The sequence below is a fragment of the Pseudomonas sp. BLCC-B112 genome (assembly GCF_028550695.1).
GTDB classification, from domain to species: domain Bacteria; phylum Pseudomonadota; class Gammaproteobacteria; order Pseudomonadales; family Pseudomonadaceae; genus Aquipseudomonas; species Aquipseudomonas danubii.
In genome coordinates this window covers 56,591-113,119 of sequence record NZ_JAQQGK010000006.1, presented here as the reverse complement: position 1 = coordinate 113,119, position 56,529 = coordinate 56,591, and the positions used below count along the sequence as shown (strand labels likewise).

Below are 56,529 nucleotides of genomic sequence, written 5' to 3'. Positions count from 1 at the left end.
CGGCCAGCCTCAGGCAACCCGCGAAGTGCGCCAGACCCAGCATTTCAGCAGCGTCCGCGACTGCGTACTGGCACAGGTTCCGTCCGCGATCTGCCAGGCCGCTTTCGATGATGCCCGCGAGCGTGGAGAGCTGATAGCGCCGCGTTATCTCGACCTGCAACGCTGTGAAGACGACTTCTTCGCTGGCAACTGCATGGTTTCCAGAGACAACCGCGCCTACGTGCCGATTGCCAAGGGCCTCGCCCTGACCACCCAGCGCACGGTGCCGGTTCAACCCGAAGACGAGCAACCCGAGCAGGCCAGCTCCAGCAGTTCGGGTGGTGGTGGTGGTGGTGGTGGTGGTGGTGGTGGCTCCAGCGCCCGTTCGGGCTCCAGCTTCTGGCGCTGGATCGGCCTGGACTCCACGCCCGAGCCGCGCTATTTCAGCGAGACGCTGTACAAGGAGCGCGACGGTCGGGGCGGCTCGCAACTGAGCACCCTCAGCCAGCAGGTGGCGGCCGGCAAGACCTTCTCCGGTGCCAGTGGCGGGCGTTTCGGCATTTCCAGCCCGGACCACTTCACCAGCGCCGGCAATTCCCTGGCCGGTGCCCATGAAGTGGTCAGCCGTGGCGGCTTCGGTTCCTCCAGCCGCAGCAGTTGGAGCTTCGGTTCTTGAAGCGCATCCCCAGCACCCCGCGTGCGGATTGGCAGGCCACGGCGGAGCAGTTGGGCTTTGCCTTCCACACCTTCGACGGCGAGCCGTACTGGGATGAGTCGGCCTACTACCGCTTCAGCCTGCGGCAGATCGAGGACGACCTGGAAGACCCGACCCGGGAACTGCACGAGCTGTGCATGGCCCTGGTGGCCGAGGTGGTGGACAGCGAAGCCTTGCTGGAGCGCCTGGCGATCCCTGCGGCCTTTCATGAGTTGATCCGCCAGTCGTGGAAGCAGGGCGATCCCCATCTCTACGGACGCATGGACCTGTGCTACGACGGCAGCGGCCCGGCCAAGCTCCTGGAAACCAACTACGACACGCCGACTTCGCTGTATGAGGCGAGCTTCTTCCAGTACGTCTGGCTCGAACAGCAGATGCAGCGCGGGCAATTGCCGGCCGGCTGCGACCAGTTCAACAGCATCGAAGACAAGCTGCTGCAGGCCTTTGTCCAGGGCGGCTTCAAGTCGCCGATGCACTTTGCCTCGGTGCGGGACTCGCTGGAGGATCGCGGCACCGTCGAATACCTGCGCGACATTGCCCGTCAGGCTGGCCTGGGTACGCGACTGATCGATATCGAGGACATCGGCCTGAATGCCGGCGGGCGTTTCGTCGACCTGCTGGGCACGCCCATCGACAGCCTGTTCAAGCTCTACCCCTGGGAACAGCTGTTCAACGAAGCCTTCGGCCCGGCGCTTGCCGGTAGCCGCACGCAGTTCGTCGAGCCGCCGTGGAAAGCGATTCTGTCCAACAAGGGCGCGCTGGCCCTGCTCTGGGAACGGCATGCGGGACACCCGAACCTGCTGCCGGCGTTTATCGACGACGACCCATCCGCGAGCCTGGGCCCGGGCTGGGTGCGCAAGCCGTTCTTTTCCCGAGAGGGCGCCAATGTGGAAATCTGCACCGAGGGCGGTGAGCGCCTGATCGAGGCCGGGCCCTACGGCGGGCCGTGCATCCGCCAGCGGTTTCATCCGCTGCCGGTGTTTGCCGGCAATCACACGGTGATTGGCAGTTGGGTGATCGGCGATCAGCCGGCGGGGATTGGCATTCGCGAGGACAACTCGCCGATCACCAAGGACAGCAGCCGCTTCCTGCCCCACGTGATCAGCGATTGATCAGCGGCGTTCGCTCAGCAGTTCGCTGATGCGCTGGTCCTTGTCGGTCCACAGCTGGTTGACCCAGTCCTGCACTTGCTGGCGGAACACCGGGTCGTTTTCGTAATCGCCGTGCCACAGCGCCGGGTCCAGCTCGCGGGTGCGGATGTCGATGATCACCTTGGGCACGCTGCCGCAGATCAGGTCCCAGAAGCCGGGAATGCGTTCTTGGGGATAGACCACGGTCACGTCCAGCACCGCGTCCAGCTGTTCGCCCAGGGCTGCGAGAACGAAGGCCACGCCGCCGGCCTTGGGCTTGAGCAGGTGCTGGAAGGGTGAGTTCTGTTGCTGGCGCTTGGCCTCGGTGAAACGGGTGCCCTCCAGGTAGTTGACCACGGTCACCGGCTGGCGCTTGAACAGCTCGCAGGCTGCCTTGGTGATCTCCAGGTCCTTGCCTTGCAGCTCCGGGTGCTTGGCCAGGAACGCCTTGCTGTAGCGCTTCATGAAGGGGTAGTCCAGGGCCCACCAGGCCAGACCGAGGAACGGCACCCAGATCAGTTCCTTCTTGAGGAAGAACTTGAAGAACGGCGTGCGCCGGTTGAGGGTCTGGATCAGCGCCGGGATGTCGACCCAGGATTGGTGGTTGCTCACCACCAGGTAGGAGGTGTCGACTCGCAGGCCGTCGCCGCCGCGAATGTCCCAGCGGGTAGGGATGCACAGGGCGAAGATCAGCTTGTCGATTTCGGCCCAGGTCTCGGCGATCCACATCACCGCGGCGGACGCGTAGTCCCGCAGGCGTCCCGGCAGGATTAGCTTGAGCAGGGCAAACACCATCAGCGGGCCGAACAGCACCAGGGTGTTGAGCAGCAGGAGCAGGGTGACGAAACAGCCGGTGAGCAGGCGGCGCATAAGGCACTCTTTACAATCTTTTGAGCGCGCCATGATAAGCAGCTTCGGCGGGCAGGCCAAATTCAAGTGTGCTGACGAATGTTTCACTTGGGAGTGGGTAGGGTGTTGGGCAGGCCGGGCCTCTTCGCCGGCAAGCCGGCTCCTGCGGGGCAGCGGTAGAACCAATTCGTTGGCCGCGGTCTAAAATCCCGCTGCCCCTCTCTTCAAGGAATCCACTGTCGTGAAATCTGTCCTTGCTCTTGTTTCTCTGTTGGCGCTGCCGGTGATGGCCGCCGAGCCGACGTTGTATGGCCGTTACGAATACATCCGCCTGCCGGAAATCGGCGAAACCCTGCAGGCCAAGATGGACACCGGGGCCCTGACCGCGTCGCTGTCGGCCAAGGATATCCAGACCTTTACCCGCGACGGCGAGGACTGGGTGCGCTTCCGCCTGGCCACCAAGGAGGCTGGCGGCAAGGTCTATGAACACAAGGTGGCGCGCATCAGCAAGATCAAGAGCCGCTCCGAGGAGGGCGATGAGGCTGAAGAACCGCAGTCGGCCAAGCGCCCGGTGGTGGAGCTGGAGATGTGCCTGGGCAACGTCAAGCGCACGGTGGAGGTCAACCTCACCGACCGCAGCAGCTTCAACTATCCGCTGCTGATCGGTGCCAAGGCGCTGCGGGAGTTCGGCGCGGCGGTGAACCCGGCGCGGCGCTATACCGCGGATAAACCCGACTGCTGATTGACGGGATACCGGGCATCCGGCACCGTTCGCCCACTGAATTTGCGCGCTTGGATGCCATGCCCCATATCCTGATTGTCGAAGACGAAGCGGCGATTGCCGACACCCTGATCTTTGCCCTGCAAGGCGAAGGTTTCACCACCACCTGGCTGAGCCTGGGGCGTGCGGCCCTGGACTATCAGCAGGCAACCCCGGCGGACCTGATCATCCTCGATATCGGCCTGCCGGATATCAGCGGCTTTGAAACCTGCAAGCAGCTGCGGCGCTTCAGCGAGGTGCCGGTGATGTTCCTCAGCGCCCGGGACGGTGAGATCGATCGGGTGGTGGGGCTGGAAATCGGCGCCGACGATTATGTGGTCAAGCCCTTCAGCCCCCGGGAAGTGGCGGCGCGGGTCAAGGCGATCCTCAAGCGCATGACGCCGCGCACCGCGCCCGAGGCGGCCCCGGCGCTGTTTGTCATCGACCCGGAGCGGGTGCAGATCAGCTACCGGGCCCAGCCCCTGAGCCTGACCCGGCATGAATTCCGCCTGCTGCAATGCCTGCTGGAACAGCCCGAGCGGGTGTTCAGCCGAGAGCAGTTGCTGGACGCCCTGGGGGTGGTGGCGGATGTGGGCTACGAGCGCAATATCGACAGCCACATCAAAAGCCTGCGGGCCAAACTGCGCCTGGTGGCGGCCGAGGCCGAGCCGATCCAGACCCATCGCGGCCTGGGCTACAGCTACAGCCCGAGCCAAGCCTGATGACCTTGGGCATCCGCATCTTCCTGGTCTATTTGCTGTTCATCAGCCTGACCGGCTATTTCGTGCTGAGCACGGTGATGAAGGAGATCCGCCCCGGCGTGCGCCAGTCCACCGAGGAAACCCTGGTGGACACCGCCAACCTGCTGGCGGAGATCCTGCGGGACGATTTCAAGGCCGGCACCCTCAGCGAGAACCGCTGGCCGCAACTGCTGCGGGCCTATGGCGAGCGGCAACCGGCAGCGACCATCTGGGGCCTGCCGAAGAATCAGGTCAACCACCGTATCTACGTCACCGATGCCAAGGGCATCGTGGTCCTAGACTCCAGCGGCCTGGCGGTGGGCCAGGATTATTCGCGCTGGAACGACGTGTACCTGACCCTGCGCGGCCAATATGGCGCGCGTTCGTCGCGCTCGCTGGCCGACGATCCCAATTCCTCGGTGATGCACGTGGGCGCGCCGATCCGTGACAACGGCCAGATCATCGGTGTGGTTACCGTGGCCAAGCCCAACAGTTCCCTGCAGCCCTATGTCGACCGCACCGAACGCCGCCTGCTGTGGTACGGCGCCGGACTGATCGCCATGGGCCTGCTGTTTGGCGCCTTGCTGTCCTGGTGGCTGAGCGCGGCGTTGCGGCGCATGACCGCCTACGCCCTGGCGGTCAGTGAAGGGCGCCGCGCCGAGCTGCCGCACTATCGCGGCGGCGAGCTGGAGCAACTGGCGACGGCGGTGGAACACATGCGCACCCAGCTCGAAGGCAAGGCCTATGTCGAGCGCTACGTGCACACCCTGACCCACGAACTCAAGAGCCCCCTGGCGGCGATTCGTGGGGCGGCGGAGTTGCTACAGAGCGAGATGCCCCTGGAGCAGCGCCAGCGTTTCGTCGGCAATATCGACAGTGAAAGCGCGCGCATGCAGCAGTTGATCGAGCGTCTGCTGAACCTGGCGCAAGTGGAGCAGCGCCAGGGCCTGGAAGAGCGGGTGAAGGTGCCCCTGGCGCCGTTGTGCAAGGAGCTGCTGAACAGCCAGCACGGGCGTATCGAAGGCAAGCAACTGCAGGTGCAACTGCGGGTGCCGGCGGACCTGGCCTGGTCCGGCGAGCCGTTCCTGCTGCGCCAGGCCCTGGGCAACCTGCTGACCAACGCCCTGGACTTCAGCCCCGCAGGCGGCCTGCTGCGTTGCAGCGCGCAACCTGTGGAGGAGGGCGTGGAGCTGGTGCTGTTCAACCAGGGCGAGCCGATTCCGGACTACGCCCTGCCGCGCCTGTGCGAGCGTTTCTACTCGCTGCCGCGCCCGGACAGCGGGCGCAAGAGCACCGGCCTGGGGCTGAATTTCGTCGAAGAGGTGGTGCAACTGCATGGCGGCCAGATGCACATCGAAAACGTCCCGGGCGGGGTGCAGGTGACCTTGCGTCTGCCCTGAGCGGGGATTCTCCACAGAGTCTCCACATTGCCCCCATAAAACCCCCATGGCCGCGTTCCAGACTCTCTCCCATTCCAACTGGGAGAGCCTCATGAACCGTAACCTGACCTTCAAACTCGGGGCCATTGGCCTGTTGATCCTGCTGTTGCTGATACCGCTGCTGATGATCAGCGGCCTGATCAGCGAGCGCCAGAGCCTGCGCGACGGCGTGCTCGAGGATATCGCCCGCAGCTCCAGCACCCAGCAGCAGATCAGCGGCCCGGTGATGGTGGTGGACTACCGCAAGACCGTGCGCACCTGGAAAACCGACGACAAGACCAAGAAGCGCTACCAGGAAACCAGCGAGCAACAGGGGCGGCTGTTTTTCCTGCCCGAGCATTTCGAGCTGGACAGCAAGGCCCAGACCGAGCTGCGTGCCCGGGGGATCTACGAGGCGCGGCTGTTCCACGCCGACAACCACCTCAGCGGCCATTTCGTCGTGCCCGAGCAGTACGGCATCAAGGAAGACTTTGCTGATTACCAGTTCGACCAGCCGTTCCTGGCGGTGGGCATCAGCGATATCCGCGGCATCGAAAACGCCCTGCAACTGCAGCTCAATGGCCAGACCCTGGACTTTGCCCCGGGCACTTTTGTCAGCTGGCTGGACGAAGGCGTGCACGTGCTGCTGCCGCCCCTGGATCTGAAGAAGAGCACCCGCCTGGACTTCGCCTTCGACCTGCGCCTGCAGGGCACCGGGCAACTGCAGGTGCTGCCGGTGGGCAAGACCAGCAAGGTGCTGCTGACGGCCAACTGGCCTCACCCAAGCTTTGTCGGCAACTACCTGCCGGTGCAGCGTGAAGTCACCGAGCAGGGCTTTTCGGCGCTCTGGCAGACCTCGTTCTTCTCCACCAACCTGGAACAGGCCATGGAGCGCTGCGCCTACAGCAGCCAATGTCAGGACTTCAACAGCCGCAGCTTTGGCGTGAGCTTCATCGACCCGGTGGACCAGTACCTGAAAAGCGACCGGGCGATCAAATACGCGCTGCTGTTCATCGGCCTGACCTTTGCCGGCTTCTTTCTCTTCGAGGTGCTCAAGAGCCTGTCGGTGCACCCGATCCAGTACGGCCTGGTGGGCGTGGCACTGGCGTTCTTCTACCTGTTGCTGCTGTCGCTGTCGGAGCACCTGGGTTTCGAACTGGCCTACGGCGTGTCGGCTGCGGCCTGTGTCGGCTTGATCGGTTTCTATGTCAGCCATGTGCTGCACAGCTGGCGTAACGGCGCAGTGTTCGCGCTCTCGCTGGCGGCCTTGTACGGCTTGCTGTATGGCCTGCTCAGCGCCGAGGACTATGCGCTGCTGATGGGCTCGCTGTTGCTGTTCGGTCTGCTGGGCGTGTTCATGGTGCTGACCCGCAAGCTGGACTGGTATGGCCTGGGCCAGCGCAAGGAGCCGGCCCCCCTGCAGTTCGACCTGGAGGCCATCCATGAGTAAGTCACTGGGCTTGCGTGAGGACCAGCGTCAGCGCGAGTGCCTGACGCAGCGGATTGGCCAGTTGTTTCCACCGGAGGCGTGGTGGCGGGTGCGCCAGCAAGCTGCTCCCCGTGCTACAGGAGCCGGCTTGCCGGCGAACAGGGCCGAGCGCCTGACCGATTAGACCGGTGGCCGTGTCGCCAGCATCGATGGCCGCTGACTGACCTCGAAGTACCAGGCCGCGAGCCCGGGCTGTGGCTGGCGCCACTCCAGGTCTGGATGGCGGAAGTCCAGGTAAGCCAGGGCACAGGCGACGCTGATGGCGGCCACGTCGAAGTGGCTGGCCAGCTCGGCCAGCGCCTCGGTCTCAAGCACTGCCAGGGCCCGTCGGATCTTGTCGCGCTGGCCTTCGAGCCACGGCGCCCAGTGGTGTTCCGGTGGCCGCAGGGTCAGCTCGTAACGCACCAGCACTGCCGCCTCCAGGATCCCGTCGGCCAGGGCCGCCAGGGTCAGGCGCCGCCAGCGGGCCGAACCCTCTTGGGGAATCAGTGGGTTGCCGACATGTTGCTGGTCCAGGTACTCGAGGATCACCCGGCTGTCGTAGAGCACCTGGCCGTTGGCCAGGCGCAGGGCAGGAATCTTGCCCAGGGGGTTGTCCTGGTTCAGCGCGTTGTCCGGGTTTACCGGGGTCAGTTGGCAGGCTTGCAGGGCCACACGGTCGAGCTGCCCGGTTTCGTGCAGCAGCACCATGATTTTGCGTACGTAAGGTGATGCCCGGTTGTGGAACAGCGTCATGCTTGGGGTAGACATGAATATTCCTCGCGGTTGGGAACGGAGCACAGGCTCGCGGCCCGAGGATCTTAGCGCAGCCTGTGGCACTGGCCACAGGGGCGGCACAAGGGACAGACAAGGAGCGATGAATGCGCAGGTCCTATCTTTTGCACGGGCTGTACAGTCTGGCCCTGACCCTGTTGGGTGGGCTGGCGGTGTACCTGGCCCTGCAGTACGAGTTCCGCCGCAAGGGCGAGGGTGAGCCCGAGCTGATCATGGCGTTTGCCTACATGGCCTGGTACTGGGCGCTGCCGGCGCTGGCCCTGCCCGCCCTGGTGTGCGGGCTGCTGGGCCTGCGTGGCCCAGAGCCGGTGACCCGGCCCTGGCGCTGGAGCCTGGCGGCGAGCTATGTGCCGCTGCTGGGGCTGGCGCTGTTTTGCGTACTGGTCGCGGCTGAGGCGCTGCTGGAAAACCGCGTGTTCATTCCGGTGCTGCTGATCAGCCTGGGGCTGTCGGTTTATCTGTGGCGCGGTTTCCCCTCGGCTGCCGTCAAGCCGCTCGCCCGCGCCTGAACAAGCCCCGCAGGGCGATCAGCGCCGGCAGGCCCAGGCCGAGCCAGCTCAGGCTGTCCCAGATCCCATCCCCCAGCAGCGCCGCGAACAGGCCGCCGGCGCTGAGCAGGGCCAGGGCCAGCGGCGCCCTGAAGACTTTCCAGAAGTTCGATTGCCGGGGCTTCATGGGCGCACCTGCGCAACCGACTTCGCAGCACGCCGCCGGACTGTCCACAGGTACAGGCCACTGCCCAGGACAATGATGGTCAGCCCATCCAGGGTTGCCCACAGCACCTTCATCGGCATGCCGCCGTAGTCACCGAAGTGCAGCGGCTGGGACATGCCCATGGCATCCATGTACCAGGGGCGCGTGCCCACGGCGGTGACCTGCAGGGTGCTGGCGTCGATCAGCACCGGGGTCAGCAGGTGCGAAGTCAGGTGGCTGCTGCCCTTGAGGAACACCGCGTAGTGGTGCTCGCTGGAGAAGCGCGTGCCGGGGAAGGCGATGAAGTCCGGCTGCATGCCTGGGGCGGCTTCCCGGGCGATGTCCAGCAGGCGGCTGGCGGGAGCCAGCGCGGTCAGGGGCGGGGCGTCGCGGTAGGGCGCGACCATGGCGCTGAGGCTGTCGTTGCGCCAGGCGGCGATGATCAGGTCGGCACAGGCGCTGATGACCCCGGTCACCCCCACCACCAGGGCCCAGGTCAGGGTGACCACGCCGATCAGGTTGTGCAGGTCGAGCCAGCGCAGGCGGCTGGACTTGTCCTGACGCACGCTGGCGAATTTCAAGCGGCGCATGAACGGCAGATAGAGCACGGTGCCAGAGATGATCGCCAGCACGAAGAGGATGCCCATGAAGGCCAGCAGCAGTTTGCCCGGCAGCCCGGCGAACATATCCACATGCAGGCGCAGCATGACCATCATCAGCCCACCGTTGGCCGAAGGCATGGCCACGGCTTCGCCTGTGCGGGCGTCGAGCATGAAGGTGTGGGAGGAATTGGGCTCGGTGCCAGCGGTCTTGGCCATGATCGCCATCACACCGTTGGGCTCGTCCTCGTCCCAGCCGAAGTACTGCATGACTTCCCCCGGGCGGTGCGCTTCAGCGGCCTTGACCAGCTGTTGCAGGTCCAGGTGCGGGGTGTCGGCGGGCATCTCCCGCAGCTCGGGGGAATCCCCCAGCAGGTGGTCGATCTCGTGATGGAAGATCAGCGGCAGGCCGGTGAGCGCCAGCATCAGCAGGAACACCGTGCAGATCAGGCTGGTCCAGGTGTGGATAAAGGACCAGCGGCGGATTGTCTTGCTTTTCATCAAGGCTCCAACAGGCAAAAGGGCCGCGGTTCAGGCGGCCCTTGGGTGAGGGATTTCCCTTCTTAGAATTTGTAATTCACGCTGGCCATGACATTGCGACGGTCGCCGTAGTAGCAGTAGGTGCCGTCGCAGGTCGACATGTATTCCTTGTCAAATACGTTGTTGGCGTTGAGTGCCACGCTGGCACCCTTGAGCGAGTTGTCCAGGCGGCCGAGGTCGTAATGCACCGCTGCGTCATAGACGGTATAGGCCGCGGTATCACCGTCGGATTTGCGGGCCACATAGGCCAGGTTGCCTGCCGGAACGTTGTTGGTCTCGCCGATGTAGCGGGCTCCGAAGCCTACGCCGAAACCGTCCAGCAGCCCGTTGTGCCAGGTGTAGTCGGCCCAGATCGAGGCCTGGTTTTCCGGGGTCAATGGCAGCGGCCGGTTCTTGTCCTGAGGGTCGCCGACCTTGGTCATCTTGCTGTTGGCGTAGGTATAGGCGGCCGTCAGCTTGAGGTTCTCATTGACGTTGCCCACCGCTTCCAGCTCGAAGCCGCGGACCTTGGCCTCACCCAGTGGACGGCTGACGCCCAGGCTGTCGGTGAGGACGATGTTCTGCCGGGTCAGGTCGTATACCGCGGCAGTGAACAGCATGTCGCTGCCCGGAGGCTGGTACTTGAGGCCCAGTTCGTACTGCTTGCCGGTGCTGGGTTCGAAGGCCTGGCCTTTGGCGTTGCCGCCGGGCTCGGCCTGGAAGGATTCGGCGTAGGAAATGTAGGGGGTAAAGCCGGAGTCGAAGACGTAGCTGAGGGCTGCGTTGCCGGTGAATGCGTGATCGTCCCGCTCGTCATGGGGCTTGTTGGCGATGTTGTAGAACCTGGAGTCGGTGTGCAGCCAGTCCTGGCGCCCGCCCAGGGTCAGGCGCCAGTTGTCCAGGGCCATCTGGTCCTGGACGTAGAGCCCGGTGCCCTGGCGCTTCTGGTTGTAGTCGTTGTAGGCAAAGTAGGCGACTTTGCTGAAGTCCTGTCCGTAGATCGGGTTGATGATGTTGCTGGTAGGCGCTTCACCGTAGAGCCACTTGTAGTTGGTGTTGACGCGCTGGTGATCCAGGCCCAGCAACAGGGTGTGCTTGAGCTCGCCGGTGTTGAAGTCGGCCTGGAAGTTGTTGTCCACGGCGAACTGGCTGATGTCCTCGTTGACGATGTTGGCGCCACGGCGCACGGTGCCGTCGGCACTCACTGCCTGGTCGGGCTTGTTGGGCCAGTAGCTGCCGCCGGCGGTGATGCCCTGGAACGACAGGTCGCTCTTGGTGTACCGCAGGTTCTGGCGGAACTGCCAGACGTCATCCAGGCGATGCTCAAAGGCATAACCCAGTGCGTAGTAAGTCTTGTCGTAGTATTCCCAGCTCGGGTCGCCGAGGTTCTTGTGGTACTTGATCTCGCCGGCCGGGCTCGCCAGCTTGGTGCCCTGCAACGGCAGGAACTGGCTGGTGATGCCGGTATCGTCGCGGTTGAACTGGCTGAGGAAGGTCAGCTTGGTGTCTTCGTCGATATTCCAGGTCAGGCTGGGGGCCAGGTTGTAGCGCTTGTCCTGGTTGTGCTCGATAGCAGTGTTGCTGTCGCGGACCACGCCGCTGACGCGATACAGGAAGCGCCCTTCGTCATCGATGGGGCCGGTGCTGTCGAAGCTGATCTGCTTGCGCTGGTAGCTGCCGATCTGCAGTTGCACTTCGTGGCTGCTGCTGTCCTCCGGACGGCGGCTGACCATGTCCAGCAAGCCCCCGGGTGGTGTCTGGCCATAGACCGAAGACGCCGGGCCGCGAAGCAGGGCTACGCGCTCCAGGTCCCAGGTTTCCAGCTTGGGCATGGCGTAGGTGCCTTTGGGCAAGGGCAGGCCATCGAGAAACTGGGTGGGTTCGAAGCCTCGCACCTTCAGCCATTCGGCACGGCTGTCGCTGCCATAGCTACTGGCGGTGACACCGGGCATATAGCGCACGGCATCGTCGAGGTTCTGCACCGCCCGGTCGCTCATCTGCTCACGGGTAGCCACTGAGATGGAGCGGGGCACTTCGCGCAGCTCGGTATCGGTCTTGGTGCCGACGGCCGTACGTTTGGCCATGTAACCCTCGACCGGCCCCCAGGCCGTTTCATAACTGCCCTGGCCAGTGATATTGGTTTCCGGCAAGGTCACCACGCCTTCCGGTGCCGCCACCAGGCTGTAGGTGCCGGCGCTGCTGTGCTCCAGTTGCAAGCCGGTTCCGCGCAGGGCTTCGCGCAAGGCGCCCGGGGCGTCGAACTGGCCATTGACTGGAGCCGAGGTCTTGCCCGCCGCCAGGGATGGATTCAGGCTCAGGGCCAGGCCAGCCTGACTGGCAATCTGGTTCAGGGTGCTGGCCAGGGGCGCTGCTGGCAGGTTGTAGGCGCGCACGCTGCTGGCCTGTTCGGCGGCCATCAGCGCTGGGCTGGTCAGGGGGGCGCTGAGCGCGATGGCAACGGCCAAGAGACTGGGGCGCAATAGAGTGTCTAGCGGGCGGTACATACGGCGGCTCCTGAATGGAAATGTTTCGCAATTGCCTAGGTGCCGGACGAGATTGGAAAAGTGATAGGGCAGATTGAAAATAATTTAGATTTAGATTGATTGAGGTTAATTCGCTGGCAAGCCAGCTCCTGCGGGATCGGTGTAGGAGCGGGCTTGCTGGCGAAGGCCACGACACCGTTCTCAGCGTTTGGCGTCGACCTTGGCCACCACCGTCACCCACCAGTCGGTGTGCCGCTCGATCTTCACGGGCAGGGTCGGCAGCAGGGCATTGAGGGCCAGGTCGGTGTCCTGCAACGGGAAGCTGCCGGTGATCCGCAGGTCGGCCACTTCCGGGGCCACGCCCAGGTGGCCGCGGCGATAACGGCCCAGCTCATCGATCAGGTCACCGAGGCGGGCGTTGTCCACCACCAACATGCCTCGGGTCCAGGCATCGGCGCCCAGGTTCAGCGCCTGCAGCGGCCCGAGACCGTCGCGGCGCATCAGCACTTGTTGGCCTTCCTTGAAGACGTGTTCGTCCTGGCCGGCTTGCGCTCGCGCCGCCACCGCCGATTGCAGCACGCCGAGGCGGGTGCCCTGGTCTTCACGCTTGACCAGGAAGCGCGTACCCAGGGCGCGCATCCGGCCGTCGCGGGTTTCGACGATGAAGGGGCGACTGTCGTTGTGCCCGGTCTCGATGAGGATTTCGCCTTCCTGGAGAACGATCCGGCGCTGCTTCTCATCGAAGCGCACATCCAGCGCACTGTGGGTATTGAGGTTGATCACCGTACCGTCTGTCAGGCGCAGGGTGCGCTGCTCACCGGTGGCGGTGCGCTGGTCGGCCAGCCAGTAGTCCACCGGCAGGTAGCGCTCGCCGGCAAACAGCGCCAGCCCCGCCACCAGCACCACGCTGGCGACTCCGCGCCCCAGTTTGCGCACGCGCCGGCGCAGGCCTTCGCGAGATTGCACCAAGGCATTGCGGGCCGGGCCGGCCGCCACGCTAAAGCGCTGGTCGAGCATGCCCAACTGGCGCCAGGCGCGGGCGTGTTCTTCATGGGCGGCATGCCATTTGGCGAACTCTTCGCGCTCCACGGCACTGCCGCCGCCATCCAGCGACAGTTGCCAGGCAATGGCGGCATCCAGCACCCGGGCGGACACCGGCTTGGAGCTGATGGGGGTCATACCGGCTCCCCGTACAGGGCGATGTAGCACTGGCGGATGCCCTGGGCCAGGTACTGACGTACCCGTGGCACCGAGACTCCAAGACGCTCGGCGATCTCGGCGTGGCTCAGGCCGTCGAGGCGGTTATAGAGGAAGGCCATGCGCGCCTTGCTGGAGAGTTTGCCCAACAGGCGGTCGATGGCCTTGAGGTCTTCGAGGATCATCTGCTGCTCTTCCGGCGACGGTTGTTCGCCTTCGGGGATCAGCATCAGTTCGCTGAGGTAGGCCTGTTCCAGGGCGGCGCGGCGGAAGTAGTCGAACAGCAGGCCCTTGGCGATGGCCACCAGAAAGGCCCTGGGTTCCCGTGGAGCCTTGAGTTCGTCGCGACCCAGCAGGCGCACGAAGGTGTCCTGGCTCAGGTCCTCGGCCCGTTGAGCGCAGGCAACGTTGCGCCGCAGCCAGGCCAATAGCCAACGGCGATGGTCGCGATACAACGCACCAACCAGCTCATTGTGGGGGCTTTGGACTGACGACAACGGGGCTCACCGATCGAGAAGTTTAAAATAACGAGAACTATTCGCGATTGTGGCAGAGGCGAAACACAGGCGCAATTGGCGCTGGTCGGCTGCTCTTTCCCGAGGGTTGCACGCTTTTTTCTGATGTGGCGAGGCAGACTGCGCCCTCGCCACGGTCAATTGCCGCGGATCAGAACGAGTGCGCCTGCTGGCGGCGTTTCCATTGGCTGAGGCGCTGTTGCAGGTTCAGCGGGCTGTCAATCTGCTGCTGGCGGGCACGGTTGAACAGGATCAGTGCCAGCTCTGCCGTGGCCAGGGCGTCGGCTGCTGCGTGGTGACGCTCGGCCACTTGCAGCTTGAACACGTTGATCCAGTCATCCAGGCCGGCCTCACGGAAAGCGGCCTGGGGACAGAGCATGGGTGCCATGTCCGCCACGTCGAGGAAACTGTGCTGCAGGCGATAGCCCAGGCTGTCCTTGAGTGCCCGACCGAGCATGTGCTGGTCGAAGGGGGCATGAAACGCCAGGAGCGGGCTGTCACCGACGAACTCCATGAAGTCCAGCAGGGCCTCCACCGGATCGCAGCCGGCGGCGATGGCGCTGGGCCCCAGGCCATGGATCAGCACGCTGGGGCTGAGCTTGTGGCCTTCGCGCTGCAGGGTGCGTTCGAACTGCTGGCTGAAGTCGATGGCGCCGTCCTCGATCACCACCGCGCCGATGGACAGCACCTGATCGCGGTTGAGGTTGAGGCCGGTGGTTTCCAAGTCCACCACCACCCAGCGTTGCTCTCGCAGGCTGCACTCACCCAGCTCGGTGAACGCGGGCAGGTGGTCGCGACGTTGTTGCTGTTGGGCCGTCAGGACGCTGACGGCGGGACGGAACCAGGCAAACAGGCTCATGACGGATAGCTCATAACTGGTAGCGCAGGGCCAGGCTGCTTTGCAGGCGCTGGGCCTGGCGCAGGGACTCGCGCAGGATGCGTCGGTCCAGGTGATTGAGGCTGTCGGGGTCGACCCGATTGGAATAGGGCTGGTTCTCCCGGGTCTGGCGTTGATGTTGCTGCATGCGGGTCTGCTGGATGAAGTGGTAGGCCTCTTCATAAGCGGCGCCGTCCAGGGGCTCGATGACCTGCTTGGACACCAGCTGGCGCAGACGCTCCAGGGTGTTGATGGCGCCGATGCCGTTGGCCAGGGCCAGCAGCCGGGCGCCATCGACGAAGGGGGTGAGGCCCTGGACCTTGAGGTCGAGGGTGGCTTTTTCGCCGTTCTTTTTGGCCAGGACGAATTCGCGGAAGCGGCCCACGGGCGGGCGCTGGCGCAAGGCGTTTTCCGCCATCATGCGCTGGAACAGACGGTTGTCGCCCACTTGGTCGAGGATTCCCCGGCGCAGTTGTTCGGCGCCTTGTTCATCGCCCCAGACCACCCGCAGATCGAAATAGATGCTCGAACCCAGCAGGTTTTCCGGTGTTGCCTCGCGGATGAAGGCGGCAAAGCGTCGGGCCCATTCGGCGCGGGACAGGCACAGCTCGGGGTTGCCGGCCATGATGTTGCCCTTGCACAGGGTAAAGCCGCACAGCGCCAGGCTCTGGTTGATCTGCTGGGCGATGGGCAGCAGCTTGCCGCGGATCTCGGCGGCGTGGGCCGCGTCCCGGGCCTCGAACAGGATGCCGTTGTCCTGGTCGGTGTGCAGGGTCTGTTCGCGCCGGCCTTCGCTGCCGAAGCACAGCCAGCTGAAGGGCACGCCGGGGTCGCCCTTGTCCGCCAGGGTCAACTCGATCACCCGGCATACGGTGTGATCGTTGAGCAGGGTGATGATGTGGGTGATCTGAGTCGACGACGCACCGTGGGCCAGCATGCGCTCCACCAGTTGGCCGATCTCGCCTCGCAGCGCCACCAGGTGTTCCACCCGGGGAGCATTGCGGATGGTTCGCGCCAGGTGCACCAGATCGACCCGTTGCAGGGAAAACAGGTCGCGCTCGGAGACCACGCCACACAGGCGCTGGTCTTTCACCAGGCAGACGTGGGCGATATGGCGCTCGGTCATGGCGATCGCGGCGTCGAAGGCACTGTGGTCCGGGCTGAGGAAGAAAGGGGCCTGGGTCATGTGCTGTTCGATGGGCTGGTTGAGGTCCTGGGTGCGGTCGGCGACGACCTGGCGCAGGTCCCTCAGGGTGAAGATCCCCAGGGGCGCCTTGTGCTCGTCCACCACCACGATGCTGCCCACTTGTTGCTCATGCATCAGCGCCACAGCCTCACGCAGCGGCATCTGTGGGGCGCAGGCGACCGGATGACGCATGGCCAGTTCGCCCAGGCGGGTGTTCAGCGAGTATTGGGTGCCAAGGGTTTCCACGGCCTTTTGCTTGACCTGCTGATTGACCTGATCCAGCAGGCTGCTGACCCCGCGCAAGGCGAAATCGCGGAACTCGTCGGACAAGGCGAAGAGTTTGATGAAGGCGCTCTTGTTCAATTGCAGGCAGAAGGTGTCTTCGGCGGCCCGGTGTTCGGTGCGGGTGGCGCGTTCGCCCAGCAGTGCAGCCAGGGGAAAACATTCGCCAGTGGTGATCTCGAAGGTGGTTTCGGTGCTGCCCTTGGCGGCGTGGGTGCGTTCGCCCACCACGCGCCCCTGCTTGACGATATAGAAGTGCTCAACCGGGCCGTCGGCGGGCTTGATGATGCTCTCGCCGGGCCCGTAGAAACGCAGCTGGCATTGTTCTACCAGATAGGCCAGGTGGAGGTTTTCCATCTGGTTGAAGGGCGGGAACCGCTGCAGGAACTGCACGGTCCCCTGGATGTTCTGCAACACCGCGGTCTTCCCTGCCTGGGTGAAGGCGTCCGCTTTACTCATAACGATTACCGCAGTCTTTTTGGATTTGTTGTGGTCGGATCACGGCAATGGTCGGACTCCCAGCGCGAGGTGCCCATTGGACGTAAGTCTAGGTAGCGGCCGGAGCCCGGACATTTGGCTTTGAGCGGCGTTTAATCAATGCAAAAAAGCTCTGATCAAGGCTCTTGGCAATTTTTCCGACGAAGTGCACATTGGAGGTCTGCTTAGCGATGTCTGACCAATGTGCTAGGGGATTGATCTGTTCATGTAGAGAAATGTATGCCCGACCACGATATTTTGAGTGACGCCGAGCGCGAGGCGCTGAGTGCAGTCATGCTGGAGCCGGATCTGCCGGCCCAGCGGGTGTTGATCGCCGATGACGACAAGGATGCACGGGAACTGCTGGCGGAAATTCTTGGCCTGGATGGTATCCGTTGCATCACGGCTGCCAGCGGCAAGGCCGCTCTTGAATTACTCGAATCGAACAAGTCCATCGGCCTGCTGATCACCGATCTGCGCATGGCGCCCTGCAGTGGTCTTGACCTGATTCGCCAGGTGCGGGAATCGGAACGGGCGGCGCTGCCGATCATCATCATTTCCGGTGACGCCGATGTGCGCGACGCCATCGCTGCCATGCACTTGAGCGTGGTGGACTTCCTGCTCAAACCCATCGACACCGGCAAGTTGCTGGCCCTGGTCAAACACGAACTGGGTGTCATTCACTGAGCTGCAATCTGCAATCTGCAATCTGCAATCTGCAAGCGCCGAGCCAGGGCGACACACTAAAAAGCCCCGGCGGACCGGGGCTTTTTGTCTGTTGCCAGGCGTGCTTACAGGCCGTTCTTGGCCTTGAACTCGCGACGACGACGGTGCAATACCGGCTCGGTGTAGCCGTTAGGCTGCTTGGTGCCTTCGATCACCAGCTCCAGGGCGGCCTGGAAGGCGATGTTGCTGTCGAAGTCCGGAGCCAGCGGGCGGTACAGCGGGTCACTGGCGTTCTGCCGGTCGACCACCGGGGCCATGCGCTTGAGGCTTTCCAGCACCTGCGCCTGGGTGACCACACCGTGGCGCAGCCAGTTGGCGATGTGCTGGCTGGAGATGCGCAGGGTGGCGCGGTCTTCCATCAGGCCAACGTCGTTGATGTCCGGCACTTTCGAGCAACCCACGCCCTGGTCGATCCAGCGCACCACGTAACCGAGAATGCCCTGGGCGTTGTTGTCCAGTTCGTTCTTGATCTGCTCGGCCGACCAGTTGGTGTCGCTGGCCAGAGGGATGGTCAGGATGTCGTCCACCGATGCGCGGGCACGCTTGGCCAGTTCGGCCTGACGGGCGAACACGTCGACCTTGTGGTAGTGCAGTACGTGCAGGGCGGCGGCGGTCGGCGACGGCACCCAGGCGGTGTTGGCACCGGCCAGCGGGTGGGCGATTTTCTGTTCGAGCATGGCGGCCATCAGGTCCGGCATGGCCCACATGCCCTTGCCGATCTGCGCACGGCCTTGCAGGCCGGTGGACAGGCCGATATCGACGTTCCAGTTCTCGTAGGCGCCGATCCATTTCTCGGCCTTCATGTCGGCCTTGCGCACCATGGCGCCGGCTTCCATGGAGGTGTGGATCTCGTCGCCGGTGCGGTCGAGGAAGCCGGTGTTGATGAACACCACGCGCTCGCTGGCCGCCTTGATGCAGGCCTTGAGGTTGACCGTGGTGCGGCGCTCCTCGTCCATGATCCCGACTTTCAGGGTATTGCGCGGCAGGTTCAGCACCTCTTCGATGCGGCCGAACAGTTCGTTGGTGAACGCGGCTTCTTCAGGGCCGTGCATCTTCGGCTTGACGATGTACACCGAGCCGGTGCGGCTGTTCTTGCGCGAGGTGTTGCCGTTGAGGTTGTGGATCGCCGCGAGGCTGGTGACCAGGCCGTCGAGGATGCCTTCCGGCACTTCGTTGCCATGCTTGTCGAGGATTGCGTCGATGGTCATCAGGTGGCCGACGTTACGCACGAACAGCAGCGAACGGCCGTGCAGCTTCACCGGCTCACCGTTGACGCCGGTGTACTCGCGGTCGGCATTCATGGTGCGGGTAAAGGACTTGCCGCCCTTGGAAACCTCTTCCGCCAGGTCGCCCTTCATCAGGCCGAGCCAGTTGCGGTAGATCACCACCTTGTCGTCGGCATCAACCGCGGCAACCGAGTCTTCGCAGTCCATGATGGTGGTCAGGGCCGCTTCCATCAGCAGGTCCTTGACCCCGGCGGCGTCGGTCTGGCCGACCGGGCTGCTGGCGTCGATCTGGATCTCGAAGTGCAGGCCGTTGTGCTTGAGCAGGATCGCGGTAGGAGCTGCGGCGTCGCCCTGGTAGCCGATCAGTTGGGCATCGTTGCGCAGGCCGCTGTTGCTGCCGCCCTTGAGACCCACCACCAGCTTGCCGCCGACGATCTTGTAGCTCACGGAGTCCACGTGGGAGCCGGCGGTCAGTGGCGCCGATTCATCGAGGAAGGCGCGGGCGAAGGCGATGACCTTGTCGCCGCGAACCTTGTTGTAGCCTTGGCCTTTTTCCGCGCCATCGGCTTCGCTGATGGCGTCGGTGCCGTACAGGGCGTCGTATAGCGAACCCCAGCGGGCGTTGGAAGCGTTGAGGGCGAAGCGCGCGTTCATCACCGGCACTACCAGCTGCGGGCCGGCCATGTGGGCGATTTCTTCATCGACGTTCTGGGTGCTGGCCTGGAAGTCTGCCGCTTCTGGCAGCAGGTAGCCGATGTCTTGCAGGAAGGCTTTGTAGGCCACGGCATCGTGTGCCTGGCCGGCACGGGACTGGTGCCAGGCATCGATCCGCGCCTGGAAATCATCGCGTTTGGCGAGTAGGGCTTTGTTCTTCGGCGCCAGGTCGTGGATGACCTTGTCGGCACCGGCCCAGAATGCGTCGGCGGTGAGGCCGGTACCGGGAATGGCTTCGTTGTTCACGAAGTCGAACAGGACTCTGGCGACCTGCAGGCCACCGACTTGAACGTGTTCAGTCATTGCTTGCCTCACTCTGCTCAGCTATTTCGCTTTTCAGCTCTTCAAATTAACAATGAAGCCGGCGGCCATTTAAAGCACAACCCTGTTCACCAGTACATGCCATTGCTGGCGGCTGGGTGCTTCCAATCAACGGCAGAGCCTTGCTGATGGGCGGTTGCGAGGGTTGCGATCAGGCCTTGGCAGACATCGTTCCAACGTTATGTAGTGCGCGCTGCGGCATACTACATGATGAATTGCGCTTGTGAAAATTAGACTAAATACGTCGTTCCGCGACTTAAGAATGCAGTGCGGTCACGCTGGGGAACGTGATGTTCTCAAAAAAGCTGGTGGATTGTTCCATATAAATACAAAAAGTTGTACACGATTTATGTTTTGCCCTGCGCGCCCTCGTAGGAGCCGGATTGCCGGCGAATGGGCCTTCGGGGGTTGCGTCGGCCTTGCGGGCACTTTCGCTGGCAAGCCAGCGCCTACACAAGCTGCTGCGATATGGGTTGGAAGGCGGGGGGAATGAGGGTGCCTATAATTGCTCTTTCATCAAGCAAAGAGGGCTGCGCCATGGACCATCTCGTTCTCACGGTTTTCGCCCCGGACAAGGCCGGACAGGTCGAGCGTATTGCCCAGTGCATCGCCGAGCACGGCGGCAACTGGCTGGAAAGCCGTCTGTCGCGCATGGCGGGGCAGTTTGCCGGCATCTTGCGGGTCGGGGTCCCGGCCGAGGCCTACGATGAGCTGGTGGATGCCTTGCAGGGGCTCTCCGCCCAGGGCATCCGGGTATTGATCGCCGAAAGCGGCATCGAGCAGTCCTGCACCTGGAAACCCATCGCCATGGAGCTGGTGGGCAATGATCGTCCGGGAATCGTCCGGGATATCACCCGCTTGCTGGCGGAGCAGGGGGTCAACCTTGAACGGCTGGTGACCGAGGTGCGCCCAGCGCCCATGAGCAGCGAGCCGTTGTTTCATGCCGAGGCGATTCTGGCGGTGCCCCTGACGTTGTCCCTGGAGGTATTGCAGTCGCGCCTGGAAACCCTGGCCGATGATCTGATGGTGGAGTTGGTGCTGCGCAGCGAGGTCTGAACACCGTCCCGCAGGTTATCCCAGTAATCCGTGCATGCGCCTGTGGATAACCTGTAGAGACCCGTCGCCAGCCCAGTACAGCCGCGGCTTAGCGCGCTCTGATCAAAAAACCAGCAGTTTCAAGGGCTTGTGCACAAACGGCGGGGATCAGGTTGTGGATAACCTTGGGAAGAATCGCTGCAGGCCACGAATGGCCTGGCCTGCAGGGCGTTGTACGTTTATTGATCAGCGGCGGCCGCGCAGGCTGAGCCAGGCATCGACGCTGTACACCGCAAGGCCGGCCCAGATGAACATGAACGCCAGCAAGGTGCTGGAGGACAGGTGTTCGCCAAACAGCAGCACCGCTTGCAGCAGCACCAGGGTTGGCGCCAGGTACTGAAGGAAGCCCAGGGTGGTGTAGGGCAAGTGCCGAGCCGCGGCGTTGAAGCACACCAGCGGGATCAGCGTGACCGGGCCGGCGGCTACCAGCCACCAGGCTTCGGAGCTGGTCCAGAAGTCGGCATGGGCACTGCTGGCTTCGGGGTGCAGGAGCAGCCAGGCCATGGCGATGGGCACCAGCATCCAGGTTTCCACCACCAGCCCGGGCAAGGCCTTGACCGGGGCCTGTTTACGGATCAGGCCATAGAAGCCGAAGCTCAGCGCCAGTATCAGTGAGACCCAGGGCAAACTGCCTACTTGCCACACTTGCTGGGCCACGCCCACCGCCGCCAGGATCACCGCCAGCCACTGCATGCGCCGCAGGCGTTCGCCAAGAATCAGCATGCCCAGCAGCACATTGATCAGGGGATTGATGTAGTAGCCCAGGCTGGCCTCAAGCATGCGCCCATTGTTCACGGCCCAGACATAGGTCAGCCAGTTGCCGGCGATCAGGGTGCCGCTCAGGGCCAGGATGGCCAGGCGCCTGGGGTTTTCCCGCAGCTCGCGCCACCAGCCGGGATGTTTCCACACCATCAGCAACACAGCGCCGAACAGCGCCGACCAGAGTACCCGGTGGACGATGATTTCCACGGCCGGAACGCTGGCGATGGCTTTGAAGTAGATCGGAAACAGACCCCAGATGATGTAGGCGGTCAGGCCCAGGATGTACCCGCGACGCGGGTTGGCGGCTTGCATGCAGAGTCCTTGCTTAGGCAGCTAACGAAGACGGGATTGTAAGGACAATTGTCAGGACATGTCCTGACTTTTGCGCCACCCGTTCTGTGGGGGAGGGCTGGTGGGCAATGGCGAACTTACGGGCCTCTTCGCTGGCGAGCCAGCTCCTACGGTTGGCGTTGTATCGAGGCGGATTCTTGTGGGAGCCGGCTTGCCGGCGAAGGCGACCTCATGGGCCTCTTCGCTGGCAAGCCAGCTCCTGCAGGCAGGGTCAGAACAGTTTGAGAGGTTCTTCGTTGAGGGCCGCCAGCTGTTCGCGCAGGGCCAGGACCTGATCCCCCCAGTAACGTTCGCTGCCGAACCAGGGGAAGCTGTGGGGAAAGGCCGGATCGTCCCAGCGTCGTGCCAGCCAGGCGCTGTAGTGCATCAGGCGCAGGGCTCGCAGCGGCTCGATCAGGGCCAGTTCCCGCGGGTCGAAATCATGGAACTCGCTGTAGCCGTCCATCAGTTCGGAGAGCTGGCTGAGGCACTCCTGGCGATCGCCGGCCAGCATCATCCACAGGTCCTGCACCGCCGGGCCCATGCGGCAGTCGTCCAGGTCGACGATATGGAACATCTCGTCGCGGCACATCATGTTGCCGGGGTGGCAATCGCCGTGCATGCGGATGTTCTGGTGCGGGGTGGCCTGGTAGACCTCTTCCACTCGCTTGAGCAGGTCCCGTGCCACGGACTCGTAGGCCGGCAGCAGGCTCTTGGGAATGAAGTTGCCTTGCAGCAGGGTCGCCAGTGAGTCATGACCGAAGTTCTTCACGCCCAGGGCTTCGCGGTGCTCGAAGGGGCGGGTGGCGCCCACGGCGTGCAGGCGACCGAGCAATTGCCCGAGGCGATAGAGTTGATCCAGATTGCCCGGTTCGGGCGCGCGCCCGCCACGCCGGGGAAACAGGGCGAAGCGAAAGCCCGCATGCTCGAACAGGCTGGCACCGTCGTGGATGATCGGTGCGACCACCGGCACATCGCACTCGGCGAGTTCGAAGGTGAAGCGGTGTTCTTCCAGGATCGCTTCGTTGGTCCAGCGCTGGGGGCGGTAGAACTTGGCGATCAGCGGTTCGCCTTCGTCGATGCCGACTTGATAGACGCGATTTTCGTAGCTGTTGAGCGCCAGCACGCGGGCGTCGCTGAGAAAACCGATGCTTTCAACGGCGTCGAGAACCAGGTCGGGGGTCAGTGTTTCAAACGGGTGCGACATGCTTACTCCTGCGCGCAGCAGGCTGCCGCGTCCGGCCAAGCATGGTAACGCAGACGGGGAGCCAGCGGGGGAGGGTTTGCTGGTGGTTCGGCTGGGCGCCAGGTTGGCCGGCGAGCCGGCTGCTACGGACGTAGGAGCCGGTTTGGCGCGGGGCGGGTTCAGGCGCCGATGATGCCGCCGTCTTCCCGGGTGATAGCCATCACGGAGGAGCGCGGCTTGCCGTTGGGCAGGTGCTCGGGGAAGGTCGAACCACCGGTTTCTCCCGGGTGCTGGATGCCGACGAACAGGGTCTTCTGGTCCGGGGCGAAGGCGATCCCGGTGACTTCGCAGCCCACCGGTCCGACCATGAAACGGCGGATTTCACCGCTGTCCGGGTCGGCGCAGAGCATCTGGTTATTGCCCATGCCGGCAAAATCGCCGCTGTTGCTGTAGTCGCCGTCGGTGAGGATCCACAGGCGTCCGGCCTGGTCGAAACCCAGGCCGTCGGGGCTGTTGAACATGTTCTCTGGGGTGATGTTGGACGAGCCGCCCTTGGGCTGGCCGGCATGCACAGCGGGGTTGCCGGCTACCACGAACAGGTCCCAGGAAAAACTCATCGCGCCATGATCGTCGCCGCCGGTGCGCCAGCGCAGGATCTGTCCGTAGACATTCTTCTCCCGCGGGTTGGGGCCACCTGCTGGCTGGCCGTCTTCGCCACGCTTGGCGTTGTTGGTCAGGGTGCAATAGACCTGGCCGTCCTTGGGGCTGACCACGATCCATTCCGGGCGGTCCATGCGCGTGGCCTGGACCACACTGGCCGCCAGGCGTGCCTGGATCAGTACCTGGGCCTGGTCGGCAAAGCCGCTGCTGGCGTCGATGCCGTTCTTGCCGTGAGTCAACTCGATCCACTGGCCCTGGCCCTTGGGACGGTCCGGGTTGCCGTCGCCGGCATCGAAGCGCGCCACGTACAAGGTGCCGTGGTCCAGCAGGTCGCGGTTGGCCTTGGGGTTGCGGTGGTTGATCTTGTCGCGGCTGATGAACTTGTAGATGAATTCCCCGCGCTCATCGTCCCCCATGTAGACCACGGCGCGGCCGTCACGTGTTTGCGCCAGGGCCGCGTTTTCATGCTTGAAGCGGCCCAGGGCGGTGCGTTTGACCGGGGTCGATTGCGGGTCGAAGGGATCGATTTCCACCACCCAGCCGTGACGGTTGAGCTCGTTGGGGTTCTTGGCCAGGTCGAAACGCGGGTCGTGGGGGTGCCAGTTGATGTCCTTGCTGGTCACCACCGCGCCGTAGCGTTTCTGCGCGGCGTCGAACTTCTGCTCGGGGTTGCTGCTGCCGAAGCAGTCGGTGAAGTTCTCTTCGCAGGTCAGGTAGGTGCCCCAGGGGGTCTTGCCGTTGGCGCAGTTCTGGAAGGTGCCAAGGACTTTCCTGCCCTTGGGGTCGGCAGCGGTCTTGAGCAGGTCGTGACCGGCGGCAGGGCCGCTGAGGCGGATTGGCGTGTTGCCGTGGATGCGCCGGTTGTAGCGTGAACCCTGGACGAACTGCCACTGGCCGTTCCTGCGCTGCACTTCGATGACCGACACCCCTTCGCTGGCCTGGGCCTTGCGCACGTCCTCGGCCGATTGCGGCTGGCCGCCGTGGGAATAGAGGTAGCGGTAGTTGGTGTATTCGTTGTTGATCGCCATCAGCGCCCGGTGCTTGTCGTCCGGGAAGGCGAACAGGCTCATGCCGTCGTTGTTGTCGCCAAACTGCACTTCCTGGGCTTGGGCGGTGCCATTGCCGCTGGGGTCGAAGGCCGGCCCGTTCTTGGTCAGCGGCTGGCCCCAACTGATCAGTACCGAGGATTTGTAGCCCGCCGGCAGGGTGATGTTGTCGCTGGTGGCGGCCGCAATGCCGGCAAAACCCAGCAGTTGGCTGTTTCCGGCGCTGACACTGGTGGCCAGGGCGCTGCGGCCGAGCAGTCCGCCACCGAGAAACAGGGCGGCGCCGCACAGGGCACCGGCACCGATGAAACCCCGGCGGCTGAGGCCGACCATCTGTTCCAGGTCGGTGGGTTGGTCTTCTTCTAACAGGCTCATATCAGGCTCCCTGCGGGTTTTTGCAGCCACCTTAATGAGCGCCTATGACGAATATGTTGCAGCCTGAAGTCGTCGCACTCCGGTTACAGCGGGGTGCCGAGCAGGACATGGGAGGCAGAGAACTGCACCTGGACCGGTTTGCCTTCGGTCATTTCCTGCGTCTTGAGCCGGTGCGGCTCGGCCAGGGCGCAGAGGGTCTGGCCGTTGGGCAGGGTGATGCGCACCTCGCAGGGGCCGTCTTCGGCGTCGAGAATCTGCTCGACGGTCCCGCTCAGGCAATTGTGTCCAGTTGTTACTTGGGCGTCGGCAGGGTGCAGGTCCAGCCAGCCGGCCTTGATCAAGGCCACCACTTCAGTGCCGGTTTCCAGTTCCAGGCGCTGGGTGCTGTCGTGGGTGATCTGCGCCTTGAGGAGCAGGCCTTCGGGCAGCTCCAGGCTGATCAGGTCATTGCAGCCTAGAGGTGCGATCTCGCGGATCTTGCCGTGCAGCTGGTTGCGGGCACTGGTGCGCAGCATCAGGCGCCCCAGCAGATCGAGATCGCTGGCATCTTCTGCGGCTTCCAGCACTTGGGCCTGCAGTGCTTGCAGGCGTTGGTAAAGGCGCAACACGCGTTCGCCCTCGGCGGAGAGTTTGGCCCCGCCGCCGCCCTTGCCGCCGACGTTGCGCTCTACCAGCGGACGCTGAGCCAGGTTGTTGAGCTCATCGATGGCATCCCAGGCGGCCTTGTAGCTCAGGCCGGCGCTTTTGGCCGCGCGGGTGATGGAGCCCTGTTCGGCAATGTGTTGCAGCAGGGCGATGCGTTGTGGGCGGCGGGCGATGTGCTGGGTCAACAGAGTGGGCAAGGACATGGCAGGGACGCTTTGGGCACTGAAGATGGACAGGGAGTTTGCGGTTTGAGCGATGAGAGTCAAGTCAGCCGGGGGTGTTGGGTCTTGCGGTTCGGGCCAGGCAATAGACATCCACTTGACGGGCACCGGCATTGATCAGCAACCGGGCCAGGGCCTGGGCAGTGGCACCTGTGGTGAGGACGTCGTCCACCAGGGCCAGGTGGCGGCCGGCCACAGGCGCGTCGGCGGCGAGGGCGAAGGCCTGGTGCAGGTTGCGCTGACGGGCACGGGCCCCCAGGCCTTGTTGTGCCGGGGTGTCCTGGGTGCGTAGCAGCAGAAGGGGCTCCACCGCCAGTTGCAGGTGTTCTCCCAGCCACTGGGCCAGCATGCCGGCCTGGTTGAAGCCTCGCTGGCGCAGGCGTCGCCGGGACAGCGGCACCGGCAGCAGGCAGTCTGGTCGGGGCAGGCCTTCATCGTAGCGATAGTGAAGGAATTGGCTGAGAAGTTCGGCCATCAGTCGGCCAAAAGGCCACTTTTCATGGTGTTTGAAACGGCTGATCAGGCTGTCCACCGGAAAATCGTAACGCCAGGGGGCGATGACCCGTCGAAACGCGGGGAGACGTTTCAGGCACTGGCCACAGGTCAGGCTGGCGGCGGGCAGGGGCAGGGCGCAGACCGAGCATTGGGCGCCGAGCCAGGGCAGTTCGTCCTGACATGAACTGCACAGGGCCAGGGCTGAATCGCTGGGTTCATCGCAAAGCAAACAGATTTGTTTGTTTTTTGACCAGATGTAAACTAGCCCTTTGTATTCGGGTTGACAGTGCATGGCTCTTCCTTAAATATGCCGAACATCCGTGTTGCGGCTGTGGACTTTCCCTGTCCCGCACCGCCTGCCAAGCATAATCAAGGAATCGCCCATGAGCGCCAGCACCACCGCTACCCTGCGTCATGACTGGACTTTGGCTGAAGTCAAAGCCCTGTTCGTCCAGCCATTCAATGACTTGCTGTTCCAGGCGCAGACGGTGCACCGCGCGCATTTCGATGCCAATCGGGTGCAGGTTTCGACCCTGCTGTCGATCAAGACCGGCGCCTGCCCGGAAGATTGCAAATATTGTCCGCAGTCCGGCCACTACAACACCGGCCTGGAAAAGGAAAAGCTCCTGGAAGTGCAGAAGGTGCTGGAGGAGGCCGCTCGGGCCAAGGCCATCGGCTCTACGCGTTTCTGCATGGGCGCCGCCTGGAAGCACCCTTCGGCCAAGGACATGCCCTATGTGCTGGAGATGGTCAAAGGCGTGAAGGCCATGGGCCTGGAAACCTGCATGACCCTGGGCCGTCTCGATCAGGACCAGACCGAGGCCCTGGCCAAGGCCGGCCTGGACTACTACAACCACAACCTGGATACCTCGCCGGAGTTCTACGGCAGCATCATCACCACCCGCACCTACAGCGAGCGTCTGCAAACCCTGGCCTACGTGCGTGACGCCGGGATGAAGATCTGTTCCGGCGGCATCCTCGGCATGGGCGAGTCCCTGGACGACCGCGCCGGCCTGCTGATCCAGCTGGCCAACCTGCCGGAGCACCCGGAGTCGGTGCCGATCAACATGCTGGTGAAGGTGGCCGGCACGCCGCTGGAAAACGCTGAGGACGTGGACCCGTTCGACTTTATCCGCATGCTCGCCGTGGCACGGATCCTCATGCCGCAATCCCACGTGCGCCTGTCCGCCGGCCGCGAAGCGATGAACGAGCAGATGCAGGCTCTGGCCTTCTTCGCCGGTGCCAATTCGATTTTCTACGGCGACAAGCTGCTGACCACCGCCAACCCGCAGGCCGACAAGGACATGCAGTTGTTCGCGCGCCTGGGCATCCAGCCCGAAGCCCGTGAAGAGCACGCCGACGAAGTGCATCAGGCGGCCATCGAGCAGGCCCTGGTGGAGCAGAAGAGCAGCGAGCAGTTCTACAACGCTGCCGTCTGACCTCCTGTGGTAGGAGCCGGCTGCCGGCGAATCCCGTGAACGGCGCAAGTGCGACGGGTTTCGCGTTGTCTGTTTCGCTGGCAAGCCAGCTCCTGCGGGTAATGTGTTTGTGAGCCAATATCGAGGCCAGCATGTCTTTTGATCTCGCAGCACGGCTTGCAGCCCGTCGTGCTGAACATCTCTATCGCCAGCGTCCGCTGCTGGAAAGCCCTCAGGGTCCGCAAGTGGTGGTGGACGGCCAGCCATTGCTGGCTTTCTGCAACAACGACTACCTGGGCCTGGCCAATCACCCGCAGGTGATCGAAGCCTGGCGCGCTGGTGCCAGCCGCTGGGGCGTGGGCGGCGGCGCTTCCCATCTGGTGATCGGTCACAGCGCTCCCCATCACGCTTTGGAAGAAGCCCTGGCCGAGTTCACGGGGCGCCCGCGGGCGTTGCTGTTTACCACGGGCTACATGGCCAATCTCGGTGCGGTCACGGCGTTGCTCGGGCAGGGCGACACGGTGCTGGAAGACCGTCTCAACCATGCTTCCCTGCTGGATGCCGGCCTGCTCTCTGGTGCGCGCTTCAATCGCTATCTGCACAACGATGCAGGGAGCCTGGCCAAACGCCTGGAGAAGGCCACCGGCAATACATTGGTGGTCACTGATGGGGTGTTCAGCATGGACGGCGATGTCGCCGACCTGCCGGCCCTGGCCCGGGAAACCAAGGCCCGTGGTGCCTGGCTGATGGTCGACGATGCCCATGGCTTTGGTCCGCTGGGGGCCAACGGTGCCGGGCTGGTGGAACACTTCGGCCTGGGTCTGGATGAGGTGCCGGTGCTGGTGGGCACCTTGGGCAAGGCCTTCGGTACCGCTGGGGCCTTTGTCGCCGGTAGCGAGGAGTTGATCGAAACACTGATCCAGTTCGCCCGGCCCTACATCTATACCACCAGCCAACCGCCGGCACTGGCCTGCGCCACGCGCAAGAGCCTGGAGTTGCTACGCAGCGAGCACTGGCGGCGCGAGCACCTGGCGAAGCTGATTCGTCAGTTCCGGCTGGGGGCCGAGCAGATTGGCTTGGAGCTGATGGACAGCTTTACCCCGATCCAGCCAATCATGGTGGTCGACAGTGCCCGGGCCATGGAGTTGTCACGGATGCTCCGTTCGCGGGGGATCATGGTCACCGCCATCCGTCCGCCGACCGTGCCGGCCGGCGGTGCGCGGCTGCGGGTGACGTTGTCCGCCGCCCACAGCGAGGCGCAGGTCCAGCTATTGTTAAGCGCGTTGGCGGATTGTTTCAGTGAACTGCAAACGAGGCCTAGCCATGCGTGATCGACTGATCCTGTTGCCGGGCTGGGGGCTGGGGGTGTCGCCCCTGGAACCTTTGGCTGCCGCTTTGCAGGGGCTTGATGAACACTTGCGTGTGGAGATCGAGCCCCTGCCGGAGCTGACGTCCAGCGATCTGCAGGCATGGCTGGACGAGCTCGACGATGCGCTGCCGGATGACGCCTGGCTGGGGGGCTGGTCCCTGGGCGGCATGCTCGCCGCGGAGTTGGCGGCCCGACGCGGCGAGCGCTGCTGCGGTTTGTTGACCCTGGCCAGCAATCCCAGCTTCGTTGCTCACGAGCAATGGTCCAGTGCCATGGCCGCTGAGACCTTTGACGGCTTCCTGGCCGGCTGCGCCGCTGATCCGCGTACCACCCTCAAGCGCTTTTCCCTGCTGTGTGCCCAGGGCGCGGCCGATCCCCGTGGCTTGTCGCGGATGCTGCTGGGCGGGGCGCCGACCACGCCGGGTGCGGTGCTGATGGCGGGTCTGGAGTTGTTGGCGCAGTTGGATACGCGCGAAGCCTTGCTGGCTTTTCGCGGCCCGCAGTTGCACCTGTTCGCCGGGCTGGATGCCCTGGTGCCGGCCGAGGCGGCCGCCGAGTTGCTGGTATTGCTGCCGGATATAGAAGTTGGCCTGATCGAGCAGGCCAGCCACGGTTTTCTTCTGGAGGACCCCCACGGAGTGGCGGGGGCGATCCAGGCTTTTTTGCATGAGTCCGGCGATGACTGATTTGTCTGTTCCTGTCTTACCCGCAGGCCTGCCTGACAAGCGTCAGGTGGCGGCTTCGTTTTCCCGCGCCGCAGCCAGTTACGACAGCGTTGCCGAGTTGCAGCGCACGGTCGGCCAGCAATTGCTGAGCCGTTTGCCTGAAGGCTGGACGCCTGCGCGCTGGCTGGACCTGGGCTGTGGTACGGGGCATTTCAGTCGAGTGCTGGGGACACGCTTCGCCGGCAGTCAGGGGCTGGCCCTGGATATTGCCGAGGGCATGCTCAAGCACGCGCGGCCCCTGGGGGGCGCCGAGCACTTTTTCGCTGGAGATGCTGAGCGCCTGCCGTTGCAGGGCAGCAGCTGCGAGCTGATTTTCTCCAGCCTGGCGGTGCAGTGGTGTGCCGACTTTGCTGCCGTGCTCAGTGAAGCCCAGCGGGTGCTCAAGCCGGGCGGTGTGCTGGCTTTTGCCAGTCTGTGCGTCGGCACTTTGCAGGAGCTGCGTGAGAGCTGGGGGCGGGTCGATGGGCAGGTTCACGTCAATCGCTTTCGTGAGTTCGCACGCTATCGCCACTTGTGCGATGCCAGTGGTTTGCACGTACGTAGTCTGGAGAGCGTTCCCCATGTCCTGCATTACCCGGATGTGCGTAGTCTGACCCATGAGTTGAAAGCCTTGGGTGCACACAATCTGAATCCCGGTCGTCCCGGCGGCCTCACCGGACGCGCGCGTATCGCCGGGTTGATCGAGGCTTACGAGGGGTTTCGTCAGCCCCAGGGGCTGCCGGCGACCTATCAGGTGGTGTATGCCGTGTTGGAGAAACCGCTATGAGTGCTGCCTATTTCATTACTGGCACCGACACCGATGTGGGTAAAACCACCATTGCCGCGGGGCTGTTGCATGCGGCGCGGCTGGCCGGGCTGAGTACTGCGGCAGGCAAACCTGTGGCTTCCGGGTGCGAGTTGAGCGCCAAGGGCCTGCGCAATGCCGATGCTCTGGCATTGCTGGCGCAGTCGTCGTTGCCGTTGAGCTATGAAGAGGTCAATCCGGTCGCCTTCGAGCCGCCCATCGCACCGCACCTGGCGGCACGAGAGGCCGGGGTGGCATTGACGGTGCAGTCATTGCTGACGCCCATGCGCCACATTCTGGCCAAGGGGGCGGATTTCACCCTGATCGAAGGCGCGGGTGGCTGGCGAGTGCCCCTGGCGGATCAGGACAACCTGTCGGATCTGGCCATGGCGCTGGGCTTACCGGTGATTCTGGTGGTGGGCGTGCGACTGGGCTGCATCAATCATGCGTTGTTGACTGCCGAGGCCATTGCTCAGGACGGTCTGCAACTGGCGGGCTGGGTGGCCAATATCATCGATCCCAAGACCTCTCGTCTGGAAGAAAACCTCGCGACTTTGGCGGAGCGCCTGCCTGCGCCGTGCCTGGGCCGAGTGCCGCGACTCAAGTCAGCCAGTGCCGAGGCAGTGGCCGAACATCTGCAGCTGGATCTGCTGGACTAGATTTTGCCTATGGCAAGGCATATTGCCATTAGTGTTTTTGACGGGTGTTTTTTTGACAGGTCTGCTTCAATAACACCTGTCATTCATTTTCAAGGTCGAGTTCTCTTATGGAAATTTCCGGGAACAGCGCTTTCTACGCCGGACTGAACGCGATTCAGACTGGGCAGAATCGTGTCGATCAAGGTTCTAGCCAGATCGCCAGCAGCGCCGTTGAGCGCTCTGCCGACAGCCAGGCGTCGGCGGATTCGGTCAATCGCCTACGGGGCGTTGATCGCAGCCAGAGTTCGGACTTGGCCAGCAGTATGGTCGAGATGTCCATGGGCAAGGTCCAGGTGGAACTGGGCGTCAAAGTTGCCAAAGCCTCTGATGAGGTACTCGGTACCCTGATCGATACCTACGCTTGATCACTCTGCGCTAAAGCCCGCTTCTCTCACGCGAGGCGGGCGTTTGCTCATGCCTTTCCCTTCTGTGGTTCCTCTTCTTCATTTCTTTGTGTAACTGATCGTCGGCGAGCCGGCTTCTACACTTCACGGCAGCGCTGTGGGTATTTGCCTGCGCGTGCATTTTGTTTCGATGACGAAAGGCATGGGAGCGACGCTTGACAAGATTTGGGCCTAAACGTATGTTTCAAACACCTGTTTGACCGCTATAAAAAATCAACGCGGTTGTTCATTCCCGGTTACATCAGCAGAGGTTTATCGCTATGCCTGACTACAAGGCCCCCTTGCGTGATATTCGCTTCGTTCGTGACGAACTGCTCGGCTATGAGGCGCACTATCAGAGCCTCCCGGCTTGCCAGGACGCCACTCCGGACATGGTTGACGCCATTCTCGAGGAAGGTGCGAAGTTTTGTGAGCAGGTACTGGCGCCGCTGAACCGTGTGGGCGACCAGGAAGGTTGCACCTGGAGTGAATCCGGCGTTAAGACCCCGACTGGCTTCAAAGAGGCCTACAAGCAATTCGTTGAAGGCGGCTGGCCAAGCCTGGCTCACGACGTCGCGCACGGTGGCCAGGGCCTGCCTGAATCCCTGGGCCTGGCAGTCAGCGAAATGGTCGGCGAAGCCAACTGGTCGTGGGGCATGTACCCAGGTCTGTCTCACGGCGCGATGAATACGATTTCCGAGCACGGTACTCCTGAGCAGCAAGAGGCTTACCTGACCAAGCTGGTGTCCGGCGAGTGGACCGGCACCATGTGCCTGACCGAGCCGCATTGCGGCACCGACCTGGGCATGCTGCGCACCAAGGCCGAACCTCAGGCTGATGGTTCCTACAAAGTCACCGGTACCAAGATCTTCATCTCCGCCGGTGAACACGACATGGCCGACAACATCGTCCATATCGTTCTGGCCCGTCTGCCGGACGCACCGGCCGGCACCAAAGGCATTTCGCTGTTCATCGTGCCCAAGTTCCTGCCTAACGCTGACGGCAGTGTCGGCCAGCGCAACGCGGTCAGCTGCGGTTCCCTGGAACACAAGATGGGCATCCACGGTAACGCCACCTGCGTGATGAACTTCGACGCGGCCACCGGTTTCCTCATCGGCCCGGCGAACAAAGGCCTGAACTGCATGTTCACCTTTATGAACACCGCGCGTCTGGGCACCGCTCTGCAGGGCCTGGCCCACGCCGAGATCGGCTTCCAGGGTGGCCTGAAATACGCTCGCGACCGTCTGCAAATGCGCTCCCTGACTGGCCCGAAAGCGCCGGACAAGGCCGCGGACCCGATCATCGTGCACCCTGACGTACGTCGCATGCTGCTGACCATGAAAGCCTTCGCCGAAGGTAACCGGGCGATGGTGTACTTCACCGCCAAGCAGGTCGACATCGTCAAATACGGTGTGGACGAAGAAGAGAAGAAGAAAGCCGATGCTCTGCTGGCTTTCATGACTCCGATCGCCAAGGCGTTCATGACCGAAGTCGGCTTCGAGTCCGCCAACCACGGTGTGCAGATCTACGGTGGCCACGGTTTTATCGCCGAGTGGGGCATGGAGCAGAACGTTCGCGACAGCCGTATCTCGATGTTGTACGAAGGCACCACTGGCATCCAGGCTCTGGACCTGCTGGGCCGCAAAGTGCTCATGACTCAGGGCGAGGCCCTCAAGGGTTTCACCAAGATCGTCCACAAGTTCTGCCAGAACAACGAAGGCAACGAAGCCGTTAAGGAATTCGTCGCTCCGCTGGCGGCACTGAACAAGGAATGGGGCGAGCTGACCATGAAAGTGGGCATGGCCGCGATGAAAGACCGTGAAGAAGTGGGCGCTGCTTCGGTGGACTACCTGATGTATTCCGGTTATGCCTGCCTGGCCTACTTCTGGGCCGACATGGCCCGTCTGGCGGCTGAAAAGCTGGCAGCCGGCACTACCGAAGAGGCTTTCTACACGGCCAAGTTGCAGACTGCGCGCTTCTACTTCCAGCGCATCCTGCCGCGTACCCGCACTCACGTTGCAACCATGCTGTCGGGCGCCAACAACCTGATGGACATGAAGGAAGAGGACTTCGGCCTGGCCTACTAAGCCTTACCGGACCTTTCAGAAAGCCGTTCGCCCTCCGGGTCGAGCGGCTTTTTTGTGCCTGCAGAATCTTCATGAAAATTCCCGACTAATTCGCTAAGCAGAAGCGATTTCCTGCCGTTAAAGAGATGGCAATGTGATGTCTGTCACACCGCGTGTGCTTAACTTCAATAAATGAAGGCACAATGCCATCTATTGATCAGCCGGGTCGGAGTTTTACCCTTGCCGCGTTCTTCCGCTGTACGTTTCAGTCATTTCCTACCGTCTTTGCTGCTTTTGCTTGCGGGGCTGGCGGCCGCTTACGTCAAGGACCTCAACGTCTTCTTCACTTCGCTGTTCAATGTGCTACCAACGCTGGTGCTATTGCTTGGCGGAGCCTATTGCGCTGTGTATCGGCGCCAGCGTGAACTGTTTTTGATGGTCACGGTGTACATCGCCTACTTTCTGCTGGATACCCAAACCGATTTCTACCGGGATAACGGCAGGGTCCGCGAAGATGCCGCGGTGGTATTCCACCTTTGCTGCCTTTTGCTCCCCTTGTTGTTTGGCCTGTTCGCAGCCTGGCAGGAGCGTACCCACCTGTTTCAGGACATGGTCGCGCGTTTTGCCGTGTTATTGGCGTTTGGCAGCGTCGCTCTTGGCCTGGAACAGAGTTACCCACAAGCGTTGCTGAACTGGCTGGCAGAGATCCGTTGGCCGGCTTTGCATGGCAGTTGGATGAGCCTTATCCAGTTGTCGTATCCGGTATTCTTCGCGGCATTCCTGCTACTGGCGGTCCAGTACTGGCGCAGTCCGCGACCGCTGCACGCAGCGCAGTTGGTGGGCTTGCTGGGTTTGTTCTGGATGCTGCCCAAGACGTTCATCCTGCCATTCACCCTGAACATCATGTGCAGTCAGGTCATGTTGATGATTGCCGCGGCGGTGGCCCATGAGGCTTACCAGATGGCGTTCCGTGACGAGTTGACCGGCTTGCCGGGGCGTCGGGCGCTCAATGAGCGCATGCAGCGTCTGGGTCGCAATTATGTGCTGGCCATGACTGACGTCGATCACTTCAAGAAATTCAACGACACCCACGGTCACGATGTCGGGGATCAGGTGCTGCGCCTGGTGGCCAGCAAGCTGTCAAAGGTCACTGGCGGTGGGCGCGCCTATCGTTACGGTGGGGAAGAGTTTGCCGTGGTATTTGCCGGCAAGACCCTGGATGAGTGCATGCCGCACCTGGAGATGATTCGCGAGATCATCGCTACCTACAACATTCAGTTGCGCAACCAGGACAACCGCCCCCAGGACGACCAGCAAGGCCGCCAACGCCGTGGCGTTGCAGCGGCATCCAGTGTTTCGGTGACCATCAGCATCGGTGTCGCCGAGCGACTGATGGAGCACCGGACTCCCGAAGAAGTGCTCAAGTCCGCCGACCAGGCGCTCTACAGTGCCAAGGGCGCGGGGCGTAACTGTGTCATGGCCTTCGGGCAGAATCGCCGTGGCGCAGTGCGCATGGATACGGCTGCGGGTTGAGTGATGATGGCGCATTCAGCGACTTGAACGTCATTGGCAGGCTGAGGACGGCGGCAGTAGGTTGGAGAAACCTGCTGCCGGAGAAATCATCATGCCCGAGTATCAAGCTCCCCTGCGCGACATGCGCTTCCTGATCGACCATGTCTTCGACTTTCATGGCAGTTACGCCGCACTGGGAGCCAGCGATGCCAGCCCGGACATGGTCAGCGCGATCCTCGAGGAAGGGGCGAAGTTCTGCGAGAACGTCCTGGCTCCGCTGAACCGCTCCGGTGACGAGGAAGGCTGCCATTTCGACAATGGCGTAGTGACCACCCCCAAGGGTTTCAAACAGGCTTTCGCCCAATACGTCGAGGGCGGTTGGCATGGCTTGGCCGCCGATCCTGTCTATGGCGGCCAGGGGCTGCCCCATTCCCTGGGGCTGGTGATCAGCGAGATGGTGGGTTCCAGCAACACTTCCTGGGGCATGTACCCGGGGCTGACCCATGGTGCGATGTCGGCGATTCATGCCCATGGCACCGACGAACAGAAGCTGCTGTACCTGAACAAACTCACCGCCGGGCAGTGGACCGGCACCATGTGCCTGACCGAAGCCCATTGCGGTACCGACCTGGGCCTGATCAAGACCCGAGCGGTGCCCCAGGCCGATGGCAGTTATGCGTTATCGGGGAGCAAGATTTTCATCTCTGCCGGCGAGCATGACCTGAGTGAAAACATCATTCACCTGGTGCTGGCCAAACTGCCGGACGCACCGGCCGGGACCAAAGGCATTTCCCTGTTCATCGTGCCCAAGTTCCTGCCGGACGCAGCAGGTGAGGTCGGTGAGCGCAACGGTGTGAGTTGCGGCTCCATCGAGCACAAGATGGGAATCAAGGCTTCGGCTACCTGTGTACTGAACTTCGACGGCGCCAAGGGCTTCCTGATCGGCGAGGCCAATAAAGGCCTGAACTGCATGTTCACCATGATGAATCACGCGCGCCTGGGCACCGGAATGCAGGGGCTGTGCCTGGGGGAGGCGAGCTTTCAAGGTGCGATCAAGTACGCCAACGATCGTTTGCAGATGCGCGCTCTGACCGGGCCCAAGGCGCCGGACAAGGCGGCTGACCCGATCATCGTCCACCCCGATGTACGGCGCATGCTGCTGACCATGAAGGCGTTCAATGAAGGCAACCGGGCCCTGGCCTATTTCACCGCTCAATTGCTGGATGTGGCTCATCTGAGCGCCGATCCGGCCCAGCGTCAGGACGCCGAGAACCTCCTGGCGTTCCTGACTCCGATCTGCAAGGCCTTCATGACCGAGACGGGCCTTGAGGTGACCAACCACGGCATGCAGGTGTTTGGCGGTCACGGCTACATTCGTGAGTGGGGCATGGAGCAACTGGTGCGCGATTGTCGTATCGCCCTGATCTATGAGGGCACCAACGGCATCCAGGCTCTGGACTTGCTGGGCCGCAAGGTGCTGGGCAGCCAGGGCAAGCTGTTACTGGGGTTTACCAAGATTGTTCACAAGTTCTGTGGGGCACATGCCGAGCATCCTCAGCTCAAGGCCTACATCGCGCAACTGGATGGCTTGAACCGTCAATGGGGCGAGTTGACCACCCGGGTGGGTATGGCCGCCATGAAAAATCCGGATGAAGTGGGGGCCGCAGCCCTGGATTACTTGATGTACAGCGGCTACATCGTTCTAGCCTACCTCTGGCTGCGTATGGCCCTGGTGACGCAGCAACAACTCGATGCAGGTGAAGGCGACGGCGATTTCGCCACCGCCAAGCTGGCCACTTGTGCGTTCTACTTCAAGCGACTGCTGCCACGTACCGGCGCCCATCTGGCGGCAATCGACGCTGGCAGTGATTGCCTGATGAGCCTGCCGGCGCAGATGTTCGCCTTGTGAGTACGCTGATGTGCTCTGGACAAGGCCCGCTTATGGCGGGCCTTTTCTTGTGGTCATTTGTCTGTGACCAAAATTAACAATAAAGTCATGGGTTGACCCTATGTGTCGCAAAAGTTGTTCGGTTACACTCGACTTTTCGTAAATGGGCCCGTTCCGGCCCGCTTGTTTAGATCTTGCGAGGTTTGCCATGGCTGACTACAAAGCGCCCCTGCGCGATATGCGCTTCGTCCTCAATGAAGTCTTCGAGGTCGCCAAACTCTGGGCTCAGCTGCCAGCTCTGGCCGAGACTGTGGATGCCGAGACTGTTGAGGCGATTCTGGAGGAAGCGGGCAAAGTCACCGCCCGCAGCATCGCTCCGCTGAGTCGTGGTGCCGACGAGGAAGGCTGTCATTGGAACGATACCGTCGTAACCACTCCCCAAGGATTCACCCAGGCTTATCAGACCTACGCCGAAGGCGGTTGGGTCGGCGTGGGCGGTGATCCCGAGTTCGGCGGCATGGGCATGCCCAAGGCGGTGTCCGCCCAGGTCGAGGAAATGGTCAACTCCGCGAGCCTGGCCTTTGGCCTGTATCCGATGCTGACGGCGGGAGCTTGCCTGTCGATCAATGCCCACGCCAGCGAAGAGCTGAAAGCCACTTACCTGCCAAACATGTACGCCGGTGTCTGGGCCGGTTCCATGTGCCTGACCGAGCCCCATGCCGGCACCGACCTGGGCATCATCCGTACCAAGGCCGAACCTCAGGCTGACGGTTCCTATGCCATCAGCGGGACCAAGATCTTCATTACCGGTGGTGAGCACGACCTGACTGAAAACATCATTCACCTGGTGCTGGCCAAACTGCCGGATGCGCCGGCCGGGCCCAAGGGGATCTCCCTGTTTCTGGTGCCCAAGTTCATGGTCAACGCCGACGGCAGCCTGGGTGAACGCAACCCGGTGAGTTGCGGTTCGATCGAACACAAGATGGGTATCCAGGCCTCGGCCACTTGTGTGATGAACTTCGATCAAGCGATAGGTTATCTGGTGGGCGAGCCGAACAAGGGCTTGGCAGCGATGTTCACCATGATGAACTACGAGCGCCTGGGTGTCGGTATCCAGGGCCTGGCCACCGGTGAGCGCTCCTATCAGAACGCGGTGGAGTATGCCCGTGACCGCCTGCAGAGCCGTTCACCGACCGGGCCGCAAGCCAAGGACAAGGTTGCCGATCCGATCATCGTGCACCCGGACGTGCGGCGCATGCTGCTGACCATGAAGGCGGCCAACGAAGGTGGCCGGGCATTCTCCACCTATGTGGCGATGCAACTGGATACCGCCAAGTTCAGCGAAGATGCCGAGACCCGCACGCGCGCGGAAAGTCTGGTGGCCTTGCTGACTCCCGTGGCCAAGGCGTTCCTTACCGACCTGGGTCTGGAAACCACGGTTCATGGCCAGCAGATTTTTGGCGGCCACGGCTACATTCGCGAATGGGGCCAGGAGCAGTTGGTGCGCGACGTGCGGATCACCCAGATCTACGAAGGCACCAACGGTATCCAGGCCCTGGACCTGGTGGGGCGCAAGATCGTCGGTAGCGGTGGGGCGTTCTACCGTCTGTTCGCTGATGAAATTCGCCATTTCACCGCCACCGCCGATGCGCAACTGGGCGAGTTCACCCTGCCTTTGAACGCGGCTCTGGACAATCTGGACGAGCTGACCGCCTGGCTGTTGGATCGGGCCATCAGTAACCCCAACGAAATCGGCGCGGCTTCGGTGGAGTATCTGCAGGTCTTTGGCTACACCGCCTACGCCTACATGTGGGCCCTGATGGCCAAGGCGGCGCTGGGCAAGGAGCAGGAAGAGGACTTCTACGCCAGTAAATTGGGAACCGCGCGGTTCTATTTCGCCCGTTTGCTGCCGCGTATCCACTCCCTGACTGCCTCGGTGAAAGCGGGTAGTGAATCGCTGTTCCTGTTGCAGGCGGAGCAGTTTTAACCGGGAGAGCCTTTGTAAGTCATCTCTTACATAACGTGCTGCTGATCGTCCATATCGGTAGATGACGGCTGAGGCTAATCTACTTCACATGGACGTCGCGCAGGAAGCGCAAAGCAACAACACGGACACGTAGGATTCCGCCAGGATGGTGGAGTGAAAAGGATGTCAGGGAAACAGTCTGCAAAACCCCGCTTCGGCGGGGTTTTCTTTTGTCCGGATTTTTTATTTTGGCGACGTCAACCCAGGATTTCTGGCACCGCAGTGCCGCCCAAGCGCCCGTCTTGGGTATTCATCGAATCCTCCAATAACGTGCGCAGCAGTTCCAGCGTTCCTTGCTGACGCTGCAGATCGCGACACACCAATCCGACTTTCAACGGCACCCTGGGCTCGCTCAGCGGTTTCCACAGCAGTTCCTTATTGCTGTGCTGTTGTTGCGAGCGCCCTGGAAGTACGGTGGCCAGTCGGGTATGAGGCAGGCTGTCGAGAATACCGGCCATATTGTTCAACTCCGCTTGCACCTGGGGGCGCCGTCCCAGATTGGCCAGCTGCGCTTGCCAGATCTGGCGGATCTGAAACTCCTCACCCAACAGCAACATCGGCAACTCCGCTGCCTGGCTCATGGAGACCTTCTTGAATTCGCGCAGCGGATGCTGTTCGGGGATGACCAGTGTCAGCTCATCTTCGTACAGCGGGACACCATGCAAGCCGGGTTGGCGTGGTGGCAGGTAGCTGATGCCGATGTCCAACGTGCCATTAAGCAACCGTCGTTCAATCTCCAGACCGGTCAATTCGTAGATCTGCACCACCAGGTGGGGCTGGGCCTTGCGCACTCGTTCGAGCATCTGCGGCACCAGGCTGCTATGCACCGTTTGCAGTACGCCGATGGCCAGGGTACGCAGGGCCTGGCCCTTGAAGTTGCGCAGGGCCTCACGGGCTTGTTGCAGGCCATCGAGCAGAGGCAGGGCGTGATTGTAGAGGGTATGGGCGGCCAGGGTCGGCAACAGGCGCTTGCTGCTGCGTTCAAACAGGCTGACGTCGAGGTTCTGCTCCAACTGACGGATCTGCTGGGAGAGTGCCGGTTGCGAGATCGACAGACGCTCGGCAGCACGGCCCACGTGACCTTCTTCATACACCGCGACGAAATAACGCAGTTGCTTGAAATCCATAAGTATTTCTTATCGAAAAAGCTTAAAAAACGAAATGGCCGTAAGCCCGCAAGGCGCCTAGTCTAGCGCCTATTCACAGGGCTTACAGGGCCAAGGCGCGCGATGAATACCGTTTACGTCGATGGTGTTTACATAGGCAAGGCAAAAAATCTCGGCCAGGGTCTGGTCATCGATACCGACAAGTACCCGGTTGCAAACCGTCTCTGGTTATGGCCACAAGGCCTGGGCAGCGATGAACAGGGTGATCCGCGCTTTCATACTGGCCCAGAACGAGCCCTGCACCACTATCCCGCAGAGCATTACGCCCACTGGCGCAAACGTTATCCACAGTTCGATTGGTCGGCTCCGGCCTTTGGTGAAAATCTCTCGACACGTGGCCTGACCGAAGAACAGGTGTGCCTGGGGGACATGTTCCGTTGGGGTGGCGCGCTGTTGCAGATCAGCCAGCCCCGTTCTCCTTGCTATCGCTTGAGCCAGCGTTGGGGCCTGGTGAATCTGCCCCAGCAAGCCCAGGACAATGGACGCTGCGGCTGGTTCTATCGGGTGCTCAAGCCCGGCTTTGTCCAGGCGGACGAACCCTTCGAACTGATCCAGCGCAGTTATCCCGGCCTGACCGTAGCCTGGGCCCTGCGCTGTTTCTTCCAGGAGCCTCTGGAGCATAAAGGCTTGAAAATGCTGATTGATTGTCCGGCACTGTCCTCGCGCTGGCGCGATATCGCCATCAAGCGTATGCGTACCGGCTGCGTCGAGGATTGGTCTTCACGCCTGCTGGGCCTGCCATTGGAGGGGCTGCGGGCATGAATCTGTTCAATCTGCGCCGCACTCCGCCAAGCCTGGAGGATCTGGCTATCGAGCCCTGTGCGACCGCCTCGGACGATGCCAGCGCCAGTGAGTGCCTGATGCCCAGTGTGCAGCGCCCCCAGCCGGTGTTCGTTCGCGGCCAGGGCTCCTGGTTGTGGGACAGCAATGACCGCACCTACCTGGATTTCACCCAGGCCGGGGCGGCCAACAGCCTGGGCCACAGCCCTTCGGTACTGGTCAACGCCATCGCTGCCCAGGCCCAGTCGCTGATCAATCCCGGGTCGGGTTTCTATAACCGCGGCATGCTCAGGCTTGCCGACCGGCTGTGCCGTAGTACCGGCAGCGACCAGGCCTATCTGTTGAGCAGTGGCAGCGAGGCCTGCGAGGCGGCGATCAAGCTGGCACGCAAGTGGGGTCAACTGCATCGCGGCGGCGCGGCGGGCATCATCACTGCCAGCCGCAGTTGCCATGGCCGCGGTTTTGCAGCGTTATCGGCCGCGGGCAATGGCTCCCCAGGCAATCGTTTCGAACCTCAACTGCCAGGCTTCAGCCAGGTGCCATTCAATGATCTGCCTGCTTTGCATGCGGCGGTGGATGCTCAGACCGTGGCCATCATGCTGGAGCCGATCCAGGGGGAAGCCGGGGTCATTCCAGCGACAGAACACTACCTCAAAGGGGTGGAGCGCCTGTGTCGTGAGCTGGGCATTCTGCTGATCCTCGATGAGGTCCAGACCGGCATCGGCCGCTGCGGCACCCTCTTGGCCGAGCAGTTGTACGGCGTGCGCGCCGACATCATCACCTTGGGCAAGGGCCTCGGCGGCGGCGTGCCCCTGGCGGCGTTGCTGGCGCGGGGCAAGGCCTGTTGTTTCGAGCAGGGCGAGCTGGATGGCACCCACCACGGCAATGCATTGATGACCTCCGCCGGCCTGGCCGTGCTGGACAGTCTGCAGGAGCATGGTTTTCTGCAGCAGGTGCGCAGCAACGGTCAGTACCTGGGGCAGCAGTTGACCCAACTGGCGGCCCGTTACGCCCAGGGCGAAGTGCGAGGGCATGGGTTGTTCTGGGGCATGAGCCTGGCGAACGACTCAGCGCAGGCGGTGCTCAAGGCGGCGTTGCACGAGGGCCTGTTGCTCAGTGCTGCGCAATCGGATTGTTTGCGCTTCACCCCGGCCCTGAGTGTCAGCAAGGGCAATATCGATGAAATGCTCCTGCGCCTGGCCCGGGCCTTTTCCCGCGTGCGGACCGCGCAATTGCAATGCCGCAAGGGAGTAGCCGTGTGAAATCTGGCTGATCCTGGGGCATTCGCTGACGCTCAGTCCCGAGCACATCCGACTTTACTTTGACTGAATTCCTGAACCGTCTCGCGGTATAACGCGTCGCCCCGTGTCCGATTTTTCGCACGGGGCGTTTTTTTGTCTCCGTGCTGTCCAGGAGGGCAAGATTTGCGCTGAACCCTGGCACGCTGCCAGTGTCGATTGCAGGTGAGGCTCAGCCGAGCCCGACTTCTATCAGGAGCTGCCCTATGGACTTGATTCGCATCATCTTCGCCATTCTCTTGCCGCCCTTGGGGGTCTTTCTGCAAGTGGGCTTTGGCGGCGCTTTCTGGCTGAACATCCTGCTGACCTTGTGCGGATACATCCCCGGTATCGTGCACGCGGTATACATCATCGCCAAACGCTGATTATCCAAGCTGCCCGTTCCAACGGAACGGGCAGCACCCGCTCAGCGTTGCGCTTGCAGCACCTTCTGATAAAACCGCCATTCCTGTTCCAGCGCGTGAGCCTGATTGTTCGCCTTGCGAAAGCCGTGGCGTTCATCCGGGTAATAGTGGGCCTCGGCAGCAATGCCCTGATCCTGGAGCGCTTTGAGCATGTCGCGGGTCTGCTGGGGCACCACCACGGCGTCCAACTCACCCTGGAAAAACACCACGGGCACGCTGATGTTGCTGGCGTACAGCAGTGGTGTGCGCGCCAGATAGCGCTCGTTGTCCTGCTCTGGATCGCCAATCAGCCAGTCCAGATAGTCCCCTTCGAATTTGTGCGTGGAGCGGGTCAGGGCAATGGGATCGCTGACCCCGTACAGGCTGGCGCCGGCACAGAAGACCTTGGCGAAGGCCAGGGCGCAGAGGGTGGTGTAGCCTCCGGCGCTGCCGCCACGGATGAACGCCAGTCTCGGGTCGATCAGCCCTTGTTGGTCCAGATAGGAGACCACCGCACAGGCATCTTCCACGTCCACTTCGCCCCAGCGCAGATGCAGGGCCTGGCGATAGGCCCGGCCATAACCGGTGCTGCCCCGGTAGTTCAGGTCGGCCACGGCAAAGCCGCGCTGGGTCCAGAACTGGATACGCGGGTCCAGGATCGGATAGCAGGCGGAGGTGGGACCGCCGTGAATGAACACCACCAGAGGCGGTCGGTTGACCCCATTCATGGCCGGGTAGAAGAAGCCATGGGCCTGTCCTTCGCCACTGGGATAGCACAGGGTTTGTGGTCGGCTGATGCGCTCCGTCGGTAGCGGCGCGATACCGCCGGCCAACACCTGCACCTGCTGGGTTTCACGTTCGATGGCGAGGATGGCCGAGGGACTGACGGGGGACGCGGCGATGCAATACAGGTAGTGCTGATCCAGCGCCAAGCCGCGAAAGCGGCTGTAGTTGCCGCTGAAGTCCTGTTGCGAACCGTCGGCGTGACGCAGTCCGAGACGGCCAAACCCTTCCTCGGTCCAACTGCCGAACCAGGAGTCCCCACCAAGGGGCATCCAGGTGCGACACCCCAACTGCCAGGGGGCCGGGGCATGATCAGCTGCGGCACAGGGCAGCGGCCGCAAGCCGCTGTCCGACTCGGCCCAGGGTTGCCAGAAACCCTGGCGATCCGTGAGGCAATAGAATCGGTTGTGCTGATCGAAGCGCGGTTGCTGCAGTGACTCTTCCTGGCCATCGCCCGCCATGCAATGGGGATCGCCCCAGGTGCCGTCGGCCAGGCGTTCGGCGAGCATCAGGCGAGTGCTGGTCCAGGGCTGATGGGGGCGATCCCATTCGATCCAGGCCAGGCGTTGGCCATTGGGGCTCAAGGTCGGCGCGGCATAGAAGTCGGCCCCGGCGGCGAGCAGGCGGCGCTGGCCGCTGCGGATGTCGATGGCCACCAGCCGGTGCTCGTTGGCGCACTCTTCCACGGCCAGTACTTGATCGGCGTGCGCGTGCAGGTCCCCGTAGCGGCAGTCGCCTCGGGTCAGTGCCACTGGTGAACCGTCTTTCAGGGACTGCCGATACAGTTGCTGGTCTGCTTCATTGACGAACAGCAGGACGTCGCCGCTGAGGCAGAAGGCACCTCCGCCGTATTCATAGACGCGGCTGCGGACGCTGAACCCCGGCGGCGTCAGGCAGCGGGCCTGGCCTTGCTGCCAATGCCAGATCCGGCAACTGGCGTCCGCAGGACGGTATTCATTCCAGAACACCCCATCGGGTGTCAGTTGCAGCTCGGCAAAATCGATCCCGGCGGTGGTGGCCTGGTTGGCGCTGAAGGGCTCAACCCTTGGCGATGAGGCGTGAGTTTCGTTCATTGCGAAAGGCCAGTTGTTCAATGGTTTGGGTGGCCGTTTCGGATTCTTCGCGGGCCTTGAGAATCATCCCGTGGTGTTCCGATTTACTGCACACCGGGTCGGCATTGCTGGCGTCCCCCGTGAGCATGAAGGCTTGGCAGCGGCAGCCGCCGAAGTCCTTTTCTTTCTCGTCGCAGGAGCGGCATGGCTCCGGCATCCAATCGTAACCGCGAAAGCGGTTGAAGCCGAAGGAGTCGTACCAGATGTGCTGCATGCTGTGGTCGCGCACATTGGGGAACTGCACCGGCATTTGCCGCGCGCCGTGACAGGGCAGGGCGGTGCCGTCCGGGGTGACGGTGAGGAAGATACTGCCCCAGCCGTTCATACAGGCCTTGGGGCGTTCTTCGTAGTAGTCCGGAGTGACGAAAATCAGCTTGCAGGGATGCCCTTGGGCTTCCAGCTTGGCGCGGTATTGGTTGGTGATGCGTTCCGCGCGCACCAGTTGCTCCCGGGTGGGCAGCAGGCCGACGCGGTTGAGCTGGGCCCAGCCGTAGAACTGACAGGTGGCGAGTTCGACGAAGTCGGCTTCCAGGGCGATGCACAGCTCGATGATGCGGTCGATCTTGTCGATGTTGTGCCGGTGGGTGACGAAGTTCAGCACCATCGGATAGCCGTGAGCCTTGACCGCGCGGGCCATCTCCAGCTTCTGGGCGAAGGCTTTCTTGGAGCCGGCCAGCAGGTTGTTCACTTGCTCGTCGCTGGCCTGGAAGCTGATCTGGATATGGTCCAGGCCGGCTTTCTTGAAGTCGCTGATCTTCTGCTCGGTCAGGCCGATGCCGGAGGTGATCAAGTTGGTATAGAAGCCCAGCTTGCGCGCCTCGCCGATCAACTCGGCGAGGTCCTGGCGCACCAGCGGTTCGCCGCCGGAGAAGCCCAACTGCGCCGCGCCCATCTCCCGCGCTTCACGGAATACCTTGATCCATTGTTCGGTGCTCAGCTCCTTGCCCTGCTCGGCAAAGTCCAGCGGATTGGAACAGTAGGGGCATTGCAGCGGGCAGCGATAAGTCAGCTCGGCCAGCAGCCACAGTGGCAGGCCGACGTCCGGTTTGTCGGGCAGTGGCACTGACTCAGCCGAGTTCGATCCAGTGCTGGGCACGGGCGACCTCCATGAACTGCTCGATATCGTCACCGAGCTCGGCCACTCCGGGGAACTGTACTTCCAACGCCTGGATGATCGCTGCCACGTCACGCTCGCCGTCGATCAGGCCGCCAATCAGAGCGGCGCTGTCATTGAGCTTGATCATGCCTTCCGGGTAGAGCAATACATGGCCTTTTTGTGCCGGCTCGTACTGGAAGCGGTAGCCGGGACGCCAGCGTGGGGTTTTGCTGCGGTCGAAACTCATAGGGTGATCCCCTTATGCCAGACCCGCTGATCGGTGACGCTGTGATAGGGCGGGCGGTTCAATTCATAGGCCATGCTCATGGCGTCGAGCATGCTCCAAAGGATGTCCAGTTTGAACTGGAGAATTTCCAGCATGCGTTCCTGACCGGCACGGGTGGTGTAGTGCTGCAGGGTGATGGCCAGACCGTGTTCCACATCGCGCCGGGCCTGGCCCAGGCGGGTGCGGAAGTACTCGTAGCCGGTCGGGTCGATCCAGGGATAGTGCTGGGGCCAGCTGTCCAGGCGCGATTGGTGGATCTGCGGGGCGAACAGTTCGGTCAGCGAGCTGCTGGCGGCCTCTTGCCAGCTGGCGCGGCGGGCGAAGTTGACGTAGGCGTCCACGGCAAAACGTACGCCGGGCAGCACCAGCTCTTGGGAGCGCAGTTGGTCCGGGTCCAGGCCCACGGCCTGGCCCAGGCGCAGCCAGGCTTCGATACCACCGTCTTCACCCGGGGCACCGTCATGGTCCAGCAGGCGCTGGATCCACTCGCGGCGAATGTCCCGGTCCGGGCAGTTGGCGAGGATCGCCGCATCCTTCATGGGGATGTTCACCTGGTAGTAGAAGCGGTTGGCGACCCAGCCCTGGATCTGTTCGCGGCTTGCCCGGCCTTCATACATCGCCACGTGATAGGGGTGATGGATGTGGTAGTAGGCGCCCTTGGCGCGCAGCGCCTGCTCGAATTCGGCGGGGGACAGCGGGGTGTCGGTCATGTGTGTTCTCCGGGGGGCTGCCCTTTCGCGGGCAAGCCCGCCCCTACGCAAAGGGGCCAAGGCTCTTGGGTCGAGCTTGTGGGCGATACGGCCTACAGCTCAATACTCATTCCGTCGTAAGCCACTTCCACCTTTCGGCGTACCAGTTCGGCACGTTCGGCGGAGTCTTCGTCGAGGATCGGGTTGGTGTTGTTAATGTGGATCAGCACCTTGCGCTGGCGGGGCAGCTGTTCCAGCACTTCGAGCATGCCTCCCGGGCCGTTCTGGGCCAGGTGGCCCATTTCCCGGCCGGTGCGGGTACCGACGCCACGGCGCTGCATTTCATCGTCTTCCCACAGGGTGCCGTCCAGCAGCAGGCAGTCGCTGGCGGACATGATCTCCAGCAGTGGTGCATCGACCTTGCCCAGGCCTGGCGCGTAGAAGAGTTTACCGCCGCTGCGCAGGTCTTCGACGATCAGGCCGATGTTGTCGCCTGGGTGCGGATCGAAACGATGGGGCGAATAGGGCGGTGCAGCACTGCGCAAAGGCAGTGGGGTGAAGCGCAGGTTGGGGCAGGCCGGAACCGTGAAGCTCTGGTCGAGCTCGATGCGGTTCCAGTTCAGGCCGCCGTTCCAGTGGCTGAGCATCTTGAACAGGGGGAAACCGGTGCTCAGGTCTTCGTGGACCATGTCGGTGCACCAGACCTGATGCGGGCAGCCTTCGCGCAGGCTGAGCAGGCCGGTGGTGTGATCGATCTGGCTGTCCATGAGGATGATGGCGCTGATCCCGCTGTCGCGCAGTGCACGGCCCGGTTGCATGGGGGCAAAACCCTGCAGTTGGGCGCGGATGTCCGGTGAGGCATTGCACAGTACCCAGTTCACCCCGTCATCGGAAATCGCGATGGACGACTGGGTACGAGCCTGGGCCCGCAGGCTGCCGTCGCGAAACCCTGCGCAGTTCACGCAGTTGCAGTTCCACTGCGGAAAACCACCGCCGGCGGCGGAACCTAGAATCTGGACAAACATGGACGCTCCCAGGGAAAAAAGACGTAGAACTGAAAATAAAAACGCCCCGGACGGACCGAGGCGTTGCGCTGCGTTTTCTGGCCAGAGGCAGAAATCAGCGGCTGGCGAAGTACATGGTGACTTCGAAGCCGATACGCAGGTCGGTGTAAGCAGGTTTGGACCAGGTCATAAAAATGCTCCTTTGAGGTGGGTGGGACGGGTATTGCCTATACATATAGTCCACCTCCGGCGGGAGATGTTCAGATGCTTAGGGGGCTATCTTACTAAATTCCCACAAAAGGTTGCCCGCAATTCTGAAGAAAGCTCGTTGCAGCACCGGTAATGATCATTCTGCCGCTTGCCAGGGCGCTCCTGGGCAAGGCCCGTTGGCCAGTACTGTCCAGCCGCCTGTCGCCGAATGCAGGGCCATGGCGGCCTGGGTCACCGCTGAGGGCGTGAGGGCCAGGATGCTGTCGTGCAGCCGCTCCAGGTAATCCGACGGATGGCCGGCCAGTTTCGCCTGCCACAGCAGTTCAGCGGCTTGCTCCAGGGGCAGGAGCGAGGCTTGGAACTGTTGAGCCAGAGCCTGTCGCTGTTCGTTCCAGAACGGCTCGTCGAGCGCCTGGAGCTGTTCCGGCAACTGCTGGAGGAATTGTTCCAGGTGCTGAAGTATTTCCGTGAGCGTCGCCTTGGGCGATTGCACGCCGAACAGCAGGCCGGTCTGGCCATTGCGTTGGCGTATGGCGCTGAACACCGCGTAACCCAACTGCAACTCCACCCGCAGGCACTGATAGAACGGCGTTTGGCAGAGTTGGCCCAGCAGGCGCCAGGCCGCTTCATCGGCAAGGCGGGTGCCGGGCGTTGGGCAGAACAGCAGCAGGGCCTGTTCGCTGGATGCCCCAGGGTACGTCTGCCAACGATAGGCGGTGTCTGGCGGTGAGGGTTGGCACAGGGCCGTATCTGCTGTTCCCGGCATCTTTTGCAGCGCTTGGCCAAGGGCTTCCTGAGTGCCGGCTGACAGCGCCAAGGCCAGGCCGTCCCATCGAGCACCAGCCCACAGGGCTTGCAGGGATTGAGGCTGTGCAACTGTCAGCTCGCCGGGTTGTGGTTGCTCGCTGAAGGCCTTGAGCAACTGACGGATCGGCATCAAGGGGGCATCGTCTGTCGTAGCTGCGCTCTGCAGCCAGAACGATTCGGCGGGCTGGTTCAGTTGCTTCAGCGCCTGCTGCAGCACTGCGGGCATGGGTTGCTGCAGGCCACTGAGTTTCAGCAACCAATCGGCGCCACTGGTGGTGAAGCTCAGTGCTACTCCAGCCTCACCCGCATCGCTGCGCAAGGGCGCCAGGCTATGCAGGAGGCGCTCGTGCACACCAGTTGGGGCGGGTGAAGCCAGGCGCCAGCGCAGAATCAAGGTCCCTTCGCGGCTATCCGCAGGCAGGGCCTGGCTGATGTTCAACGCCGAGCTCTCTCGCCGGCTTCGCGAGCGATCCTGGGCGAAGGTGCGTAGTCCTCGGTGTGCGCTGGTCTGCCCGCGAATCAGTCCTGCCCGCGGTGCTTCAGCGGTACTGCGCAGAAAAGGGTTACCCGGTGGCTGGCACCACTCATGGCTGAAGTTATCCACAGCCTGCGGTTGCAACTGTGCGAGCAGCACCCTGATGGCCTTGATTCCTTGCACATCCAGCTCGCCGACGGTCTGCCGGCTGTCCCGCTGGGCCAACTCCAGGGCGCTGCCGACCTGCAGCTGGCGTTGTCGCAGCAAGGCATATTCTGTTCGCAGCGCTGGCCAATCGTCCTGGGCGCTGAAGAAACCCAGCCAATCTGCCAGCAGTTCGCGGACCTGGGCCGGTGCCGTCGCCTCTGTTGTGCTCAGGTTCAATTGCAGATGCAGCAAGGCCTGACCGGCAAACTCGTACAGCGTCTGTGCCTTCAGGCTCTGGGCCAATTGGCGTTGCTGGAGTCCGGCAAGCAGCCCGCCCGGCTTGGCCGATTGCAGCCAGGTGCAGAGAAAGTCCAGTGCAGGCGCTGCGCCCTCGGGCAGTTGTTCCAGGGTGAACAGCAGGTCCAGACGGTGAGCATCGAGCTGTTGATAAGTGCCGATGCCGGTAGTCGACAGCGCAGGAGGCACGCTCTGCTCAAGGCGCTGGCCTTTCGGTAGATCTGCGCCATAGCGTCTGGCCAGGGCGCGGAGTTCTTCCAGAGACTGTGGTCCGGCGAGGCTCAGGGTCATTTGCCCGGCTTGGTAAAAGTCTTGGTGAAATTGCTGCAGCGCTTGCTGAAAAGCCTGGCTGGGCAGGTTGAGGCTGTAGCGGTTGCCAGCATGGAAGGCCCGCAGCGGGTGAGCAGCGGACAGGCCGTCGAACAGTGCGAACTGGCGTTGCGCCGCCCCATCCCGGGACCAGGCGATAAATTCCGCATGCAGCACTTCTCGCTCCCGGCGCTGGTCTTCAAGACTCATCCGCGGTCGGGCGAGCATGTCGCACAGACGCTCCAGGCCGCCGGCCAGGGCGCTGACCGGCAGCTCGAAAAAGAACTCGGTCGCGCGCTCACAGGTCTTGGCGTTCAGTTGTCCTCCCTGGCCCCGCACATAGGCCATCAATCCCTGTTCGGCGGGAAAACGCTCGGTGCCGAGAAACAGCAGGTGCTCCAGGAAGTGCGCCAGCCCCGGCCAGGCCAGTGGTACATCGTGGCTGCCGGCCGATACCCGCAGTGCGGCGGCGCAACGTTTCAAGTGAGGGGCATGACGCAAGGACACCCGCAGGCCGTTGGCCAGGGTTTCCACGTGAGGCAGAGGGTGGTTCAGCGCGGGCATGAGCACTTCCAGGACAGAGAAGCGCCCATGCTAGCGGATATCCCCGGATCAGCGCTTGCTCAGGTCGTCGTAAAGCTCGGGACGGCGATCGGCAAGATAGTGGTTCAGTGCCTGGGACTCGTGCATCAGCTGACGATCCAGGGTGCCGATGATCAGGGCCTCGTCCAGTCCGGCCAGGGCGATCCGGCTGCCATCGGGGGCGGCGATGCTGCTCTGGCCGCAGTAGCGGATCTGATCTTCCCGGCCGCAGTAGTTGGCGTAGGCCACGTAACACTGGTTCTCGAAGGCCCTGGCGCGAATGGTCACATCGGCGACGAAGTCGTAGGGAATCATGTTCGCCGTCGGCACCAGGATCAGCTCGGCACCGGCCAGGGCCAGGCGCCGGGCGTTCTCCGGAAACTCGATGTCGTAGCAGATCAGGAAACCGAGCTTCCAACCGTTGAGCTCCACCAGGGGGAAGTCATCCGCGCCGGCGCTGAACATCGAGTGATCAAGGTCACCGAACAGATGGGTCTTGCGGTAGTTGCACAGGCGCTGGCCGTGGGCGTCGATCAGTTGCACGGCGTTGTAGATCTGCCCGTCGGCGCTGCGTTCCGGGTAGCCGTAGAGAATCGCCGTACCCGCCGCTTGAGCGATAGCGGCGATGTGCTGGGCCGAGGGGCCATCCTGGGCCTCGGCCAGAGCGCCGACGGCTTCCACACCGATGTTGTAGCCGCTGAGGAACATTTCCGGCAGCACCAGCAGATCGGCATCGGTGGCCTCCATGGCCACCTGATGCAGGCGTTGCAGATTGGCCGTCACGTCCAACGGCAATGGCGGGCACTGATACAGGGCGACACGCATGGTCCTCACTCCTCTGACTGGCTGACCGGGCACTGTAGCCGATGTCTCGTGTTCGGCGTACGGTCCGGCGCCGAGCCCCCAAGGAGCTCTCGCCGGTATTCGCTGCAGCCGCGCTCAGTATTGTTCAATCCGCCAGGGCGATAGGCCCGATCTCATGGAACACATCCCCTGGCCCCGGGTTCTCGGCATGGGTAGCGCCGCCGAAGTGTTTCATGATCCCCCACACGGCGTTGAGCGACGTTTGCACCGCGCCCTCGACCCAGGCCGGGGTCCAGGACACATCGTCACCTGCGATGAAAATGCCGCGCTGTTCGGCAGGCATGTCTTCCTGCATGAAGTGCGCGTACATCCTTTGGTTGTAGCGGTAGTGGCCCGGCAATGCGCCCTTGAAGGCGCCGAGGAAGTGCGGATCGGCTTCCCAGGACACGGTGATCGGATCGCCGATGATGCGGCTGGCGATGTCCACTTTGGGGTAGATCTTTTTCAGTGCGTCCAGGGCCAGTTTCACGCGCTTTTCCACGGGCTGCGGGAGCATCTTCAGGGCATCGCTCATCCACGAGTAGGACAGGCAGATCACCCCCGGCTTGTCGTCGCCGTTATCGAACAGGTAGGTGCCGCGGGTCAGGCGGTCGGTGAGGGTCATGCTCATCAGGTCGCGGCCGGTTTCCGGGTCCTTGTCCTTCCAGAATGGCCGGTCGACCATGACGAAGGTCTTCGACGATTGCATGTAGCGGGTGCGGTCCAGGGCCATCCACATCTTCTGCGAGAACAGCGACTCCTCGCATTCGATCTGGGTGGTCAGCAGCCAGCTCTGGCAGGTGGTCAGCACGGCCGCGTATTCCCGGGTATCGCCCCAATTGTCGGTGACACTGAAGCGGCCGTCGGCGGCCCGGGCAATGCGCTTGACCCCGGTGCGTGGTGCACCGTTGTGCAGCGAGCTGAGGCTGGTGCCGGTCGGCCAGTGGGCGCAACGCTCGGGTACGTGGCGCCAGATGCCCAGGGGCACCTGCTCGACGCCGCCCACCACCAGATGCTGGTGGTCGTCGCAGTTGGTCATCACCACGCGGAAGATTTCCAGCATCGAGTTGGGGAAGTCCGAGTCCCAGCCGCCGGTGCCGAAGCCCACCTGGCCGAACACTTCACGGTGGTGGAACGACAGCTTGGCGAAGGCCTTGGAGGTGGCGACGAAGTCGTAGAACGTGCGGTCGTCCCACAGTGGCACCAGGATGTTCCACAACTCCTTGAGGCGCGGCACATCGCGGTCGCGAATGGCTTGCTGGATCTCGCTGAAGCGCGAGCCGTCCTCCAGGGCGTCGGCCCAGGCGTCGGCGACTTCCTGGAACAAGGCCGGCAGGTCAGCCAGTTTCTGGGCGTAGTGGGTCTGGCCTTCGAGATCGATGACCGTGCTGCCCGAAGCCGGGGTCAGCGGGTTAGGGAAGGGCTTGGTTTCAAGGCCGAGCTTGTCGACGTAGTGATAGAAGGCCGTGGACGACACCGGAAAGCGCATGCCGCCCAGCTCGGCGATGATCCCTTCGGCACCTTCGAAGGCCTGGGAGCGCAGGCGACCGCCCATCTTCGACGCTTCATAGACCACCGGCTTGAGGCCCAGCTTCATCAGTTCGTAGGCGGCCACCAGCCCGGCGATACCGGCGCCGACAATGGCCACTTCGGTGCCGTGCTGGGCTTGGGGAATGCTGCCCAGGCCGGCGGGATGCTCGATCCAGTCGTCGAAGGCGAAAGGGAAATCTGGGCCGAAAATGGTGATCGGCTTCTTACCGTCTGCAGGATGGCGATTGTTCTTGTTCATGGCTGACCTTGGCGGGCGGCTCAGCAGAGTGCTGAGTATAGGAAAAGATGGCAGCCATTCTAGAGAGGGTGAAACACGTAAATAAGACGCAAACTGTCGTCGTTATGCATTGTTATTTATCAATATGACGAACAGGTGATTCAGATTGACGGCGGAGTGCTATCGGCTGCGGCACGTCAGAGCGCATGCCCGCGATCGATCTTGCTGCTGAGGATGATCGAGGTGGTGGTCTTTTCCACGCCGTCGACGCTGCCGATCTGGTCCAGCAACTGGTCCAGCTGTTCCGGCGAGTCGGTGCGCAGCCAGGCCACGTAATCGAACTCACCGCTCACCGCGCACAGTTGCTGGACCTGAGCCATGCCACTCAGGCGGCGCAGCACTTCCTTGCCGGAGCGCGGCTGGACCTTGATCCCCACATACGCCTGCAAGCCGCCGTCGACCACCCTCTGACCCAGGCGCACGCCATAGCCGGTGATGACTCGGGTCTTTTCCAGGCGCGCCAGGCGCGAAGTCACGGTGGTGCGGGCGATACCCAACTGCCGGGCCAGCATGGCCACGCTCTCGCGGGCGTTGATCTGCAGGGCGGCGATCAACTGACGGTCGACTTCATCAAGAACGGGAGGGCGGCTATCGGACAAGATGGGCTCCAGCACGGCTATCGAGGGAGCGAGCATGTTACAGCCTCGGGCAAACCCTGGCTGCTGCTGCCGATTGTCTGTTCGGATCGGGGGCTGATCTTTGGCGATCGGGACTTTTTTTGAAACAAATAGCCTGCGACAAGTTGTCATAAGTAACCAGTTAGTACATTCTCGCGACCTGGTTTTACAGATGGCAGAGGTTTGACATGAAAAACACGGGGGCTGCCACCGGCAGCCGATGGCTCCTGATGGGGCTGGGCGTTCTGATTGCCCTGATCGGGCTAGGCCTGGCGGGGGGCGGTGGCTATCTCCTGAGCCTGGGAGGCAGCGCCTACTTCTTGTTGATGGGCCTGGCGATGCTGGTGTCCGGCGTGCTGATCGCCCGGGCGAATCCCCGTGGTGCAAGGCTGTACGGCGTGGCCCTGGTGCTGACGGCGATCTGGGCGGTCTGGGATGCGGGCCTGGAATACTGGCCGCTGGTTTCGCGGGTGCTGACCTTTGCCGTGATCGGCTTGGTGGTGGCGCTGATGTACCCGACCCTGGTGCGTGCCTCCGGTGCTCGTCCCGGGCGTGGGGCCTATGGCTTGGCTGGGCTGCTGGGCGTTGGCGTAGTGGCGACCCTGGCCTACATGTTCGTGCCGACCCACCTGGTCAAGGCGGACAAGGTGCCGGCGATCCAGCCCGTGGCGCCGGGCACTGAACAGAAAGATTGGGCCCACTGGGGCAACACCACGGCGGGCAACCGCTTTGCCGCCCTGGACCAGATCAACAAGGGCAATATCGGCCAACTGCAAGTGGCCTGGACCTTCCGCACCGGTGACCTGCCTGAAAGCAACGGCGCTGGTGCCGAAGACCAGAACACCCCGCTGCAGATCGGCGATACCGTCTACACCTGCACCGCCTACGGCAAGGTGTTCGCCCTGGACGCCGACACCGGCGCCGAGCGCTGGAAGTTCGACCCCAAAGGTTACGCGCCCAACTGGCAGCGTTGCCGTGGCTTGGGCTATTTCGACGCCTCGGCGGTCCCGGTAAGCCAGTCCTCGGCGCCTGCCGCTGCTCCTGCGGCTTGCACCAGGCGCCTGTTCCTGCCGACCGGTGATGCGCGGCTGATTGCACTCGATGCTGAAACCGGCAAGCCCTGTGAAGACTTCGGCCTCCAGGGCACGGTCGATCTGAAAACCGACATGGGCGAGATCAAGCCGGGCTACTACCAGCAAACCTCGACTCCCCTGGTGGCCGGTACCGTGGTCATCGTCGGCGGCCGGGTGGCGGATAACTTCTCCACGGGCGAACCACCGGGCGTGGTGCGTGCCTTCGATGTGCGCAGTGGTGAACTGATGTGGGCCTGGGACCCGGGCAACCCGGCCACCACCAAGCGTCCGCCAGCGGGTGAAACCTATACCCGTGGCACCCCGAACGTCTGGTCGGCGATGTCCTATGACGCCAAGCTGGGCCTGGTGTACCTGCCCACCGGCAACGCCACGCCGGATTTTTTCGGCGGTCAGCGCAGCGAGTTCGATGACCAGTGGAGCTCCTCGGTTGTCGCCCTTGATGTGAAGACCGGCCAGGTGCGCTGGCACTTCCAGACCACCCACCACGACCTCTGGGATTTCGACCTGCCGGCGCAGCCGCTGCTGTACGACATCCCGGACGACAAGGGCGGCGTGCAGCCGGCGCTGGCGCAAGTCACCAAGCAGGGCGAGATCTTCGTGCTCAACCGCGAGACCGGCAAACCCATTGCTCGGGTGGAAGAGCGGCCGGTGCCCCAGGGCAATGTGCCGGGTGAGCGTTACTCGCCGACCCAGCCGTTCTCGGTGGAGATGCCATCCATTGGCAACCAGACCCTGACCGAATCCGATATGTGGGGCGCAACACCCTTCGACCAACTGATGTGCCGCATTCAGTTCAAGGGCATGCGCCATGAAGGTGTGTACACCCCGCCCGGGTTGGATCACGCACTGCAGTTCCCAGGCTCCCTGGGAGGCATGAACTGGGGCAGCGTGTCGGTGGACCCCACCAGCCACTACATGTTCGTCAACGACATGCGTCTGGGCCTGGCCAACTACATGATCCCTCGGGATCAGATCGCTGCCGGTGCCAGTGGTATCGAAATGGGCGTAGTGCCCCAGGAAGGCACGCCGTTCGGTGCCATGCGCCAGCGTTTCCTCTCGGCAGTTGGCATTCCTTGTCAGAAGCCGCCGTTCGGCACCATGTCGGCCATTGATCTGAAGACCAGGAAGTTGGTGTGGCAGGTGCCAGTGGGCACTGTGCAGGACACAGGTCCGCTGGGGATTCGCATGCACTTGCCGATTCCTATCGGCATGCCGACCCTGGGCGCTTCCCTGGCGACCCAATCCGGCCTGTTGTTCTTCGCCGGCACCCAGGACTTCTACCTGCGGGCCTTCGATACCGGCAATGGCAACGAAATCTGGAAGGCGCGCTTGCCGGTCGGTAGTCAGTCGGGGCCGATGACATACGTTTC

General features: G+C 62.9%; 50 protein-coding genes (2 of these 50 only partly in view). 24 read left to right on the top strand and 26 right to left on the bottom strand.

All coding sequences use genetic code 11. From position 1 onward, the window contains the following. On the top strand, window positions 1-655 hold the 3' portion of the coding sequence (locus PQT43_RS17035; protein ID WP_267269023.1) for a DUF1190 domain-containing protein. It extends 68 nt beyond the left edge of the window; only the last 655 of its 723 coding nucleotides appear in the window; its start codon lies off the left edge, out of view; it ends in the stop codon at window positions 653-655. Continuing rightward, entirely contained in the window at window positions 652-1,806 is a 1,155-nt protein-coding gene (locus tag PQT43_RS17030; protein WP_272754340.1) for a glutathionylspermidine synthase family protein, read from the top strand. Before PQT43_RS17035 ends, PQT43_RS17030 begins: the two co-directional genes overlap by 4 nt. On the opposite strand, the gene PQT43_RS17025 is transcribed toward PQT43_RS17030, so the two are convergent. Then, entirely contained in the window at window positions 1,807-2,694 is an 888-nt protein-coding gene (locus PQT43_RS17025; protein ID WP_213665178.1) for an acyltransferase, read from the bottom strand. A gap of 220 nt (window positions 2,695-2,914) precedes the next feature. Here PQT43_RS17025 and rloA2 point away from each other — a divergent pair, with 220 nt between their 5' ends. The 5 genes from rloA2 (at window position 2,915) to PQT43_RS17000 (ending at window position 7,204) form a co-directional block, all read left to right on the top strand. Beyond that, window positions 2,915-3,415 (top strand): retropepsin-like aspartic peptidase RloA2, encoded by a 501-nt coding sequence (gene rloA2 / locus PQT43_RS17020; RefSeq protein ID WP_102881075.1) that lies wholly within the window; start codon window positions 2,915-2,917, stop codon window positions 3,413-3,415. Between the two features lie 59 nt (window positions 3,416-3,474). Beyond that, window positions 3,475-4,155 carry a two-component system response regulator CreB gene (gene creB, locus PQT43_RS17015; protein ID WP_102881469.1) on the top strand — a complete coding sequence of 227 codons (681 nt, stop codon included), beginning with the start codon at window positions 3,475-3,477 and terminating at the stop codon, window positions 4,153-4,155. Further along, window positions 4,155-5,573, top strand: coding sequence for a two-component system sensor histidine kinase CreC (creC, locus tag PQT43_RS17010; protein ID WP_047306398.1), 1,419 nt, complete (start codon window positions 4,155-4,157; stop codon window positions 5,571-5,573). Before creB ends, creC begins: the two co-directional genes overlap by 1 nt. A gap of 91 nt (window positions 5,574-5,664) precedes the next feature. Then, the gene (gene creD / locus PQT43_RS17005; protein WP_102881074.1) at window positions 5,665-7,041 is read left to right on the top strand and encodes a cell envelope integrity protein CreD; all 1,377 of its coding nucleotides are present in this window, start codon (window positions 5,665-5,667) and stop codon (window positions 7,039-7,041) included. Further along, window positions 7,034-7,204 carry a hypothetical protein gene (locus PQT43_RS17000; protein ID WP_181433968.1) on the top strand — a complete coding sequence of 57 codons (171 nt, stop codon included), beginning with the start codon at window positions 7,034-7,036 and terminating at the stop codon, window positions 7,202-7,204. Before creD ends, PQT43_RS17000 begins: the two co-directional genes overlap by 8 nt. Here the strand turns inward: PQT43_RS17000 and PQT43_RS16995 are convergent. After that, window positions 7,201-7,830 (bottom strand): glutathione S-transferase, encoded by a 630-nt coding sequence (locus PQT43_RS16995; protein WP_272754339.1) that lies wholly within the window; start codon window positions 7,828-7,830, stop codon window positions 7,201-7,203. The genes PQT43_RS17000 and PQT43_RS16995 overlap by 4 nt on opposite strands. Before the next feature lie 110 nt (window positions 7,831-7,940). On the opposite strand from PQT43_RS16995, the gene PQT43_RS16990 reads away from it, so the two are divergent. Beyond that, window positions 7,941-8,363, top strand: a complete 423-nt coding sequence (locus tag PQT43_RS16990) for a hypothetical protein (RefSeq protein ID WP_253083998.1) — start codon at window positions 7,941-7,943, stop codon at window positions 8,361-8,363. On the opposite strand, the gene PQT43_RS16985 is transcribed toward PQT43_RS16990, so the two are convergent. The 7 genes from PQT43_RS16985 to PQT43_RS16955 form a co-directional block, all read right to left on the bottom strand. After that, window positions 8,341-8,529: a hypothetical protein gene (locus tag PQT43_RS16985; RefSeq protein WP_110594445.1), complete on the bottom strand. Its 189-nt coding sequence runs from the start codon at window positions 8,527-8,529 to the stop codon at window positions 8,341-8,343. The genes PQT43_RS16990 and PQT43_RS16985 overlap by 23 nt on opposite strands. Beyond that, window positions 8,526-9,647, bottom strand: coding sequence for a PepSY-associated TM helix domain-containing protein (locus PQT43_RS16980; RefSeq protein WP_272754338.1), 1,122 nt, complete (start codon window positions 9,645-9,647; stop codon window positions 8,526-8,528). Before PQT43_RS16980 ends, PQT43_RS16985 begins: the two co-directional genes overlap by 4 nt. A gap of 62 nt (window positions 9,648-9,709) precedes the next feature. Further along, the gene (locus tag PQT43_RS16975) at window positions 9,710-12,169 is read right to left on the bottom strand and encodes a TonB-dependent siderophore receptor (protein WP_102881070.1); all 2,460 of its coding nucleotides are present in this window, start codon (window positions 12,167-12,169) and stop codon (window positions 9,710-9,712) included. 180 nt (window positions 12,170-12,349) lie between these two features. Then, the gene (locus PQT43_RS16970) at window positions 12,350-13,327 is read right to left on the bottom strand and encodes a FecR domain-containing protein (RefSeq protein WP_272754337.1); all 978 of its coding nucleotides are present in this window, start codon (window positions 13,325-13,327) and stop codon (window positions 12,350-12,352) included. After that, window positions 13,324-13,842, bottom strand: a complete 519-nt coding sequence (locus PQT43_RS16965; RefSeq protein WP_102861966.1) for an RNA polymerase sigma factor — start codon at window positions 13,840-13,842, stop codon at window positions 13,324-13,326. Before PQT43_RS16965 ends, PQT43_RS16970 begins: the two co-directional genes overlap by 4 nt. A 169-nt stretch (window positions 13,843-14,011) precedes the next feature. Further along, a complete protein-coding gene (locus PQT43_RS16960) occupies window positions 14,012-14,719 on the bottom strand; it encodes a 3'-5' exonuclease (RefSeq protein WP_267269015.1) in 708 nt (235 codons plus the stop codon). Window positions 14,720-14,729: 10 nt separating this feature from the next. Beyond that, window positions 14,730-16,664, bottom strand: coding sequence for a putative nucleotidyltransferase substrate binding domain-containing protein (locus PQT43_RS16955; RefSeq protein ID WP_336314622.1), 1,935 nt, complete (start codon window positions 16,662-16,664; stop codon window positions 14,730-14,732). A 258-nt stretch (window positions 16,665-16,922) separates the two neighbouring features. On the opposite strand from PQT43_RS16955, the gene PQT43_RS16950 reads away from it, so the two are divergent. Further along, on the top strand, window positions 16,923-17,369 hold the full coding sequence (locus PQT43_RS16950; RefSeq protein ID WP_102861963.1) for a response regulator: 447 nt from the start codon (window positions 16,923-16,925) through the stop codon (window positions 17,367-17,369). Between the two features lie 104 nt (window positions 17,370-17,473). Here PQT43_RS16950 and PQT43_RS16945 read toward each other — a convergent pair whose 3' ends face one another. Then, window positions 17,474-19,651 carry a malate synthase G gene (locus PQT43_RS16945; protein WP_272754336.1) on the bottom strand — a complete coding sequence of 726 codons (2,178 nt, stop codon included), beginning with the start codon at window positions 19,649-19,651 and terminating at the stop codon, window positions 17,474-17,476. A 555-nt stretch (window positions 19,652-20,206) separates the two neighbouring features. Between PQT43_RS16945 and PQT43_RS16940 the strand changes: the two genes are divergently transcribed. Further along, complete coding sequence (locus tag PQT43_RS16940) at window positions 20,207-20,725, top strand: glycine cleavage system protein R (RefSeq protein ID WP_016964741.1); 519 nt, start codon at window positions 20,207-20,209, stop codon at window positions 20,723-20,725. A gap of 225 nt (window positions 20,726-20,950) precedes the next feature. Here the strand turns inward: PQT43_RS16940 and rarD are convergent, their stop codons facing one another. The 5 genes from rarD to PQT43_RS16915 form a co-directional block, all read right to left on the bottom strand. Next, window positions 20,951-21,838 carry an EamA family transporter RarD gene (gene rarD, locus PQT43_RS16935; RefSeq protein WP_102881065.1) on the bottom strand — a complete coding sequence of 296 codons (888 nt, stop codon included), beginning with the start codon at window positions 21,836-21,838 and terminating at the stop codon, window positions 20,951-20,953. Between the two features lie 250 nt (window positions 21,839-22,088). After that, window positions 22,089-23,063, bottom strand: coding sequence for a serine/threonine protein kinase (locus tag PQT43_RS16930; RefSeq protein WP_102861960.1), 975 nt, complete (start codon window positions 23,061-23,063; stop codon window positions 22,089-22,091). A 158-nt stretch (window positions 23,064-23,221) separates the two neighbouring features. Further along, window positions 23,222-25,123 (bottom strand): PhoX family protein, encoded by a 1,902-nt coding sequence (locus PQT43_RS16925; RefSeq protein WP_267269013.1) that lies wholly within the window; start codon window positions 25,121-25,123, stop codon window positions 23,222-23,224. Between the two features lie 83 nt (window positions 25,124-25,206). Beyond that, window positions 25,207-25,971, bottom strand: a complete 765-nt coding sequence (locus tag PQT43_RS16920) for a TOBE domain-containing protein (RefSeq protein WP_267269012.1) — start codon at window positions 25,969-25,971, stop codon at window positions 25,207-25,209. Between the two features lie 64 nt (window positions 25,972-26,035). Then, entirely contained in the window at window positions 26,036-26,776 is a 741-nt protein-coding gene (locus tag PQT43_RS16915) for a ComF family protein (RefSeq protein WP_272754335.1), read from the bottom strand. Between the two features lie 91 nt (window positions 26,777-26,867). On the opposite strand from PQT43_RS16915, the gene bioB reads away from it, so the two are divergent. The 10 genes from bioB (at window position 26,868) to PQT43_RS16865 (ending at window position 39,314) form a co-directional block, all read left to right on the top strand. Then, window positions 26,868-27,923: a biotin synthase BioB gene (gene bioB, locus PQT43_RS16910; RefSeq protein ID WP_102861956.1), complete on the top strand. Its 1,056-nt coding sequence runs from the start codon at window positions 26,868-26,870 to the stop codon at window positions 27,921-27,923. Between the two features lie 131 nt (window positions 27,924-28,054). Continuing rightward, on the top strand, window positions 28,055-29,233 hold the full coding sequence (bioF, locus tag PQT43_RS16905) for an 8-amino-7-oxononanoate synthase (protein ID WP_272754334.1): 1,179 nt from the start codon (window positions 28,055-28,057) through the stop codon (window positions 29,231-29,233). Next, window positions 29,226-29,957, top strand: coding sequence for an alpha/beta fold hydrolase (locus PQT43_RS16900; RefSeq protein ID WP_102881061.1), 732 nt, complete (start codon window positions 29,226-29,228; stop codon window positions 29,955-29,957). Before bioF ends, PQT43_RS16900 begins: the two co-directional genes overlap by 8 nt. Next, complete coding sequence (gene bioC / locus PQT43_RS16895) at window positions 29,950-30,762, top strand: malonyl-ACP O-methyltransferase BioC (protein ID WP_110653363.1); 813 nt, start codon at window positions 29,950-29,952, stop codon at window positions 30,760-30,762. The genes PQT43_RS16900 and bioC overlap by 8 nt, the downstream gene beginning before the upstream one ends. Next, on the top strand, window positions 30,759-31,439 hold the full coding sequence (gene bioD, locus PQT43_RS16890) for a dethiobiotin synthase (RefSeq protein WP_102861952.1): 681 nt from the start codon (window positions 30,759-30,761) through the stop codon (window positions 31,437-31,439). The genes bioC and bioD overlap by 4 nt, the downstream gene beginning before the upstream one ends. 107 nt (window positions 31,440-31,546) lie before the next feature. Further along, window positions 31,547-31,843: a pyrroloquinoline quinone biosynthesis protein PqqE gene (locus PQT43_RS16885; RefSeq protein WP_102861951.1), complete on the top strand. Its 297-nt coding sequence runs from the start codon at window positions 31,547-31,549 to the stop codon at window positions 31,841-31,843. A gap of 299 nt (window positions 31,844-32,142) precedes the next feature. Further along, complete coding sequence (locus PQT43_RS16880; RefSeq protein WP_102861950.1) at window positions 32,143-33,948, top strand: phenylacyl-CoA dehydrogenase; 1,806 nt, start codon at window positions 32,143-32,145, stop codon at window positions 33,946-33,948. A 219-nt stretch (window positions 33,949-34,167) separates the two neighbouring features. After that, window positions 34,168-35,460 carry a GGDEF domain-containing protein gene (locus tag PQT43_RS16875; RefSeq protein ID WP_102881059.1) on the top strand — a complete coding sequence of 431 codons (1,293 nt, stop codon included), beginning with the start codon at window positions 34,168-34,170 and terminating at the stop codon, window positions 35,458-35,460. A 91-nt stretch (window positions 35,461-35,551) separates the two neighbouring features. Then, window positions 35,552-37,348: an acyl-CoA dehydrogenase C-terminal domain-containing protein gene (locus PQT43_RS16870; protein WP_272754333.1), complete on the top strand. Its 1,797-nt coding sequence runs from the start codon at window positions 35,552-35,554 to the stop codon at window positions 37,346-37,348. A 187-nt stretch (window positions 37,349-37,535) separates the two neighbouring features. Beyond that, window positions 37,536-39,314 (top strand): acyl-CoA dehydrogenase C-terminal domain-containing protein, encoded by a 1,779-nt coding sequence (locus PQT43_RS16865; RefSeq protein WP_110594467.1) that lies wholly within the window; start codon window positions 37,536-37,538, stop codon window positions 39,312-39,314. A 236-nt stretch (window positions 39,315-39,550) separates the two neighbouring features. Here PQT43_RS16865 and PQT43_RS16860 read toward each other — a convergent pair whose 3' ends face one another. After that, a complete protein-coding gene (locus tag PQT43_RS16860; protein WP_102881056.1) occupies window positions 39,551-40,480 on the bottom strand; it encodes a LysR family transcriptional regulator in 930 nt (309 codons plus the stop codon). Between the two features lie 102 nt (window positions 40,481-40,582). On the opposite strand from PQT43_RS16860, the gene PQT43_RS16855 reads away from it, so the two are divergent. The 3 genes from PQT43_RS16855 to PQT43_RS16845 all read left to right on the top strand — a co-directional run bounded on the left by PQT43_RS16855 (window position 40,583) and on the right by PQT43_RS16845 (window position 42,962). Further along, complete coding sequence (locus PQT43_RS16855; protein ID WP_102881055.1) at window positions 40,583-41,281, top strand: MOSC domain-containing protein; 699 nt, start codon at window positions 40,583-40,585, stop codon at window positions 41,279-41,281. Next, on the top strand, window positions 41,278-42,561 hold the full coding sequence (locus PQT43_RS16850) for an aspartate aminotransferase family protein (RefSeq protein WP_272754332.1): 1,284 nt from the start codon (window positions 41,278-41,280) through the stop codon (window positions 42,559-42,561). Before PQT43_RS16855 ends, PQT43_RS16850 begins: the two co-directional genes overlap by 4 nt. A gap of 242 nt (window positions 42,562-42,803) precedes the next feature. Then, the gene (locus PQT43_RS16845; protein WP_011063854.1) at window positions 42,804-42,962 is read left to right on the top strand and encodes a YqaE/Pmp3 family membrane protein; all 159 of its coding nucleotides are present in this window, start codon (window positions 42,804-42,806) and stop codon (window positions 42,960-42,962) included. Window positions 42,963-43,003: 41 nt separating this feature from the next. Here PQT43_RS16845 and PQT43_RS16840 read toward each other — a convergent pair whose 3' ends face one another. The 10 genes from PQT43_RS16840 to PQT43_RS16795 form a co-directional block, all read right to left on the bottom strand. Continuing rightward, a complete protein-coding gene (locus PQT43_RS16840; RefSeq protein ID WP_272754331.1) occupies window positions 43,004-44,836 on the bottom strand; it encodes an alpha/beta hydrolase family protein in 1,833 nt (610 codons plus the stop codon). Beyond that, the gene (pqqE, locus tag PQT43_RS16835) at window positions 44,802-45,971 is read right to left on the bottom strand and encodes a pyrroloquinoline quinone biosynthesis protein PqqE (protein WP_110653359.1); all 1,170 of its coding nucleotides are present in this window, start codon (window positions 45,969-45,971) and stop codon (window positions 44,802-44,804) included. Before pqqE ends, PQT43_RS16840 begins: the two co-directional genes overlap by 35 nt. Continuing rightward, complete coding sequence (pqqD, locus tag PQT43_RS16830) at window positions 45,943-46,218, bottom strand: pyrroloquinoline quinone biosynthesis peptide chaperone PqqD (RefSeq protein WP_102861941.1); 276 nt, start codon at window positions 46,216-46,218, stop codon at window positions 45,943-45,945. Before pqqD ends, pqqE begins: the two co-directional genes overlap by 29 nt. Further along, entirely contained in the window at window positions 46,215-46,967 is a 753-nt protein-coding gene (gene pqqC / locus PQT43_RS16825; RefSeq protein ID WP_102861940.1) for a pyrroloquinoline-quinone synthase PqqC, read from the bottom strand. The genes pqqD and pqqC overlap by 4 nt, the downstream gene beginning before the upstream one ends. 92 nt (window positions 46,968-47,059) lie before the next feature. After that, on the bottom strand, window positions 47,060-47,971 hold the full coding sequence (gene pqqB, locus PQT43_RS16820; protein WP_102881051.1) for a pyrroloquinoline quinone biosynthesis protein PqqB: 912 nt from the start codon (window positions 47,969-47,971) through the stop codon (window positions 47,060-47,062). A gap of 94 nt (window positions 47,972-48,065) precedes the next feature. Continuing rightward, entirely contained in the window at window positions 48,066-48,140 is a 75-nt protein-coding gene (gene pqqA / locus PQT43_RS16815; RefSeq protein ID WP_003194766.1) for a pyrroloquinoline quinone precursor peptide PqqA, read from the bottom strand. Window positions 48,141-48,296: 156 nt separating this feature from the next. Continuing rightward, entirely contained in the window at window positions 48,297-50,759 is a 2,463-nt protein-coding gene (gene pqqF / locus PQT43_RS16810) for a pyrroloquinoline quinone biosynthesis protein PqqF (protein ID WP_272754330.1), read from the bottom strand. A 48-nt stretch (window positions 50,760-50,807) separates the two neighbouring features. Continuing rightward, entirely contained in the window at window positions 50,808-51,602 is a 795-nt protein-coding gene (locus PQT43_RS16805; protein WP_102881049.1) for a carbon-nitrogen hydrolase family protein, read from the bottom strand. Between the two features lie 124 nt (window positions 51,603-51,726). Continuing rightward, window positions 51,727-53,409 carry a flavin monoamine oxidase family protein gene (locus tag PQT43_RS16800; protein WP_272754329.1) on the bottom strand — a complete coding sequence of 561 codons (1,683 nt, stop codon included), beginning with the start codon at window positions 53,407-53,409 and terminating at the stop codon, window positions 51,727-51,729. Between the two features lie 176 nt (window positions 53,410-53,585). Then, complete coding sequence (locus tag PQT43_RS16795) at window positions 53,586-54,047, bottom strand: Lrp/AsnC family transcriptional regulator (RefSeq protein WP_011063845.1); 462 nt, start codon at window positions 54,045-54,047, stop codon at window positions 53,586-53,588. Window positions 54,048-54,253: 206 nt separating this feature from the next. On the opposite strand from PQT43_RS16795, the gene PQT43_RS16790 reads away from it, so the two are divergent. Next, window positions 54,254-56,529, top strand: partial view of a glucose/quinate/shikimate family membrane-bound PQQ-dependent dehydrogenase gene (locus tag PQT43_RS16790; RefSeq protein ID WP_272754328.1) — the 5' portion only. The gene runs 100 nt beyond the window's last position; the window shows 2,276 of its 2,376 coding nt (coding positions 1-2,276); its start codon is at window positions 54,254-54,256; the stop codon falls past the right edge of the window.

Bases quoted from the DNA above. Each gene is read 5' to 3' on its own strand.
- PQT43_RS16950 (WP_102861963.1), top strand. From the start codon at position 16,923: ATGCCCGACCACGATATTTTGAGTGACGCCGAGCGCGAGGCGCTGAGT.
- PQT43_RS16800 (WP_272754329.1), bottom strand. From the start codon at position 53,409: ATGAACAAGAACAATCGCCATCCTGCAGACGGTAAGAAGCCGATCACC.
- PQT43_RS16955 (WP_336314622.1), bottom strand. From the start codon at position 16,664: ATGAGTAAAGCGGACGCCTTCACCCAGGCAGGGAAGACCGCGGTGTTG.
- PQT43_RS16870 (WP_272754333.1), top strand. From the start codon at position 35,552: ATGCCCGAGTATCAAGCTCCCCTGCGCGACATGCGCTTCCTGATCGAC.
- PQT43_RS16855 (WP_102881055.1), top strand. From the start codon at position 40,583: ATGAATACCGTTTACGTCGATGGTGTTTACATAGGCAAGGCAAAAAAT.
- pqqF (WP_272754330.1), bottom strand. From the start codon at position 50,759: ATGCCCGCGCTGAACCACCCTCTGCCTCACGTGGAAACCCTGGCCAAC.
- PQT43_RS16860 (WP_102881056.1), bottom strand. From the start codon at position 40,480: ATGGATTTCAAGCAACTGCGTTATTTCGTCGCGGTGTATGAAGAAGGT.
- PQT43_RS16865 (WP_110594467.1), top strand. From the start codon at position 37,536: ATGGCTGACTACAAAGCGCCCCTGCGCGATATGCGCTTCGTCCTCAAT.
- pqqC (WP_102861940.1), bottom strand. From the start codon at position 46,967: ATGACCGACACCCCGCTGTCCCCCGCCGAATTCGAGCAGGCGCTGCGC.
- pqqB (WP_102881051.1), bottom strand. From the start codon at position 47,971: ATGTTTGTCCAGATTCTAGGTTCCGCCGCCGGCGGTGGTTTTCCGCAG.
- PQT43_RS16960 (WP_267269015.1), bottom strand. From the start codon at position 14,719: ATGAGCCTGTTTGCCTGGTTCCGTCCCGCCGTCAGCGTCCTGACGGCC.
- PQT43_RS17025 (WP_213665178.1), bottom strand. From the start codon at position 2,694: ATGCGCCGCCTGCTCACCGGCTGTTTCGTCACCCTGCTCCTGCTGCTC.
- bioD (WP_102861952.1), top strand. From the start codon at position 30,759: ATGAGTGCTGCCTATTTCATTACTGGCACCGACACCGATGTGGGTAAA.
- PQT43_RS16920 (WP_267269012.1), bottom strand. From the start codon at position 25,971: ATGTCCTTGCCCACTCTGTTGACCCAGCACATCGCCCGCCGCCCACAA.
- creD (WP_102881074.1), top strand. From the start codon at position 5,665: ATGAACCGTAACCTGACCTTCAAACTCGGGGCCATTGGCCTGTTGATC.
- PQT43_RS16885 (WP_102861951.1), top strand. From the start codon at position 31,547: ATGGAAATTTCCGGGAACAGCGCTTTCTACGCCGGACTGAACGCGATT.
- PQT43_RS17000 (WP_181433968.1), top strand. From the start codon at position 7,034: ATGAGTAAGTCACTGGGCTTGCGTGAGGACCAGCGTCAGCGCGAGTGC.
- PQT43_RS16925 (WP_267269013.1), bottom strand. From the start codon at position 25,123: ATGAGCCTGTTAGAAGAAGACCAACCCACCGACCTGGAACAGATGGTC.
- PQT43_RS16940 (WP_016964741.1), top strand. From the start codon at position 20,207: ATGGACCATCTCGTTCTCACGGTTTTCGCCCCGGACAAGGCCGGACAG.
- creB (WP_102881469.1), top strand. From the start codon at position 3,475: ATGCCCCATATCCTGATTGTCGAAGACGAAGCGGCGATTGCCGACACC.
- PQT43_RS16850 (WP_272754332.1), top strand. From the start codon at position 41,278: ATGAATCTGTTCAATCTGCGCCGCACTCCGCCAAGCCTGGAGGATCTG.
- PQT43_RS16945 (WP_272754336.1), bottom strand. From the start codon at position 19,651: ATGACTGAACACGTTCAAGTCGGTGGCCTGCAGGTCGCCAGAGTCCTG.
- bioB (WP_102861956.1), top strand. From the start codon at position 26,868: ATGAGCGCCAGCACCACCGCTACCCTGCGTCATGACTGGACTTTGGCT.
- rarD (WP_102881065.1), bottom strand. From the start codon at position 21,838: ATGCAAGCCGCCAACCCGCGTCGCGGGTACATCCTGGGCCTGACCGCC.
- PQT43_RS16845 (WP_011063854.1), top strand. From the start codon at position 42,804: ATGGACTTGATTCGCATCATCTTCGCCATTCTCTTGCCGCCCTTGGGG.
- PQT43_RS16995 (WP_272754339.1), bottom strand. From the start codon at position 7,830: ATGTCTACCCCAAGCATGACGCTGTTCCACAACCGGGCATCACCTTAC.
- bioF (WP_272754334.1), top strand. From the start codon at position 28,055: ATGTCTTTTGATCTCGCAGCACGGCTTGCAGCCCGTCGTGCTGAACAT.
- PQT43_RS16990 (WP_253083998.1), top strand. From the start codon at position 7,941: ATGCGCAGGTCCTATCTTTTGCACGGGCTGTACAGTCTGGCCCTGACC.
- bioC (WP_110653363.1), top strand. From the start codon at position 29,950: ATGACTGATTTGTCTGTTCCTGTCTTACCCGCAGGCCTGCCTGACAAG.
- PQT43_RS16970 (WP_272754337.1), bottom strand. From the start codon at position 13,327: ATGACCCCCATCAGCTCCAAGCCGGTGTCCGCCCGGGTGCTGGATGCC.
- PQT43_RS16900 (WP_102881061.1), top strand. From the start codon at position 29,226: ATGCGTGATCGACTGATCCTGTTGCCGGGCTGGGGGCTGGGGGTGTCG.
- pqqD (WP_102861941.1), bottom strand. From the start codon at position 46,218: ATGAGTTTCGACCGCAGCAAAACCCCACGCTGGCGTCCCGGCTACCGC.
- PQT43_RS16985 (WP_110594445.1), bottom strand. From the start codon at position 8,529: ATGAAGCCCCGGCAATCGAACTTCTGGAAAGTCTTCAGGGCGCCGCTG.
- PQT43_RS16975 (WP_102881070.1), bottom strand. From the start codon at position 12,169: ATGTACCGCCCGCTAGACACTCTATTGCGCCCCAGTCTCTTGGCCGTT.
- creC (WP_047306398.1), top strand. From the start codon at position 4,155: ATGACCTTGGGCATCCGCATCTTCCTGGTCTATTTGCTGTTCATCAGC.
- PQT43_RS16980 (WP_272754338.1), bottom strand. From the start codon at position 9,647: ATGAAAAGCAAGACAATCCGCCGCTGGTCCTTTATCCACACCTGGACC.
- PQT43_RS16915 (WP_272754335.1), bottom strand. From the start codon at position 26,776: ATGCACTGTCAACCCGAATACAAAGGGCTAGTTTACATCTGGTCAAAA.
- PQT43_RS16840 (WP_272754331.1), bottom strand. From the start codon at position 44,836: ATGAACGAAACTCACGCCTCATCGCCAAGGGTTGAGCCCTTCAGCGCC.
- PQT43_RS16805 (WP_102881049.1), bottom strand. From the start codon at position 51,602: ATGCGTGTCGCCCTGTATCAGTGCCCGCCATTGCCGTTGGACGTGACG.
- PQT43_RS16930 (WP_102861960.1), bottom strand. From the start codon at position 23,063: ATGTCGCACCCGTTTGAAACACTGACCCCCGACCTGGTTCTCGACGCC.
- PQT43_RS16880 (WP_102861950.1), top strand. From the start codon at position 32,143: ATGCCTGACTACAAGGCCCCCTTGCGTGATATTCGCTTCGTTCGTGAC.